The organism is Pseudomonas sp. SLBN-26 (genome assembly GCF_006715895.1).
Classification (GTDB): domain Bacteria; phylum Pseudomonadota; class Gammaproteobacteria; order Pseudomonadales; family Pseudomonadaceae; genus Metapseudomonas; species Metapseudomonas otitidis.
Window position 1 is genome coordinate 447433 of the sequence record NZ_VFOB01000001.1, and the last position, 57179, is coordinate 504611.

Here is a 57179-nt window from a genome sequence, read left to right on the forward strand (position 1 = left end):
GCCGAGATCGGCATGGAACACCACCTGGGCCTGACCTGCGACCCGGTGGGCGGACGGGTGCAGATCCCCTGCATCGAGCGCAATGCCATGGGCGCGGTGAAGGCGCTCAACGCTGCGCGCATGGCGCTGTTCGGCGATGGCCGGCACGTGGTGTCGCTGGATGCGGTGATCAGCACCATGAAGCAGACCGGCGCCGACATGCAGACCAAATACAAGGAAACGTCACTGGGCGGGCTGGCCGTGAACATCATCGAATGTTGACGCAGCCCACCGATTCCACCTGCCTGAAGGGCTTTGCAATGCCATCGGAAAACTTCCTCACTCCCTATCCCTGGGTCGAGCGGCTCATCGCCATGGACACCACCAGCGTCCTCTCGAACCTGCACCTCATCGAAGAGGTGCGCGGCTACTTCGCCGCCCATGGAATCGACAGCGTCCTCACCTATGACAAGGACCGGCGCAAGGCCAACCTCTTCGCGACGGTGCCCGCCCATGACGGCCGTGTCACCGGCGGGCTGGTGCTCTCCGGGCACACCGACGTGGTGCCGGTGAAAGGGCAGGCCTGGGACTCCGACCCCTTCGTGCCCACGGTCCGCGGTGACTGGCTCTATGGCCGGGGGGCCTGCGACATGAAGGGGTTCCTTGGCGTTGCCCTGGAAATGCTCCCGGTGATGCTGGCCAGCCGGCTCGCGGACCCGATGCACTTTGCGCTCTCCTACGACGAAGAGATCGGCTGCGCCGGTGCCCCGTCCATGGTGCGCGACCTGGTACAGCGCGGCGTGCAGCCCAAAGGCTGCATCGTCGGCGAGCCCACCGGCATGGGCATCGTCGTCGCCCACAAGGGCATCAACGCCTACCGCTGTTGCGTGCGTGGCCATGCGGCGCATTCATCCCTGCAGCCGCGCGGCGTCAATGCCATCGAGTACGCCGCGCGCCTCATCACCTTCATCAGCGACCTGGCCCGCCAATCCGCCGCCGACGGCCCCTTCGACAGCGCCTTCGACGTGCCCTACAGCACCGCCCAGACCGGCACCATCCAAGGCGGCATCGCCCTCAACACCATCCCCGAGCACTGCGAGTTCCAGTTCGAATTCCGCAACCTCCCCGGCACCGATCCGGACGCCATCTTCGAGCGCATCCATCGCTATGCCAGCAGTGTGCTGCAGCCGGAGATGCAGGCGCGGGTCGAAAGTGCCGGCATCGCGTTCGAGACCATCTCCCGGGCGCCCGCCCTGGACAGCGGCGAGAAGGAAGCGCTCTGCGCCCTGATCGCCGGCCTGCGGCAGGACCGCACCATGCGCCAGGTTTCCTACGCCACCGAGGCAGGGCTGTTCCAGGAAGTCGGGGTGCCCACCATCGTCTGCGGCCCCGGCCACATCGCCCAGGCCCACAAGAGCAACGAATACGTGGCGCTGGACCAACTCGCCCAGTGCGAGCAGTTCCTGCGCCGGCTGATCGCCAGCCAGAGCCTCTAGGGCTCCGGCTGCCGCCATGGACCGCACAACAATCACAACACGGGAACAGGTAGGACGAGCATGAGCCAATGGCAATCGAATCTGCACGCGGACACGGCCCACGGCCACCCGCAGGTGCGCGTCACCAAACTTTTCATCGGCACCATGGCGCTCTCGCTGCTGGGGGTGTGGCTGTCCGTCTTCGCCCCCATCCAGGTGCTGCTGGCCCAGCAGATGGAGCTGATCGCGCCTGCGGGCAAGGAGGCCGCGCTAGGCATCGTCATGGGCATGGGGTCGGCCGTGGCGCTGCTGGCGCAACCCATCATCGGCGCGCTTTCCGACCGCACCACCCTGCGCTTCGGCCGGCGCCATCCCTGGAACCTGGCCGGCATCCTGCTGGGCGCCCTGGCCCTGGCGATGCTCGGCCAGCAGTCCAGCCTGCCCGGTGTGCTGCTGTGGTGGAGCGTGGTTCAGGTGGGTACCAGCGCCGTGCTGTGCTCGGTCACCGCCGCCATCCCGGACAGCGTTCCGCTGCAGCAGCGCGCGACGGTCAGCGCCTGGAACGGCGTGACGCTGTCGCTGGCCGTGGTGATCGGCGCCATGCTCACCACCGTCTTCACCTCCGGCATCGCCACCGGCTACCTGCTGGTGGCCGGTGGCTTCGTGCTGTTCTCGATACCCTTCGTGCTGGCCACGCGCGACCCGGCTATCCAGCGAGCCTCACTGCAGCCATGGAGCCTTTCGGGGTTCCTCAAGGGGTTCTGGATCAGCCCCAGCAAGCACCCCGACTTCGCCTGGGCCTGGTCGACTCGCTTCCTGGTGGGCCTGAGCAGCGCCACGGGCACCATGTTCTTCCTCTATTTCCTGCGGGACGGGCTGCGCTACGAGCAGCTGTTCCCCGGTGAGCGTGCCGAGGACGGTCTGCTGGTCCTGGTGCTGGTCTATACGGCAGCGGTGGTGGCGTCGGCCTTCCTCAGCGCAATGATTTCCGACCGCACCGGCCGGCGGCGGATCATCGTCGTGATCGCCGGGCTGGTCATGGGGTGTGCTTCGTTGCTGCTGGCGTTCTGGCAGACCTGGCCGATGGCGATCCTGTCCTCGGCGGTGCTCGGGCTTGGCTACGGCGCCTACGTGGCCGTGGACCAGGCGCTGATCAGCCAGGTATTGCCCAGCTCCACCGACCACGCCAAGGACCTGGGGGTGATCAACATCGCCATCGTCGGCCCGCAGATCCTCGCGCCGGTGATCTGCGCGCTGCTGATCACCCAGGTGGGTGGCTACCACGCTCTCTACGCCTTCTCCGGGCTGGTGGGGATCGCCGGCGGGCTGCTGGTCTTCCGTATCAAGAGCGTGCCGTAGCGCGCACGCGGTGTGCACTGCACAGGCGGCTTCGGCCGCCTTTTTCATGCCTGGCGGATGGCCCTCTAGCCCGTGGAGCGGGAATAAAAAAACCGGCCGAAGCCGGTATCAAGGTGGAGCAGCGTGCAGGTGGACGGTTCAGCCCGTGATGGGGCGATCCGGCCAGTTCGTGCGGGCGGCGGCGAGCGCTTCTGCCGCCCGCTGCATTTCGGCCCGTGCGGTACGGCTCACGCCCATCATGTTGGCGAAGCCGTGGATCAGTCCGGGCGCACGCCGCAGCCGGGTCGCCGGAGCAAAGGCACTGAGCCGGGCGGCATAGAACTCGCCTTCATCCCTCAGTACATCGAACTCGGCGGTGGCGACGTAGGCGGGCGGAAGCCCGGCCAGCGAGCTGGCGGTTGCAGGCGACAGGCCCAGGTCCTGGTAGTTTCCTTCCGGGGCGTAGAGGGCTTTCGCCCAGTCCATTTGCGCCTCACTCAATACGTAGCCGCTGCTGAAGGTCTGGTAGGCACGCGATTTGTTCAGCACATCCAGCACCGGATAGAACAGCAACTGGTAGTGCGGCATCGGCCAGTCCGAACTCAGCACCTTCCGGCAGAGCGCAGCGGCCAGGTTGCCCCCCGCACTGTCGCCCCCCACGGCCACGAAACAGGGCACCCCGCCAAAGCTGGCGAGGTGGTCCAGGGTGTAGCGGTAGGCTGCCTTGGCGTCATCCAGCGCGGCGGGATAGACATGCTCGGGCGCCAGCCGGTAGTCCACCGACACCACATGGATGTCGGCGTACCGGGCGAGGTAGCGGCAGATGGAGTCGCAACTGTCGAGCCCGCCGGAAACCCAGGCCCCGCCATGGAAGTAGAGGAGCACCCCCTTGGCGTCCGGGGAGCCGGCGTAGTGCCGCGCCGGAATGGGGCGCGGATCGGCGTCGATGCTCAGTGCGCGCACGCTGTGCAGCGGGATCTCCCGCCCACCGAAGGTCCAGGCGTCCAGATCGGTCTGGGCTCGTACCTGGTCCATGGGGCGGTTCTGCGGGTTGGTCGCATCGATGTCGCCCATCAACCGCAGGAACATCGACACCTCAGGGCACAGCGTATGGCCGGGCAGGTCCAGCCGGCCCGCGCCGATCTTCTTCTGCAGCGACCCAGGCAACGCGCCCAGTGCTTCCACGAGGTACTTCAAAGCGTGGTGGGACAGTTTCTTCTTCATCAAACAGCAGCCCCGGACGGTGTGAGGCCGGAAATCTACTGAGCACGCCGGATGGGGGCAATTCGGGTGGTGCGAGTGTTTTGTTCTGTTTATTGGAACGCTTGCTCCCGGCTCCAGGGCCGGGTAAGCCGCTGCGCTTTCCAGCAGCGGCTGCAGCGTGAGGCGGGCCCGCTACAACCCCAGCTCGCTCAACCCGGGGTGCTCGTCGGGCCGCCGGCCCTGGGGCCAATGGAACAGCCGCTGGTCCTCGCGGATCGGCAGGTCGTTGATGCTGGCGTGGCGGACCTGCATCAGGCCGTGTTCGTCGAACTCCCAGTTCTCGTTGCCGTAGGAGCGGTACCACTGCCCCTCGGCGTCGTGCCATTCGTAGGCGAAGCGCACGGCGATGCGGTGGCCTTCGAAGGCCCAGAGTTCCTTGATCAGGCGGTACTGCTGCTCGCGCTGCCACTTGCGGGTGAGGAACTCGCGGATCTGCTCGCGGCCACGGGGGAACTCGCTGCGGTTGCGCCAGCGGCTGTCGACGGTATAGGCCAGGGCAACCCGCTCCGGGTCGCGGCTGTTCCAGCCGTCTTCGGCCATGCGCACCTTCTGCACGGCGGTTTCATGGGTGAAGGGGGGAAGCGGGGGGCGGGTTTCGGCGGTCATGGTCGTGCCTCTTCAGGTGTGGGCGTGGTGTCAAAGGTAGCCGCTAAAGGTCGAGCACCGGCGGCGGGCACCGCGCAGCAGATCAGCGCCTCGCCCGCGTCTGGCAGGCTGGCCGGTGGCTGCGGGTAGGTCACCTGGCCGCTGAGGATGCGCGTGCGGCAGGTGCCACAGGAGCCGCTGCGGCAGCTGAAGTCCGGCTGCAGCCCGCGGCTCTCCGCCAGCTCCAGCAGGCTGCCGCCTTCGGGCTGCCAGCGGACCTCCTTGGCGGATTGCTGGAACAGCACCGGCACCGCCTCGGTGGCCGCCGGGGGCAGCGCGTCGGCTGGGCTGGCCGTGTCCGGCCGGCGTTGCAGGCTGGAGGGGCCGAAGGTCTCGGCGTGCAGGCGGCTGTCGCTGATGTTCAGTGCCCGCAGGTCGTCGTACAGCGCCTGGGTGAAGCCGGAGGGGCCGCAGAGGACGAAGTCGTAGTCGTCGAAGGGCAGCACGGCCTTGAGCAGGGCGGTGTCGATGCGCCCCGCCTGGTCGAAATCCACTCCCTCCTGCAGTTCGCCTTCCGGCTGGCTGAGTACCCGCAGCCACTGCAGCGTGTCACCGGCTTCCTGCTGCAGGGCGGCCAGTTCGCGGCCGAAGGCCAGCTCGCTCCCGTGGCGCGCGGACTGGAACAGCCAGACCACACGGCGACGGCGCAGGCGGCGGTTCTGGTAGTGCACCTCGCGCAGCATGCTCAGCAGCGGCGTGATGCCGACGCCGGCCGCCAGCAGCACCAGCGGGCGGCGCTCCTCCGGGTCGAGCACGAAGCGGCCGCGCGGGGCCTTGGCCTCCAGCAGGCTGCCGACGCCCAGGTGCGCGTGCAGGTGTTGGGAGACGAGGCCGTCGCGCTTCACGCTGATCCGCAGGAAGCCGTCCGACGGTGCACTGGACAGGCTGTAGGTGCGGATCAGGTGTTGCGCCTGGCCCGGCAAGGCGAGCCGCAGCGGCAGGTGCTGCCCGGCGGAGAAGGCCGGCCAGCCGCCCTGGTCGGCGGGCTCCAGGTAGAAGGAGCGGATGCTGGCGCTCTCGTCCTGCACCCGCGTCACCCGCAGCGGGCGCCAGTGGTCGCGCTGCGCGGCGGCCTGCAGGCGGGCCTCGGCCTCGTCCCAGCTGCCGGTCATCAGGCTGTTGGCGGAATAGCCCTGGAAGGCCCAGCGCAACGCCAGGGCGGCGGGGCGGCGGATGACCTGTTCCACCTCCATGTGCCAGAGCCGCTCCGCACCCTGGAAGGCGCGGATTTCCTCACCCTCCAGCGTCAGCTCGGTGCGCCCGCTGAGTTGCAGGATGTCGCCGCTGGCGAAGTCGATGAACAGCAGGCCCGCCTGCGGGTTGAGCAGCAGGTTGCCGAGGGTGTTGAAGTGCAGGTTGCCGGCGAAGTCCGGGATGCTCAGGCGGTTGCCCCGCACCCGGACGAAGCCGGTCTGGCCGCCCCGGTGGGAGACGTCCACGGTCCGGTGGCCATCGGCGAGGGTGACGTAGCTGGCGACGAAGAAAGTGTCGGCGCTGGCGATCACCTGGCGTGCCGCATCGTCCAGCTGGGCGAGGTGCTCGACCGGGGCTGCTGGCGGGGTCGTGGTTGCGACGGTCTCGTACTGGCGCAGCTGGATGTACTGCGGGCAGTTGCCGAAAGTCTGTTCCACGGCGATGCCCAGCCCATGCCCGTCACGGGCCACCACCTGGCCGTTGAGACGGTTGCGACGCCGGCTGTGCAGCTCGATGCCCAGCAGGCCGACCGCCGCGCCGTCGGTGAGGGCGGCTGCGGCCGGGTCGCCGGCCTGGGGCAGGGCGTCCAGCCGCAGCAGGCGTGGGTCCGGCGAGTGGGCGAAACCGACCGGGCCTTCGAGGACGCTGGCCCAGGGGCGCCCCTCGGCGTCCACCGTGCCCAGCAGCACGAAGGGCAACTGGCGGTAGAAGGCGCGGTGCTGCTCGGGCATGTGGTCGCGGATCACCCGCCGGCCCATGTCCGCCATGCGCTGGGCCACCCCGGCGCGTGCCTGCAGTTGCTGTTCCCCGGCGTGCCAGGGGGAGGGCTCGGTCGGCTGGTTCATGGTGGGGCTCCCGCTGGAGAGGCGTAAGGCCCGGCGCAGCCTTGGCTGCGCCGGGGGCGCGTCAGGCGCTTTGCAGGCCGGCGGCCGTGCGCGGCATCGGCACGAATCCGGGCAGCGCTTCGACGCGGGCCAGCCAGGCGCGGACCTGGGGGTAGGGCTCCAGGGACACGTTGCCCTCCGGCGCGTGGGCGATGTAGCTGTAGCCGGCCACATCGGCCAGGGTCGCCTGGTCGCCGGCGAGGAAGGGGCGCTGGGCCAGCTCCTGCTCGATGACCGCGAGCAGCGCGTGGGAGCGGGCGATGGTGGGCTCGGCCTCGTAGGGCGCGCCGAACACGGTGATCAACCGCGCGGTAGCCGGGCCTGAGGCGATCGGCCCGGCCGCCACCGAGAGCCAGCGCTGCACCCGGGCGGCGCCCAGCGGGTCGTTGGGCAGCCAGCGGCCGGCCGGGTCATGCTTCTTCGCCAGGTACACGAGGATGGCGTTGGAGTCGCTGAGCACCACGCCGTTGTCGTCGATCACCGGGATCTGCCCGAAGGGGTTCATGGCGAGGAATTCCGGGCTCTTGTGGGCGCCCTTGGCCAGGTCGACGAAGACCAGCTCCGCCGGGACGCCCAGTAGCGAGAGGAACAGCTCGATGCGGTGGGCGTGGCCCGACAGGGGGTGGTGAAAGAGCTTGATCGGCTTGGACATGATGATCTCCGTGGCACAGGTAAGGGGAACAGGGGCCGGTGGCGGGGGCCGGTCGGCCGTGCTGTGGAGTCATCTTCGGTGCGCAAGGGTTTGGGCGGAATCGCCAGGAATGGCAATCCTTTGTTTTGGAATCTGGAATAAACGCCGAGCCGCTAGTCGTCGCCCGTCCCGTTCAGGGCGCCGTGATTGCGCAAGCCGGCCACCGCCAGGTCGACGAAGCTGCGCACCCGCGCGGCGGCGCGGCGCCCCTCGCGGTACACCACATGCAACGGCACAGGGGGCGTGGCGAAGGGGGCGAGAACGGTGCGCAGCTGCCCGTTGGCCAACTGCTCATGGGCCTGGTAGCCCAGGCAGCGCGTCAGGCCGCCGCCCAGGCAGGCCGCTTGGATCGCACCCTGGGTCGTGGCGCAGGCCAGGCGCGGGCGCAGCGGGTACGAGCGCAGTTCCCCGTCGACGCGAAAGCGCCACTCGGGGAGCCGCGAGTCCGCCAGGGCGTGGATGATCCGGTGCCGGGCGAGGTCCGCCGGGGCCTGGGGGTCGCCGTGCCGCGCCAGGTATCCGAGGCTGGCGCAGACCACCCGGCGCACCTGGCCGACCGGCAGCGCCACCAGGGAGGAGTCCGGCAGGCTGCCGGCGACGATGGCCACGTCGAGGCCTTCCTCGTGCAGATTGGGCAGCCGTTCCAAGTAGCGGACGACCACATCCACCTCGGGGAAACGCTGCAGGTAGTCCAGCAGTATCGGGGTCAGCACCTGCTGCCCGAGCAGCAGCGGCATGCTCACCGTGAGCCGACCGCGCGGTTCGAGGTGCAGCCCGGCGGCCGAGGCTTCGGCTTCCCGCACCTGCTGCAGCAGTCGCTCGCAGTCGCCGGCGAAGCGCTGCCCGGCTTCGGTCAGCGTCACGCCCTGGGTGCTGCGCTGCAGCAGGGCCAGGCCCAGGCGCTGCTCCAGTGCCTCCACGGCGCGGGTCACGGTGGGCGCCGACAACCCCAGCTGGCGCGCGGCGGCGGCCAGACTCAGGGTCTGGCTGACGGCGAGGAAGGCCTGCATCTGCCCGTGGCGGTCCATGTTCAGGGCTGCCGGTTGCGGTTCAGCGCCGGGTCCCGGGCCAGGCGTTCTGTGCAGAAGTCGACGAAGGTGCGCACCTTGGCGGCGATTCGCCGTCCGCCCTGGTACACCACGTGGATCGGCAGCGGCGGTTGCTCGAAGGCCTCCAGGACGATCTCCAGCTCACCCCGGCGCACCTTGTCGGCCACCTGGTAGCTCAGCACCCGGGTCAGCCCCCAGCCCAGGCAAGCGGCGTGGATCGCGGCCTGGTTGGCGGTGACCACCAGGCGCGGCTGGGGGCGGATGTTCAGCGGCCGGTCCTCTTCGATGAACTGCCACTCGCCCAGCGCCTGGCTGCTGGCCGAGGCCACCACCTGGGCCTCCTGCAGCTGCGTGGGGTGGGTGGGGCGGCCGTGGGTGGCGAGGAAGCCCGGCGAGGCGCAGACCACCCGGCGCACTTCGCCGACGCGCACGGCGTTGAGGCCGCTGTCCGGCAGGTGGCCGATGCGCACGGCGACGTCGATGCCTTCGTCCACCATGGCGACCACCCGGTCCACCAGCAGCGCCTTGATCTGCACCGCCGGGTGCTGGTCCAGGTACTCCACCATCAGCGGGGTGACGAACAGCTCGCCGAACAGCACCGGCGCGGTGACGCTCAACTGGCCGCGCGCGGTGGCGTGGCTGCCGGCGGCGGATTCCTCCGCCTCCTCCAGCTCGGCGAGGATGCGCCGGCAGTCTTCCACGTAGCGCTGGCCGGCCTCGGTGATGTGCACGCTGCGGGTGGTGCGGGCCAGCAGCAGGGTGCCGATGCGCTCCTCCAGCGCCGCCACGGCACGGGTCACACTGGGTGGCGACATGTTAAGGCGGCGCGCGGCGGCGGCGAAGCCCTGTTCCTCGGCCACGGCGAGAAACACCTGCATCTCCTGGAAACGGTCCATCTCGGGCTCCTGTGGGGCGATGCGCAAGAGTGGGGCCTGTGTTGCGTCGCTGGCAACAGATCGTCCGTGACGGCCGCTGTTCTTGCCGAGTGTGTCGGTACGGGCACCGTGCCGGCGGTTTTGCTTGCCCAGGTCTCAGGGGCCGGGCGCCGGGTCTGCTACCCTGCGCGCCCCAATTCCGCCGACATGGAGGTTGCATGCGCATTGTCCTTTCTTACCGTGGCGTTGTTTCCGGGCTGATCCTCGCGCTGGCGGCGCTGCCCCTGCCTGGCCGGGCGGACGAGGTGTCGGCCCCGGCGGTGGAGATCCCGGTATGGAACCGCAGTTGGGTCGGCACCCTGGGCACCAGGACGGTGGAGGTGTCCCTGCAGCGGGTGGCCGATGGTCTGCGCGGCCGTTATTGCTACCGGCCTTGCAGCAACCAGACGCGCGACGTGCTCAGGCTCAGCGGGCGTATCGCCGGCGAGGGGGCCGAGCTGGGCGAGTCCGACAGCAGCCGTGCCAACGTGGCGACCGGGACCTGGCGCATCACCTCGCTGGAGAAGGACCTGACCGGCACCTGGATTTCGCCCAACGGCAAGCGCTCGCTGCCCCTGGCCCTGCGCCCGGCCACTGCCGAGGACGCGCTGGAGGCACGCTTCCCCTTCGAGCTGCGCCTGGTGGCGGACGCACTGCCCGAGGAGGAGGAGGGCGACGGTTGCCCCACGCCGCCGATGGTCTCGGCCATCCGCCTGTACAAGGACGGCCAGCTGGTGCAGACCCTGGCCACCGAGTCCCAGGGCACCTGCGGGATGTTCACGCCCTCGCTGATCGACGCCAACTTCGACGGCTGGCCGGACCTGACCATCGCCCAGTTCCTCCCGGCCGGCCCCAACATCCCCCACCAGACCTGGCTCTACGACCCGGCCACCGGCCGCTATGTCGACGCCCCGCCCATGCTGCAGGACATCAGCTCGGCGGAGTTCGATCCGGTCCACCGCATCGTCTACACCTACTGGCGCGCCAGTTGCTGCGAGCACGGCGTCTCCACCTACCGCTGGCAGGACGGCGACGTGCAGGAAGTGGACACCCGCAGCAGCTACCTGCTGCCGCTGATGGACGGCGACAAGCGGCGCCTGTGCTACGTCACGCCCAGCTACGGCGACGGCTTCATCGAATACAGCAGCCGGGTGGAGCAGGGCGACGACGGCGGCCTGCGCCTGCGCGGGCTCGACCCCGCGTCCTGCGACCTGGACGAAGGCAATTTCCTCGAACGCACCTACATCGAGGTCTGGAAACCCGCGCCGCCCGGCCAGCCGCCGACCCTACTGCGCACCGAGGAAACCACCTGGAAACCGGTGCAGACCGCCGCCGGCCAGCGTTACTGCCCCGAAGTGCCGTACTACGACAACGGCCGCATCCGCCGCGTGCTGAACGACAACCCGGAGCTGTGCAGCGAACAGAACCCGCTGCAGCCCTGACCTCGTGCCCGGCAGCCGCCCGGCGCATCCCTGGGCTGAAGCCCAGGCTACGGGTGTTTCCAGGCGGGTAGGGTGAGCCGCGCTTCACCCCTCCTTCACGAGTTCCCAGGCGTGGCCCTGCGTAGCCCGGACTTCAGTCCGGGAAGGGTGCCGAGCCCGTGCCTGAGGACAGCGCGGTGTATCCCTGGGCTGAAGCCCAGGCTACGGGTGTTTCCGGGCGGGTAGGGTGAGCGGCGCTTCATCCATCCACCGTCAAACACCGAGGTGTGGCTTTGCGTAGCCCGGACTTCAGTCCGGGATGGTGCGGAGTCTCCCCGGGCTGAAGCCCGGGCTACGTGTGTTTCCGGGCTACCAAGGAGACGGGTAGGGTGGATTGCGCTTTTTCCCCCCACCTTGGAAGGTCATGACACAAGCCACGGGATCTGGCCCACAGGAGACGATATGCATTGGATTCAGGTAATCATCGGCCCGCTTGAAACGTTGACGGCAGCACGCCGGGAGTTGCCTGCGGCGGTGGTTTGTCCGCTGCGGCAGGGGTTCGCGCTGATACCGATCACGGACGAGGTCGAGGCTGTGCTGCAGGTGCGTGGGGACCAGGCCCTGGCGGTTCGTCCCCATTCCGGCGAGATGGCTGTCGGCGTGGCCCGGCTTGCCGCCGAGCTCTCGGAGGCCGGGCCCATCGTCTACGCCGCCACCTACATCCACGGCGGCACCGGAGGGCAGGATGCCATTGCCTGGCTCGGCGGCCAGGTGGTGATCAACCTGGGGGACGACGAGGACGCCATGTCTCCCTGGCCGGACTCCCCCATCAGCCGGGTGTTGCGCCATATCGGTGTTGTCGCGGCCGAGGGCAAGGACGAATTCGACGCCCTTGGGTTGGGGAATCACCGAAGCAACGAGGCCTGGGCACAGGAGGCTGCCTTGGACGGTGCGCAGGGCGGGTAACACTTCACCGTGAAACACCCAGGCGTGGCTTTGCGTAGCCCGGACTTCAGTCCGGGAAGGGTGCCGAGCCCGTGCCTGAGTACAGTCCGGCGCATCCCTGGGCTGAAGCCCAGGCTACGGGTGTTTCCAGGCGGGTGGGGTGAGCGACGCTTCATCCCACCACCGCTAACTCCCAGGCGTGGCCCTGCGTAGCCCGGACTTCAGTCCGGGAAGGGTGCCGAGCCTGTGCCTGGGTACAGTCCGGCGCATCCCTGGGCTGAAGCCCAGGCTACGGGTGTTTCCAGGTGGGTAGGGGGGATGGCGCTTCATCCATCCACCGTGAAACACCTAGGTGTGGCCCGGGGAAGGCGGGGGCGGGCCCGGCCTTCCGAGGCTGGCGTGCCTGGCTTACTTGACGGGGTAGTCCCGGCCCCACAGGCGCACGGTCTTGGGTCCTTCCACCGGACCCTGGAAGACGAATTTCTGCCGAACACCGGTCTTGGGCGGGACGGTGACTTCCTCGGGGTTGTCCATCGGCGTCAGGTTGCTGGAGTAGTCGTCCTGGTCGATGGCCAGCAGGGCGCCGTTGTAGGTCAGGTTGATCAGTCGGATCGGCTTGTCGGTGAGGTTCTTGAAGCCGAACAGGACACTGAGGTTCTCATCCTGGGCTTCGGTCTTGAGCAGGTGGACCTCGATCTTGCCGTCCAGTTGGTCCAGCTGGGAGATCACCAGAGCGCCGTCCGCGCCCTGGGCGGACTGGCGGCCTTCGGTGATGCCTTCGGAGGCGCCGCCAAGGAGGTTCTTGCCGGCCGAGATGGCGGCAGAAACGGCGGCCTTGGCCGAGTCCTTGATGGGGCTGCCGGTGTCGGTCGGCTCTTCGGCGGTGGCGCTGCCTGCGCCCAGCAGCAGTGCCAGTGCCAGGCTGGCCCTGGAGGAAATGCCCATGGTGTCGCTCCTTTTTCAGCGTTGCCGGGCGACGGCTCGGCACCCGCGTTCGTGGGCGGTTTTTAGCACAGGCCCCGGGTCTGCGCAGCCCGGCGCCCGGCGCCATCCGCCGCTTTTACGAACTCCATCGCAGCCTGCCGGGGAAACCGCACCGGCCGGGGCGGGCGGCCCGGTCACTCCTCCCGGATGCGGTACCAGGTGACGTACAGCGCCGGCAGGAAGAACAGCGTGAGCAGTGTCGCGGCGATGATCCCGCCGATCATGGCGAAGGCCATCGGTCCCCAGAACACTTCGCGGGCGATGGGGATCATGCCCAGGCTGGCGGCGGCAGCGGTCAGCAGGATCGGCCGGGTGCGGTGGTGGGTCGCTTCGATCACGGCCTTCCAGGGGGAGCGGCCTTCGGCCTCGAAGGCCTCGATCTGGGTCACCAGGATCACCGAGTTGCGGATGATGATGCCGATCAGCGCGAGGATCCCGAGGATCGCCACGAAGCCCATGGGCGTGCCGGTGGGCAGCAGGGCAGCGACCACACCGATGAGGCCCAGCGGGGCGACGCTGGCCACCAGCAGGGTCTTCTGCACGCTCTGCAGCTGGATCATCAGGAAGGTGGCCATGAGGAACAGCATCAACGGCACCACCCGGCCGATAGGCCCCTGGGCCTTGCCGCTCTCCTCGACGGTGCCGCCGGCAGCCAGCCGGTAGTTGGCCGGCAGCTTGGCGGCGAAGCCGTCGATGTCCGGCCGGAGTACCTTCACCAGGTCGGTGGGCTGGATGTCGTCGGTGATGCTGGCCTTGAGGGTGATGGTGGGCTTGCGGTCGCGCCGCCACACCAGCGGCTGCTCAAGCTCGTAGCCGACGCGGGCGAAGGCCTTGAGCGGGATGGAGGTGCCGCTGGCGTTGACCATCTGCAGGTTCTCGATGGTTTCCGGCGAGCTGCGTTCCTCGCGCCCGGAGCGGCCTACCACGTCGATCAGGAAGATGTCGTCGCGCACCTGGGTCACGGTAGTGCCGGTGACCACGCTGTTGAGCATCTGCGCCACGTCCTCGGAGCCGAGGCCCAGCTGGCGCAGCTTGTCCTGGGCGATCTCGATGCGCAGCACCTTACCCGGCTCGTTCCAGTCGTAGATGATCTCGCCGATGTGCGGGTTGCCGTCCAGCAGGGCGGCGAGCTGCATGGCGTAGTCGCGCACCTTGTCCACGTCCGGGCCGCTGATGCGGTACTGGATCGGCCGCCCCACCGGTGGCCCCATCTCCAGCGGCTGCACGTAGCTGCTGATGCCGACGAAGTCGCGGCGCAGGTGCTCGCGCAGGCGGCTCGCCAGGCGCTCGCGGGCTTCCAGGTCGCGGGCGACGATCACCAGCTGGCCGTAGAAGGGGTTCTGCAGCTGCTGGTCCAGGGGCAGGTAGAAGCGCACCGCGCCCTGGCCGACGTAGGCGCTCCAGCGCGACACGTCTTCGTCGTCCTTGAGCAGCGCTTCGACCCGGTCCATCACCCGGCGCGTTTCGTCGATGCTGCTGTTCTGCGGCAGGTTCAGGTCCACCAGCAGCTCGGGCCGGTCGGAGGCGGGGAAGAACTGCTGCTGGACGAACTGCAGCAGGTACAGCGACACCCCCAGCAGCCCGAGGGTGACCACCAGGGTCAGCAGGTTGCGGCGCATGGCCCGCTGCAGCCAGCGGTCGAAGAAGCCGAACAGCCGGCTCTTCTTCTCCGCAGGCTGCTTGAGCGTCCTGGGCAGGATGTGCACGGCGATCACCGGGGCGAACAGCACGGCGACGATCCACGAGAGGATCAGCGCCACGGCGATCACCGCGAACAGGGTGAAGGTGTATTCCCCCGCCGAGCTGGCGTTGAGGCCGATGGGCACGAAGCCGGCGATGGTCACCAGGGTGCCGGTGAGCATGGGGAAGGCCGTGGAGCGGTAGGCGAAGGTGGCCGCTTCGTGCAGCGAGTCGCCCAGTTCCAGCCGGGTGACCATCATCTCCACGGTGATCATCGCGTCGTCCACCAGCAGGCCGAGGGCGATGATCAGCGCGCCGAGGGAGATCCGCTGCATGGTGATGTCGGTGTATTCCATGAACACGAAGACCATCGCCAGCACCAGCGGGATGGAGCAGGCCACCACCAGCCCGGCGCGCACCCCGAGGCTGACGAAGCTCACCGCGAGGACGATGACGATGGCCTCGAACAGGGCGCTGGTGAAGCCGCCCACGGCTTTCTCCACCACCTCGGCCTGGTTCGACACCGTGTGCACGCCGACGCCCACCGGCAGCTCGGCGGTGATCTGCTCCATGCGCTGGCGCAGCGCTTCGCCGAACTCCTGGATGTTGCCGCCCTTGCGCATGGCCACGGCCAGGCCGATGGCGGGCTGGCCGTTGTAGCGGAACAGCGTGCTGGGCGGGTCGGTGTAGGTGCGCTGGATGTCCGCCAGGTCGGAGAGGCGGTAGAAGCGGTCGTTCACCCGCAGGTTCACCGCGGCCAGGTCGGCCTCGGAGCGGAACTCGCTGTTGGTGCGCACCGAGATGCGTTCGGGTCCGGCCTCGATCACGCCGGAGGGCGTCACCGCGTTCTGCTGGCGCAGGCTGTCCAGCACCTGGCGCTGGTCGATGCCCAGGGCGGCGAGCTTGCGGGTGGAGAAGTTGAGGTAGATGACCTCGCTCTGCGCGCCGATCAGTTCCACCTTGCCCAGGTTCTCCACGCTGCGGATGTCCAGCCGGGCCTTCTCCACGTAGTCACGCAGCTGGCGGAAGCTCAGGCCGTCGGCGGTGAAGGCGTAGACGCTGCCGAACACGTCGCCGAATTCGTCGTTGAACGCGGGGCCCTGCAGGCCCTGGGGGAAGTCGCCGCGGATGTCGTTGATCTTCTTGCGCACCTGGTACCAGATGTCCGGGATCGCCTTGCCGCTGGTGGTGTCCTTCAGGTAGACGAACACCGTCGCTTCGCCCGGCCGCGTGTAGCTCTTCACGTAGTCCAGGCTGTCCAGCTCCTCCAGCTTCTTCTCGATGCGGTCGGTGACCTGCAGCAGCGTGTCGTCCACCGTGGCGCCCGGCCAGCGGGCCTGGATCACCATGGTCTTGATGGTGAAGGAGGGGTCTTCCTCGCGGCCCAGGTTGAAGTAGGAGAACACCCCCATCACCAGCGACACGACCATCAGGTACCAGACGAACGAGGGGTGCCGCAGCGCCCATTCGGAGAGGTTGAAGCCGGCCTTGCCGGTGTCGCCGCGCGGGCGGTCCCTGTGCTGCTCGCTCACGGTTGCGCTCCTTCGTCCATCTTCACCTCCTGGCCCTCTTTCAAGCTGTTCACGCCGGCGCTGACGACCCGTTCGCCGTCGGCCAGCCCGCTGCCGACCGTGACCTTGCCGTCCTGGTTGCGCAGCACCTCCACGGTGCGGCGGTGCACCTGGCGTGCCTGCGGGTCCAGCACCCAGACCTGGGCCGGCCCGGTGGCGCGGGTATCGCCGATCAGTGCCGTGGCCGGCAGGTGGGTGCGCGGGGCGACCGGGCTGCTGAGCAGCACGCTGACGGTGCTGCCCAGGTGGAAGCTGGATGGGGCCTCGTCCAGGGACAGGCGCAGGCGCCGGGTGCGGGTGGTGGCGTCGGCCTGGGGCGCCAGCTCCCGCACCGTGCCGGTGGTGCGCGCCTGCGGGTCGAGCTGGGCGCTCACCTCGAAGCGCGCGTCGGCGGGCAGGCGCTGGACCAGTTCATCCGGCAGGTCGACCACCGCTTCCTTCACGTCCGGGCGGACCAGGGTCACCACCTCCTGGCCGGCCTGCACCACCTGGCCGGCCTCGACGTGCCATTGGGTGATGACGCCGGCGATGTCGCTGCGCAGCTCGGTGTAGCCCAGTTGGTCCTGGGCCCGGCGCACCGCCGAGTTGGCCTGGTCGAGGGTGGCGCGGCTGGTCTTCAGGCGGGTGCGGGCGCGGTCCAGGTTGGCCTGGGCGCCTACGCCACGGGCGAGCAGTTCGGCCTGGCGGCGCTCGTCGGCCTGGGCGTCGATCCACTCGGCCTCGGCGCGGGAGGCGTCGCCCTGGGCGCTGAGCAGGGCATTCTGCTGGTCGGTGGGGTCGAGGGTGGCGAGCAGGGTGCCGGTTTCCACGCTGTCGCCGACGTTGAGGGTGCGTGCGGCGATGCGGCCGTTGGTGCGAAAGCCCAGGGTCGTCTCGTAGCGGGCCTGGATGCTGCCGGCGAAGCGGCCGACCTGGTGGACGTCGTCGCTGCGCACGGTGACGTAGAGCACCGGGCGCGGTGCCGGGGCCTCCTCCGCCTCCTGGGAGCAGCCGGCCAGTGCGGCCAGTGCAAGGGCTGGCAGCCAGGGCTTCATGGGCGGGCCTCCGTCCGGGTGCGGGGGTCGGCGCTGGCGCTGTGCTCCACCGGCTCGGCGGCCTGTTCGTCACGGGCCACTTCCACCTTCTGCCCGGGGTGCAGCATCTGGCCGCCCGCCACCACGACCCGCTGCCCGGCGGCCAGGCCTTCGCCGACGATCACCCGTTCGCGGGCGTAGCTGACCCGGCCCACCGGTTGCAGGTGGGCGCGGTCCTCGTCGTCCAGCACCCACACCGCCGGGTTCCGGCCCTGCTTGAACAGCGCCGACCAGGGCAGCACCACGCGGGGCTGCGCGGCCTGCGGCAGCTCGGCCCCTACCACGCTGCCCAGGCCCATGGCGGCGGGGACCCGGTCGAGGCCGACCTTCACCTTCAGCGTGCCGCTGCGGTCGTCGACGGTGGGGGTGACTTCGCGGATGCGGCCCTCGACCTGCACGGTCGGGTCGGAGAGCAGGTGGACGCTGACCGGCTGATCGCCCTGGTCGCCCTGGAACAGCGATTCGTAGACGTTGAACACGGCGTCCCGCTCGCCTTCGCCGGCCAGGGTGAAGATCGGCAGGGTGGCCTGCACCACCTGGCCGACCTCGCCGCTGCGCTGGGTGATGACCCCGTCGGTGGAGGCCTTGAGTTCGGTGTAGGAGAGCTGGTCCTCGGCGGAGGCCTGCTGGGCGAGGGCGGCGTCCAGGGCGCTTTGTGCGGCACGGAGTTCGGCCTGGGCGCGGTCGTACTCGCTGCGGCTGGTGTAGCCCTTGGGCAGCAGTTGGCCCTGGCGCCTGAAGTCGACTTCGGCCAGGCGCAGCCGCGCCTGCTCGGCCGCGACGGCGGCGCGGGCGTTGTCCACCTGGGTGCGCAGCTCCTGCGGGTCGAGGCGGGCCAGGACCTGGCCGGCCTGCACCCGGTCGCCCACGTCGACATGGCGCTCGATGATCTTGCCGCCGACGCGGAAGGCCTGTTGCGCCTCGACCCGCGCCTGGATATCGCCCACCACGCTGGGGCGCGGGGCGTAGTCGGTGCGGGTGGCCTCGCGCACCAGTACGCGGGGCAGGTGTTCCTGCGGTGTGTCCTGGCCGCAGCCGGCCAGTGCCAGCGTCGCCAGGCAGAACGCGAGTGTGGGCGTTCGGGTTGCCATCCGTTTCCCCATCCTTGTCAGACTGCCGCGCCCACGCGAGCGCAGCGGGATACGAACTGTGAGTGGGGCGAAGCGGGAACGTTCAAGTGGAATCTTCAGGCCGGCGGCCCGACCCGGTGCGGATCTGCGGCGAAAAGACCTGTACGGCGCCGGTTGAACGGGTCAGGGAAGGGCGACGACGGGGCGATGCAACGAAAAAGAGCGCCCTGGGGCGCTCTATTTCGACCGGGTGGGGTTCAGCGGTTGAAGCGGTCCACCAGGGAGTACTGGCCGTGGGCGGTGTGGGCCAGCTCTTCGCTCAGCAGGGCGGTGCGCTGGGCTTCGCCGGAGGTCTGGTCGGCGAGCTGGGCGATGCTGCCGATGCGCACGTTGATCTCTTCGGCCACAGCGCTCTGTTCCTCGGTGGCGGCGGCGATCTGGTCGGTCATGGCGGTGATGTTGGCCACGGCTTCGCTGATGCCCACCAGGGCCTGGTCGGCCTGCAGCACCTGCTCGACGCCTTCGTCGGCCTGGCGACGACCGTTCTCCATGGTGCGCACGGTTTCCTCGGCGGTCTTCTGCAACTGGGCGATGAGCTGGTGGATCTGCCCGGTGGACTCGGCGGTGCGTTGCGCCAGGGAGCGCACCTCGTCGGCCACCACGGCGAAGCCCCGGCCCATTTCGCCGGCACGGGCAGCCTCTATGGCGGCGTTGAGGGCGAGCAGGTTGGTCTGGTCGGCGATGCCCTTGATCACGTCCACCACGCCACCGATCTCGTTGCTGTCCTGGGCCAGGCGGGCGACGGTCTCGCTGGTCTCGATCACCGATTGCGACAGGCGCTCGATGGCGGCGCGGGTCTCGGCGGCGACATGCCGGCCCTGGGTGGTGAGGCGGTTGGCCTCCTGGGTGGCGTCGGCGGTGCGCTGGACGTTGGAGGCGACTTCCTGGGTGGTGGCGGCCATCTGGTTGACGGCGGTGGCCGCCTGGTCGGTTTCCTGGCGTTGGCGCTCCAGCCCGTCGGAGCTGTTGTGGGCCAGGGCATCGGCCTGGCGGGCCTGGTCGGTGAGGTGCTCGGCGGTGTCCTGCAGGCGGGTGAGGCAGGTCTTGAGGCGTGCCTCCTGGCTGAGCAGGGCCATCTCCAGGCGGGCCTGGTCGCCCCGGCTGTCGGTGTACATCCGCGCGATCAGCGGGTCGGAGGTGGTCTGCTCGGCCAGGTGCAGCAGGCGCTTGATGCCGCGCCCTTGCCAGGCGAGGCCGATCAGCCCGAGGGGCACGGAGAGCAGCGCGGCGAGCAGGAAGCCCCAGTGGGAGGTCAGCCAGGCACCGATGAAGAAGCCGATCTGGCTGATGAGGATGAACGGCAGCCAGTCCTGCAGCACCGGCAGCCAGCGGTCCTGGCTGGGGATGGCGGACTTGCCGGCGTTGATCCGTGCGTAGAGCGCTTCGGCCCGGCGCACCTGCTCGGCGGTGGGCTTGACCCGCACCGACTCGTAGCCGGTGACCTGGCTGCCCTCGAAGATGGGCGTGACGTAGGCGTTGACCCAGTAGTGGTCGCCGTTCTTGCAGCGGTTCTTGACGATGCCCATCCACGGCCGGCCCTTCTTCAGGGTGGCCCACATGTGGGCGAACACGGCGGGGGGTACGTCCGGGTGGCGGACGAGGTTGTGCGGAGCGTGGATCAGCTCCTCCCTGGAATAGCCGCTGATATCGACGAAGGCCTGGTTGCAGTAGGTGATGACACCCTTGCCGTCCGTGGTCGAAATGAGGCGCTGCTCGGCGGGGTAGGTCCTTTCGCGTTGGGTAACCGGTTGGTTGTTTCTCATGTTGTTCTTCCGCAAGGCTTGAGGCGGGTATCGGCTCTGGTGAACCAAAGTTGAGCCATTTTTTTGCCGTGCAGTGTAAACAGTTTGTGTCGTGTCGCCGTCGGGAAAGTTTCCTGCCAACCAGCGACCCAGAGCCCTCGCGGGGCTCCGGGGCGCTCACAGGTCAGGCTGCGAGCAGCTGGCGCAGCACGTAGTGGAGGATGCCGCCGGCCTTGAAGTACTCCACTTCATTGAGGGTGTCGATGCGGCAGAGCACCTCGACATTCTCGTGGGAGCCGTCCTCGCGGGTGATCTCCAGGGTCAGGTCCATGCGCGGGCGCAGCTCCACGCCGCTGAGCCCGAGGACGGCGATCCGCTCGCGCCCGGTCAGGCCCAGGCGCTTGCGGTCGATGCCGCCGGTGAACTGCAGCGGCAGCACGCCCATGCCCACCAGGTTGGAGCGGTGGATGCGCTCGAAGCTCTCGGCGATCACCGCCTTGACCCCCAGCAGGTTGGTGCCCTTGGCCGCCCAGTCGCGGGAGGAGCCGGTGCCGTATTCCTTGCCGGCGATGATCACCAGCGGCGTGCCTTCGGCCTGGTAGCGCATGGCGGCGTCGTAGATGGCCAGCTTCTCGCCGCTGGGCACGTGGAGGGTGTTGCCGCCTTCCTCGCCGCCCAGCATTTCGTTGCGGATGCGGATGTTGGCGAAGGTGCCGCGCATCATCACCTCGTGGTTGCCCCGGCGCGAGCCGTAGGAGTTGAAGTCGGCCGGCTCCACGCCGTGCTCGCGCAGGTAGCGCCCGGCCGGGCTGTCGGCCTTGATGTTACCGGCGGGGGAGATGTGGTCGGTGGTCACCGAGTCCCCCAGCAGGGCGAGGATGCGGGCGCGCTGCACGTCCGTCACCCGGGGCGGTTCGCCGCCGATGTCGGCGAAGAACGGCGGGTGCTGGATGTAGGTGGAGTCGGCCTGCCAGGCATAGGTGTCGGCGTCCGGCACCTGGATCGCCTGCCAGGTCTCGTCGCCGGTGAAGACCTCGGCGTACTCCTTGCGGAACATCGCGGTGTCCACCTTGGCGATGGCTTCGGCCACCTCCTGCTGGCTGGGCCAGATGTCCTTGAGGTACACCGGCTGGCCGTTGCGGTCCTCGCCCAGGGGTTCGCGGCTGAGGTCCAGGCGCACGCTGCCGGCCAGGGCATAGGCGACCACCAGGGGTGGGGAGGCCAGCCAGTTGGTCTTTACCAATGGGTGCACGCGGCCTTCGAAGTTGCGGTTGCCGGAGAGCACCGAGGCCACCATCAGGTCGCCCTGCTGGATGGCCTGCTCGATGGGTTCCAGCAACGGCCCGGAGTTGCCGATGCAGGTGGTGCAGCCGTAGCCCACCAGGTCGAAACCCAGGGTGTCGAGGTACTGGGTCAGCCCGGCGGCGGCGAAGTACTCGGTCACCACCTTGGAGCCGGGGGCCAGGGAACTCTTCACCCAGGGCTTGCGCGCCAGGCCCTTCTCCACGGCCTTCTTCGCCAGCAGCCCGGCCGCCATCATCACGCTGGGGTTGGAGGTGTTGGTGCAGGAGGTGATGGCGGCGATCACCACGGCGCCATCCTCCAGGCGGTGGCTCCGGCCCTCGTGCTGGTACTCGGCCGTGCCGCGCTGGGCCTGGCCTCCGGCGCCGGCGGGGGCGGGCTGCAGGGCGAGGAGGTCATCGAAGGTCTTGGCCACACGGGTCAGCGGGACGCGGTCCTGCGGGCGCTTGGGACCGGCCAGGCTGGCTTCCACGGTGCCCATGTCCAGGGCCAGGCTGTCGGTGAACAGCGGCTCGTCGCCGGCATTGCGCCACAGGCCCTGGGCCTTGCAGTAGGCCTCCACCAGCTTGACGGTGGCCTCGGGCCGTCCGGACAGGCGCAGGTAGCCGAGGGTCACCTCGTCCACCGGGAAGAAGCCGCAGGTGGCCCCGTATTCCGGCGCCATGTTGGCCAGGGTGGCGCGGTCGGCCAGGGGCAGTTCCGCCAGGCCGTCGCCGTAGAATTCGACGAATTTCCCCACCACCCCTTTCTTGCGCAGCATCTGGGTGACCGTCAGCACCAGGTCGGTGGCGGTGATGCCCTCGCGCAGCTTGCCGCTGAGCTTGAAGCCGACCACCTCGGGAATCAGCATCGACACCGGCTGGCCGAGCATGGCCGCCTCCGCCTCGATGCCGCCGACGCCCCAGCCGAGCACGCCGAGGCCGTTGATCATGGTGGTGTGGGAGTCGGTGCCCACCAGGGTGTCGGGGAAGGCGTAGGTCAGGCCGTCTTCCTCCCGCGTCCAGACGGTGCGGCCGAGGTATTCCAGGTTCACCTGGTGGCAGATGCCGGTGCCCGGCGGCACCACGCTGAAGTTGTCGAAGGCGCTCTGGCCCCAGCGCAGGAAGGCGTAGCGCTCGCCGTTGCGGGCCATCTCCAGCTCCACGTTGCGGGCGAAGGCCTCGGGGCTGGCGTAGCGGTCCACCATCACCGAGTGGTCGATCACCAGGTCCACCGGGGAGAGCGGATTGATCTTCTGCGGGTCGCCTCCGGCGCTGGCCACGGCATCGCGCATGGCGGCCAGGTCGACCACCGCCGGCACGCCGGTGAAGTCCTGCATCAGCACCCGCGCCGGGCGGTACTGGATCTCCCGGTCGGAGCGACGCTCCTTCTGCCAGGCGACCAGGGCATCGAGGTCGTCCCGGGTGACGGTCTTGCCGTCCTCCCAGCGCAGCAGGTTCTCCAGCAGCACTTTCAGGGACAGGGGCAGCTTGTCGATGCTGCCGAGGCTCTTGGCGGCCTCCGGCAGGCTGAAGTAGTGATAGGTCTTGCCGTCCACATCCAGGGTGCGGCGGCTGTTCAGGCTATCCAACGAGGGCATCTGCTTCTCCTTTGGCCCACACGGCGGGGGCCGGTACACGGACGGAGACCCTCAAAGCTAGTCGCGCTGCACGGGCCTCGCCATGTTCTGGACTGCGTTGGCCGGGCTGGGGTTCCGCCTGTCGAGCGTTCACACGCCGAGGGCGCCAGTCCGTCGGTAGGAATTTCCTTTGATCTAAGACTTTTGCGCAGACGGTTGTGTGAAATCGGCTACGTCGGCTCTATAGTGCGCGCCCGAGGAGACACCACCATGAACACCCTGTTACTGCACTGCCGGCCCGGCTTCGAGGGCGAGGTCTGCGCCGAGATCACCGACCTGGCTGCGCGCCTGGAGGTGCCCGGCTATGCCAAGGGCAAGGCCGGCAGCGCCCATGCCGAATTCATCTGCCAGGAGCCCGGCGGTGCCGAGCGCCTGATGCTGGGGCAGCGTTTCGCCCGGTTGATCTTTCCGCGCCAGTGGGCCCGGGGTGAGTTCCTCGCGTTGCCGGAGACCGACCGCATCAGCGTGCTGCTGGAACACCTGGGTGCGTACCCGGTGTGCGGCAGCCTCTGGCTGGAGGTGCTGGACACCAATGAAGGCAAGGAGCTGTCGAATTTCTGCAAGAAGTTCGAGGGCCCGCTGCGCAAGGCGCTGGAGAAGGCCGGGCGCCTGCGGGACGACCCGCGCCTGCCGCGCTTGCTGCTGACGTTCCGCAGTGGCCGCGAGGTCTTCGTCGGACTGGCCGAGCCGGACAACTCGGCCCTCTGGCCCATGGGCATCCCGCGCCTGAAGTTCCCCCGCGAGGCGCCCAGCCGCTCGACCCTGAAGCTGGAAGAGGCCTGGCACACCTTCATCCCCCGCGAGCAGTGGGAGACGCGCCTGTCCGGCGACATGACCGGGGTCGACCTGGGGGCTTCGCCCGGCGGCTGGACCTACCAGCTGGTGCGGCGCGGCATGCTGGTCACCGCCATCGACAACGGCCCGATGGCGCAGAGCCTGATGGACACCGGCCTGGTGCAGCACCTGCGGGCCGACGGTTTCACCTACAAGCCGAAGCAGCCGGTGGACTGGATGGTCTGCGACATCGTCGAGAAGCCGGCGCGCAACGCGGCGCTGCTGGAGACCTGGATCGGCGAGGGCCTGTGCCGCGAGGCGGTGGTCAACCTCAAGCTGCCGATGAAGCAGCGCTATGCGGAAGTGCAGCGCCTGCTGCAACGCCTGGAAGAGAGCTTCAAGGCGCGCCGCATCAAGGTGGCGATGGCCTGCAAGCAGCTCTACCACGACCGCGAGGAAGTCACCTGCCACCTGCGACGCCTCGGCTGAGGCTGCCGCTCAGTGGGGCAGGGGCTGCAGCTCCGGCAGCTCCACTTCACCAGCCAGGCTCACCTGGCCCGGCCACCAGGACCCGTTGAACAGGTATTGCCCGCTGAAGCCGCTGAAGCGCAGGCCGAGGCGGTCACCCGGTTGCAGACGGGTGCTCACCGAAGGCAGGCGCACGTCGGCCCGCGCGGCCAGCGGGGTGACCTGCTCGCTCAGCACCTCCATATCCCCGTTGGCCCGGCGCACGGCGAGGGCGGCGAAGATTTCGTGATCGTCTTCCCGGGGGCGCAGGTGCAGCAGGGTCGGCCCCACGAGGGCTGCTGTCTGTTCGATCCGCTTGAGTTCGACGAAGGCCGCCGGCTGCAGCCAGCCGCTGGTGGCGGGGCGCAGGCGGGTTTCTGGCAGCGGCAGCGGGCTGTCCTGGCGGGGTGCTTCGTGCAGGGCCAGGCCCTGGTCGGTGGACAGGCTCAGGCACAGGCGCGGAATGCTATCCGCCGCGCCTTTACGGCCGCGCAGGCGGTCTTCGTACCAGTTCACCACCGCGGTTTCGAGGTTGAGGGCCAGGCCGTCGCAGTGCAGCACCGGTTCGTTGTTGAAGGGCGGCAGGCCGCTCCAGCGCTGCAGCGGTGGCGGCAGGATGTGCCCGCCCTGGATGCCCAGCAGGCGCACGTCGGCGCTGCCCTGGCGCAGGCAGTCGCGGATCGCCAGGCCCTGGTCGAGGGGGAAGAGGGTGTCGCGCAGGCCCTGGATCAGCAGGGCGTCGGCTCGCGGGCGGCGGCCTTGCTCGCAGTAGACCGCCAGGCTGTGGGCGTGGAGTTCGTCGCGCACCGGCTCGGTCAGCTCGCCGCCGGCACTGCGCAGGTAGGGCGCCTGGATGAATTTGCCGAGGTCGTAGCCGGTGGCCAGGCCGAGACTGACCAGTACGCCGGTCCAGCCCACCTTGAGGCGGCCGCCGGGGGCGAGGGCGTCGGCCAGGTCGTACCAGGTGGCGATGGGCACCAGTACGTCGATGCGCGGGTCTTCGCTGGCGGCCAGCAGTTGCACGGCGCCGCCATAGCTTTCCCCGAGCATGCCCACGCGCGGGTCGCCGGGGCCGTCCTCGGTCAGGCGCGGCAGGTGGACGCTGGCCCAGTCCACCACGGCGAGGGCGTCCTGCACTTCATAACGTGGGTCCATCATCTCGATGTCGCCTTCGCTGCCGCCCCAGCCGCGCTGGTCGTAGCTGACCACCCAGTAGCCGGCGCGCCAGGCCCGCAGGGCGGTGCGCCCGGAGATCATGCGCTGGCCGTAGAAACCGTCCGGTCCGGTGACCCGCCAGCCTCCCCAGCCGTGGGTGTGCACCACCAGCGGGGCGGTTTCCCCGACGGCGAGGGCGGGCTGGAACACGGTGGCGGAGAGCCGTGTGCCGTCACGGGCGATGATCACCGCGTCGTACCAGGTGGCGGGCAGGGCCTTGCCGGCCTGGGCGCTGTAGTCGGGCAGGTGGTCACGGGCGGCGCAGCCGCCGAGCAGGAGGAGGGCAAGCAGCAGGCGGGTCGGGCGCATGGTGGTTGGGCATGTGGTGGGCGTGGCGCGGCAGGCTACCACCGTTGCGTTCCGTCCGGCGGCCCATCCAAGGTCGGGCTCTGGGAGTGGGCGGACGCGGCGCTTTGCGCGACAATAGCGCCCCTTCGACGGAGTGCCCCATGACCGATCAGCCCGATGCCATTCTCGACGCCACCGGCCTCAACTGCCCCGAGCCGGTGATGATGCTGCACAACAAGGTGCGCGACCTGCAGGCCGGCGGCCTGCTCAAGGTGATCGCCACCGATCCCTCGACCCGCCGCGACATTCCGAAGTTCTGCATGTTCCTCGGCCACGAGCTGGTGGACCAGGTGGAAGAGGCAGGCACTTATCTGTACTGGATTCGCAAGAAAGCCGATTAACAAACAGGGCCCGAAAGGGCCCTGTTGCGTTGTGGCGACGCTATCGCAGGATCAGGCCACAGCGGTCGGCCGCTGGCTCAGGTGGCGGATGTGCGCCCGGGCGCTGCCGGTGATGCGGTAGCTGAGCATCACCGCCGCCACCGTCAGGCCGACGATCAGCCCCTGCCACAGCCCGCGCGGGCCGCTGGCTTCGCCCAGCCAGTCGGTCAGCCCCAGCAGCCAGCCCACCGGCAGGCCGATGCCCCAGTAGGAGAACAGGGTGATGACCATGGTGGCGCGGGTGTCCTGGTAGCCCCGCAGCGCACCGGCGGCGGTCACCTGGATGGCGTCGGAGAACTGGAACAGCGCGGCGAACACCAGCAGCGAGGCGGCCATGGCGATCACCTCCGGGTCCGGCGTGTAGATGCCGGCGATGCCTTGGCGCAGCAGCATCATCAGGCTCGCCGAGAGGCAGGCGTAGGCCAGCGCGGTGGCCATCCCCACGCCGGCGGCGAAGCGCGCCTCGCGGGGCTCGCCACGGCCCAGGGCCTGGCCGACGCGCACGGTGACGGCCATCGCCAGGGAGTAGGGGATCATAAATACCAGGGAGCTGAAGTTCAGGGCGATCTGGTGGCCGGCCACCACGTTGGCGCCGAGGCCGCCGATCAGCAGGGCGATCACCGCGAAGATGCTCGACTCGGCGAACACCGCGATGCCGATGGGCAGGCCCACCGACAGCAGGCGGCGGATCACCGACCAGTCGGGCCGCTCGAAGCGGGCGAACAGGGCGCTGCCCTGGTAGACACGGGCGAAGCGCACCCAGCCGAGCATGCCCAGGAACATCATCCACATCACCGTGCCGCTGGCCCAGCCGCAGCCCACGCCGCCCATGGCCGGGAAGCCCAGGTGGCCGTAGATCAGCACGTAGTTCAGCGGGATGTTCAGCAGCAGCCCGCAGATGCCCAGCACCATGCTCGGGCGGGTCCTGCCCAGGCCGTCGCTGAAGCAGCGCAGCACCTGGTACAGCGCCACCGCCGGCAGCCCATAGGCGATGCCGTGCAGGTAGCCCATGCTCGGGGCGATCAGGTCTTCCTCCACGCCCATCAGGTGCAGCACCGGCTCGGCGCACAGCAGCAGGCCGGCGCCGCCCAGGCCCACGGCCACGGCCAGCCACAGGGCCTGGCGCACCAGCGGGCCGATCTCGCCCTGCTGGCCGGCGCCGAAGCGCTGCGCCACCTTGGCGGTGGTGGCCAGGAGGATGCCGGTCATCAGCAGGAACACAGGTATCCAGATGGAGTTGCCCAGGGCCACGGCGGCCAGGTCGCGGGGGCTCACGCGGCCAGCCATCACGGCGTCGACGAAGCCCATGGCCGAGTGGGAGAGCTGGGCGATCATGATCGGCAGGGCGAGGGTGAATAGGGCTCGGAGTTCGCGACGGGTACGGTCGAGGCGAGTTCGAATGGTCACGGGAGGTCTTTCCATGGCTGTGTAGCGTTCACCGGTACGGCGGTGGCGTCCGTCTTGCGTATGCCCGGCGGGCCCCCTAAAAACTGGCTGCGTGGCCATCGCTGCGTTAAAAACAGGCTCGTGCGCGAGTCCGATCAAAATGCTCATTTACACCGCGTAAACTGCGCTTTTTCGCCTGTTTTTGCCTTGCGTTGACTGCCTCGCTTACGTTTTTAGAGGTGCCCTGGCGGGCCGCCTGGCTGCGATGGGCTCGCAGCGGGCGCTGAAGCGGCCGTGGCAGGGGGACTGCCGGCGATGGGGAATCAGCGGAGGCGAAAGACCGCGTAGTCTACGCGTTGACGCATGGGTCAGGAAAGGGCTGTAGGACCTTGCGCGACGGATTCCGTAGAATGCCCACCCCGCCCATGGAGTGCCCCCATGCAGATCCTCGCTGACGAGAACATTCCCCTGGTCGATGCCTTCTTCGGAGGCTTCGGCACCATCCGCCGCCTGCCCGGCCGGGCCATCGACCGCGCCGCCCTGGGCGATGCCGAGGTGCTGCTGGTGCGCTCGGTGACCCATGTGGACCGCGCCCTGCTGGAAGGCAGCGCGCTGCGCTTTGTCGGCACCTGCACCATCGGCACCGATCATCTGGACACCCAGGCCCTCGACGCGGGCGGCATCGCCTGGTCCAGTGCGCCGGGCTGCAACGCCCGGGGCGTGGTGGACTACGTACTGGGCAGCCTGCTGACCCTGGCCGAGGACGCCGGCGTCGACCCGGCCAGTCGCACCTATGGCGTCGTTGGCGCCGGCCAGGTGGGCGGGCGTCTGGTGCAGGTGCTGCGCGAGCTGGGCTGGACCGTGCTGGTCTGTGACCCACCGCGCCAGGCTGCCGAGGGTGGCGACTACGTGGACCTGGATACCCTGCTGGCGCGCTGCGACGCCATCAGCCTGCACACCCCGCTGGAAAAATCCGGCGACCACCCCACCCATCACCTGCTCGATGCCACCCGCCTGGCCGCCTTGCGCGACGGCACCTGGCTGATCAATGCCGCCCGAGGCGCGGTGGTGGACAACCATGCCCTGCGCGACGTGCTGGGCCGGCGCCCGGACCTGCGCGTGGTGCTGGACGTGTGGGAGGGCGAGCCCGAGGCGGACCCGCAACTGGCCGCGCTGTGCCGCATCGCCACCCCGCACATCGCCGGCTACAGCCTGGACGGCAAGCTGCGCGGCACCGAGCAGATCTACCAGGCCTTCTGCCGGGCCCTGAGGCAGCCCGAGGCGGTGCGCCTGGCCGACCTGCTGCCGGCGCCCTGGCTGCCCGAACTGGTTCTGGATGCCAGCGCCGATCCGCATTGGGCGCTGTCCATGCTCTGCCGCGCGGTGTACGACCCGCGCCGGGACGACGCCGACTTCCGCCGCAGCCTGGTGGGGGACGCCGCCCAGCGCCGCGCTGCCTTCGACGCACTGCGCAAGCACTACCCGGTGCGCCGCGAGATCGACGGCCTGCGGGTGCGCTTGCTGGGCGAGTCGCCCGCGTTGCAGCGCTGCATCCGCGCCCTCGGCGCGACCCTCGCCTGACCTGCGGCGCGCTGCCGCGCAACGGCGGCGCCTGCCTGTCGCCGGCGCCGTGCTATAACCCTTGGACTTCAAGCCCCGCAACCACGGAGATGGACGAATGAGCGACACCCAGAACACCCCCAAGTCGAATGCCGCCGAAATCCTCAGCAGCTATGACCTGAGCACGGCGAAGGACTTCGAGTGGACGGGGCGCAGCATGGACTGGTTCCTGCAGATGCTGGTGCGCCAGGCCAACGAACTCGGCGTGGAAGTGGGCATCACCCTCACCGTCGGCGCGGGCCTGGTCAGCGGCACGCTGATCTCCGTGGAGAGCTACTTCGACCTGTTCGCCCAGGAATACGCCCACTCCTGGCCGGAAGAGGGCCGCGAGGACATCCGCGCCACCTTCGCCAAGCTCGGCGTCATGGCCAAGTCCACCGGGGAAGACCCGAACCTGCTGCCGCCCCAGTACATCCACCTGCGTGATGTCAGCGTCTACGCCGCCGGTGGCCTGACCTGCACCGGGCTGACCCTGTGGCGCGGCACCCTGGCCTCGGTCACCGGTTTCAACCTCGGCACCCTCAGCTGATCCTGCCGACGGCCTGCGTGGCCGTCAGTACTTGCGCCTGACCGCCACGTCCTGGATGCCGTGGCCGGTGGTCAGGCGCAGGTAGTCCTTGTTGTCCCTCGGCGGCGTCTCCCCCAGTGGAATGCCGTGTCGCTCCACCAGCAGCGCATGGATATCGGCGCTGCTGGGCGGTCCGTCCCGTTCGACGATGAACGCCTGCGGGCTCCCGTGGAGCCGGTAGATGATTTCGTATCGATTGCTGCCAGGCATCTCGCGTCTCCGCTTGCGGCTGTCCGATGTTGGACGGCGGAATGTAATGAAGGTGCGGGGCATTTGGCGGCTTCAGGGGCTCCTCGCCGGTCAGCGCGGGCAGGGCGGTGGCGGCATCGTGGCGACCCATGAGCACTATCGAGCGGACTGATTTCCGCACCGCCAGGCCGGCTCCTAGAGTGGCGCCATCGTCCACATCGCCCTGGAGTCCAGCATGCACAGTGCCGAGATCATGTCCCTGGTCGGCTCAGCCGTCCCCGAAACCCTGCGCCGCGCCGGCCACCTGGCGTGCTGGCTGGTGGTGCTGGATGGCGCGGTGAAGGCCGGCCCCTTCGTCAGCCTGGCCGACGCCCAGGCCAGCCAGGCCATCTGGTTGCTGGAGAGCGCCAAGCGGCGCAAGCGCCAGGGTGCTGCGCTCGCCGCCTGACGGAAGGCTCAACCCAGCGTTGCGCTGTGCTCCAGCAATACCGACTCGTCGGCCTTCAGGCGGCCTGGGAGGAAGTCGCGGAGGAACTCCACCCAGGTGCGGATCTTCGCATCGAGGAACTGCCGCGACGGGTACAGCGCATAGATGCCCAGCGGGAACAGGCTGTGATGGGGCAGCACCCGCACCAGGCTGCCGTCTCGCAGGCCGTGCACCGCCGAGTACACCGGCAGCACGCCGATGCCCATGCCCGCCCGCAGCGCCTCGGTCAGCGCATCGGCGGTGTTCACCTGGAAGGGCGTCTGGGTGATGGTGATCATCTGCTGCCCGTCCGGGCCATCGAAGGTCCACTTGTCCAGCGACATCACCGAGTTCACCAGGCGCAGGCAGCGATGCCCCAGCAGGTCGGCGGGCTGGCGTGGCGCGCCGTGCTTGGCGATGTAGCCGGGGGAGGCGCAGAGCACGCTGTAGGTGGTGCCCAGCTGCTTGGAGATGAAGCCCGAGTCCGGCAGCTCCTGGGCGATCACCACCGAAATGTCGTAACCCTCGTCGAGGATGTCCGTAGTGCGGTTGGCCAGGGTCAGGTCGAAGCTCACGTCCGGGTAGGTCTCGGCGTACTGGGCGATGGCTTCGATCAGGTAGTGCTGGCCGATGCCGGTCATGGCGTGGACCTTCAGGTTGCCGGCGGGGCGAGCATGGGCTTCGCTGGCTTCGGCTTCGGCCTCCTCGATGTAGCCGAGGATCTGCTCGCATCGCATCAGGTAGCGCTGGCCGGCTTCGGTGAGGGCAATGCGGCGGGTGGTTCGGTGCAACAGGCGGGTTCGCAGGTGGGTCTCCAGGGTGGCGACCGCGCGGGAAACGTAGGAGGTGGTCAGGTCCAGTCGTTGGGCGGCGGCGGTGAAGCTGCCGGTCTCCGCGACACAGACGAAGGCACGCATGTTGAAGAGGATGTCCATCAAGGGCTCCGGCCCGGAACGGGGCGCGAATTCTGGCATGAAGTGGTGCCGCCGATTATGGCCGCTGAGTACACAATGAATCACCTATCCGTGTGCTTATCCTGACCCCCGGGCGACACATAGAATCGCCGCCGTTACGGGCCACCAGAGCCCTTGCCATCAGGATTCGCCGCACGTGCCCCGCATCGATCGGCCCGGCTTGCTCCGGGTCAGCCTGTACGTCTGTTTCCCGCTCCTCTGTTCCTGCATCGACTCCAACGGCATCGCCCCAGCCAGCCAGGTCCCCGACCCGGCCGCGCTGGAGGTGGGGGCCGCCATCGCCTCGGCCGAGGCCCAGGCCGGCTGGCCCGCCAGCCAGTGGTGGCGAGCCTTCGGCGACCCGCAGCTGGACGCCTGGATGGACCGCGCCCTGGCCGGCAGCCCGAGCCTGGACATGGCCGCCGCCCGGGTCCGCCAGGCGCGGGCCCTGGCCCACGTGGTGGAGGCGGACGAATCGCCCAGCCTCGGCCTGGCCGCCAACGTGCAGCGCAAGCGCTGGCCCGACGACGCCTTCTATGGCCCCGGCGACCTGGCGCGCACCAGCTCGTGGAACAACACCAGCCAGCTCGGCTTCAGCTACCCGCTGGATCTCTGGGGCCGCGAGCGTGCCCGTGGCGAGGCAGCGGTGGACCGCGCCCGGGCCAGCGTCGCCGAAGCCCGCCTGGCAGCCCTGGAGCTGCAGGGCAACCTGGTGCGCGCGTACATCGGCCTCGCGCTCCATCACAGCCAGCTGGACATCGCCCAGGCCGAGCTGACCCAGCGCCAGCAACTGGTGGGGCTGGCCAAGCGTCGTCGCCACGATGGCATCGGCACCCGCCTGGAGGTGACCCGCGCGGAAATGGGCATTCCGCCCGTGGAGCGGCAGATTGACGAACTGCGCGAAAGCATCGCCCTCGATCACAACCTGATCGCCGCACTGGCAGGGGAGGGGCCGGGGGCTGCCGAAGCCATGACACGGCCGCGCCTGGCGCTGCTCAGGGACATCGGCCTGCCGCCGCGCCTGCCCCTGGAACTGCTAGGCCATCGCCCGGACCTGGTGGCGGCACGCTGGCAGGTGGCGGCCGAAGCCAAGGGCATCGAGGCGGCCAAGGCGGATTTCTACCCCAACGTCGACCTGCTCGGTGGTCTTGGCAGCTCGGCGGTGCAGGGCGGCGTGCTGGATTTCCTGCGCTACGACAAGCTCACCTGGGGCCTCGGCCCGGCGCTGTCCCTGCCGGTCTACGACGGCGGGCGGCGGCGCGGCCAACTGGTCGAAGCCAGCGCCGGCTACGACCTGGCAGTGGGGCATTACGACCAGACCCTGGTGCAGGCCATCAAGGGCGTGGCCGATGCCCTGGTGCGCCTGGAGTCGCTGCACCAGCAACAGCGCCTGGCGGAAGTCTCCGTGGCCCAGGCGCGACACGCCTGCGACCTGACGCTGCTGGCCCAGCAACGCGGGCTGACCGACTACAGCGAGGTGCTGCAGGCGCAGCCGGCCCTGTTCGAGGCCCAGCGCGTGGAACAGCAGGTGCGCGCACGGCGCCTCGCCGCCCAGGCCGACCTGCTGCTGCAACTGGGCGGTGGCCTGCCCCAGGAAGCCGGCCCCGCCCCTGAACACCTGACGCCCTCCGAACCCCGCTTCCGCCTGGCACGCCCATGAACATCGACGCTACCTGGACCACGGCGCTGCGCCGTGACCTCGCCCATTGGGCCCGTACCGAAGGGGTCACCTGGGTCTTCATCTTCAAGGCCCTGCTCACCGCCTTCATCGCCCTGTGGCTGGCCTACCGCCTGGAGCTGCCGCAGCCCGGTACGGTGCTTGTCACCGTGTTCATCGTCATGCAGCCGCAGAGCGGGCAGGTCCTGGCCAAGAGCTTCTACCGCATCATCGGCACGCTGCTGGGGTTGACGGTGATGGTGGCGTTGATCGCCCTGTTCAACCAGGAGCGGGTGCTGTTCATGCTGGCCATCGCCATCTGGATCGGCCTGTGCACCGCCGGCGCGGCACGCTACCGGGACTTCCGTGGCTACGCCTGCGTGCTGGCCGGCTACACCGCCGTGATCATCGGCCTGCCCGCCACCCTGCACCCCGAAGGCGCCTTCATGTCGGCGCTGTGGCGGGTGCTGGAGATCACCCTGGGCATCCTCTGCACCGGCCTGGTCAGCGCCCTGGTGCTGCCCCAGACCACCAGCGCCGACCTGCGCGGCACCTTGCAGGCGCGCTTTCGAGACTTCGCTGCATTCGCCTGCGAAGGCCTGGCCGGCAGCCTCGACAGCGAGCGCTTCGAAGCGCTCAACGCCCGCTTCGCCGCCGTGGCCGTGGGTCTGGAGAACATGCGCAACGCCACCACCTTCGAGGACCCGCACATGCGCATGCGCGCCGGGCGGCTGGCGCGGCTGAACAACGAGTTCATGGTCCTTTCCACACGCTTCCACGCCTTGCACCAGTTGCTCAAGCGCCTGCACCTGGGCGGCGCCCACCTGGTGCGCGAGGCCTTGCAGCCGTGCCTGGGCGAAGTCTCGGCGCTGCTGGCCGCGCAGCGCGAGCGCCTGGGCAGCGACGCCGAGGCGGCAGAGTTCGCCGAACGCCTGGCCGCCTGCCGGCAGGAGCTGATGCAACTGATCCGCAGCGGGCGCGGCTGGTTGGCCGAGCGCCAGGTGGACGAAGCCGGCGCGCTGGATTTCGATACCGCCGCCGAGCTGCTGTTCCGCTTCGTCGACGACCTCCACGGCTACGCCATGACCCTGGCCTCGTTGCTGGAACACCGCCACCACCGCGAGGACTGGCAGGAGAGCTTCCGCCCCCGCGCCAACCCCCTGGCCGCCGCCGTGGCAGGGATGCGCAGCAGCCTGCTGATCCTCGCCCTGGGCACCTTCTGGATGGCCACCGCCTGGCCCGCCGGGGAGACCTTCACCATGACGGTGGGGATGATCTCGGCCCTGGCCTCGTCCTCCTCCAACCCCAAGCGGCTGGCGCTGCAGCTGACCCTGGGCGCCACCGGCGGCGCCCTGGCGGGCATCTTCACCACCTTCTGCGTGCTGCCCTCGCTGGATGGCTTCGTCATGCTCTGCTGCGCCCTGGCGCCCACCTTCGCCCTTGGCGCGCTGCTGCTGTCGCGCCCGGCCTGGTCCGGCTACGGCGTGGGGCTGCTGGTGTGGTTCTGCCTGCTGTCGCTGCCGGGCAACCTGGTGCAGTACGACCCTTACCGGCTGCTCAACGAGTACCTGGCGGTGCTGCTGTCGATGACCGTGGCGACCCTGGCGGCGGCGCTGATTCTGCCGCCCAACCGGCCCTGGCTGTGGCGGCGCCTGGAGCACGACCTGCGCATGTGCGCGGTGCACACCGTCAGCGGGCGCATCCGTGGGCTGGTGAGCGGTTTCGAAAGCGGCACCCGCGACCTGCTGGCCCAGGCTTATGCCTTCTCCGCCGGGCGTCCGGACATCCAGCGCCGGCTGCTGCGCTGGATGTTCGCCGTGCAGGAGGTGGGGCACGCGGTGATCGAACTGCGCCTGGAGCAGGCGCGCCTACCGGCGCTGTCCTGCTATGCCGAATCCATGCCCTGGCGCCACGCCGTGCGCGCCATGGGCCGGGCACTGATCCGCCTGCTGATCCAGCCCGGCGAGGTCAATCGCCAGCGTGCGCTGCAGGCCGTTGAGCAGGCCATCGAGGCGGTGCGCGCCACCCCAGAGCCCTGCGCGCCACAGTTCGAGACCTCGCCGCTGCGCCGGTTGCAGAGCTACCTGCACTTCATCCGCACCTCCCTGCTGGACCCCCTGGCACCCTGGGCCGAGCACCAGGACGCCGGCACCGCCCCGGTACCCGCCCATGCCCCGTGAAATCGCCGTGCACGGCGTCTACCTGCCGAGCCTGACCCTGCTGTTCCTGATCACCCTGGTCGGTGGCTGGCTGATCGACCGCCTCGCCGCGCGGCTCGGCCTCTACCGCCTGGCCTGGCACCCCGTGCTGCTGCGGGTCTGCCTGTTCACCTGCCTGTACGCCTCCCTGGCCCTGGCCACCTACCGTTGAGAGACCCTGTCCGTGAAACGAATCATCAGTGTCGGCGCGACCCTGCTCATCCTCGCCCTGGCGGTGCTGTTGGTGCAGCGCCTGTGGCAACACTACATGGACTCGCCCTGGACCCGCGACGGCCGGGTACGGGCCGACGTGATCAACATCGCCCCCGACGTGGCCGGGCTGGTGGTGGAGATCCCGGTGCGCGACAACCAACGGGTCAAGGCCGGCGACGTGCTGGTGCGCATCGACCGTGCCCACTACGAGCTGGCCGTGCGTGACGCCGAGGCCGAGGTGGCCGCGCGCAAGGCCGACCTGGAGATGCGCCGGCTGAACGCCCGCCGGCGGGCGGACATGGACGACCTGGTGGTCTCGCGGGAGAACCGCGAGGACGCCGGCCACCTGGCCGACGGCGCCATGGCCCGCTACCGCCAGGCGCTATCCCGGCTCGACGCCGCACGGCTGGACCTGGAACGTACCGAAGTCCGCGCCCCGGTGGACGGCTACGTGACCAACCTCAACCTCTACCGGGGCGACTACGTGCACGCCGGGCAGGCCGGCATGGCGCTGGTGGATGCGCACTCCTTCTACGTCAACGGCTACTTCGAGGAGACCCGCCTGCCGCGCATCCGCCAGGGCGCGAAGGTGGAGATGCGCCTGATGAGCGGCGAGCGCCTGCTCGGTCACGTGGACAGCGTGGCGCGCGGCATCTACGACCGCGACAACCCGGAAAGCCGCGAGCTGGTGGCCGACGTGAACCCCACCTTCAACTGGGTGCGTCTGGCCCAGCGGGTGCCGGTGCGCATCCACCTGGACGAGGTCCCCGAGGGGCTGGAGCTGTCCGCCGGGATGACCTGCACGGTGGTGGTGGACGAGTCGCGCCAGGGCCAGCCCGGCGCCTGAGGGATTGTTGACCAGCACGTCACAGTCCTTGTGCTGGATCGCCCTGTAAGCCCCGTGGGGCGGGCATTAGAATGGATTCCGCCTCCCACGACAGAGGCACATGCTTGATCCACTTCACCGTTCGTGTGCGGTGTCGCGCAATACCTTCGGCCCGCTCGTGGAGGGCGGGCCGAAGCCCTTCTCAAGGCAATCGAGTACTAGAACCCATGAAAGCTTTCCTGTTGCTGGCGCTTGCCGGCCTGTCTCCGCTCGTCTTCGCTGCCTCGCCTGACCAGGCCGTTCCCGCCGAGGTCGAGCACTACCAGTACGGCATGGACCTGGACATCGCCCGCGTGATTTCCCGCAGCGAGGTCCCTGATGTGTGCGGCGTGGTGCCGGCCTACCTGACCTACGAGGACCACCAGGGCAAGGTGCACCGCCTGGAGTACATGGTGTTCGGCAACGGCTGCTCCAACGGCTGACCGCCCGCTCCCTGACAAATGCCCGGCCCGATGAGCCGGGCATTGTCGTTTCAGGGGCCCGCGTTTTGTAGGACGTGCCTGCCGCGTGGGGGCAGGCGTACAGCCTGTAGGAAATCCAGGCTGCCGATAGCGTGAATTCGCCGCCTGCTACCCGGCCGGCGACCACCCTCCAGACCTACGGGGACTGCCCATGAAAGTACTGACCGCCCTGGCCCTGGCGCTTCTCTCGCCCCTGGCCCTCGCGACCACACCCGCCATGGACGACGGCATCCAGACCAAGACCTACCACTACGGCATGAAGCTCGATGTGGCCAAGGTCATCTCCCACAGCCGCATCCCGGACGTCTGCGAGGTCGTCCCCGCCCACATGGTCTACGAAGACCGCCAGGGCGAAATCCACCGCGTGGAATACCGCGTGTTCGGCAACGGTTGCTCCAACTGAGCCGTCCCCCTGACCCACCCAAAAAGCCCGGCCATGTGCCGGGCTTTTTGCATGCCGCAATCCGGCCTCAAGCACCCCGTAGGATGGCGCTGAGCGCAGCGAAGCCCATCGAGCGGGAATACCCGATAGCTCCATGCAGACACGTAGCCCGGGCTTCAGCCCGGGAAGGGTGCTTGCCGCCCCGGACTGAAGTCCGGGCTACCGCATACGTGGCGCGCTCCACGTTCACCACCGGCATCAAGGTGACGTCGATGGTGGGCTGAAGCGGAACGCCGCCCGGCCCACCCTGCGCAAGGCGGCTCGGGTTGCCGCGGTGATGGGAACGAGCTTTGCTCGCGAACGCTCGACGTGGAATTTCCCTTCATTCGGCCGCCCCGTCGGCCATTTCCCTGGATGGGGGTAGGCCGGGCGGTGGTGGCCGCCTCGGCCGTTTTCCATGTGCGGGTGCCTGTCAGTCAGCCAATTCCGCGCGGTCGCGGAACTGCTCCAGCGCGGCGGGGTTGGCCAGGGCGTCGGTGTTCTTCACCGGACGACCGTGGACCACGTTGCGCACCGCCAGCTCGACGATCTTGCCGCTGATGGTGCGGGGGATGTCGCTGACCGCCACGATCTTCGCCGGCACATGGCGCGGCGTGGTGTTGTCGCGGATCACCCGGCGGATGCGCGCCTGCAAGGCCTCGTCCAGCGCCACGCCCTCGCGCAGGCGCACGAACAACACCACCCGCACATCGCCCTGCCAGTCCTGGCCGATGGCGATCGACTCCAGCACCTCATCGATCTTCTCCACCTGGCGGTAGATCTCGGCGGTGCCGATGCGCACGCCGCCGGGGTTGAGCACCGCATCCGAGCGGCCGTGGATCACCAGGCCGCCATGGACGGTTTCCTCGGCGTAGTCGCCGTGGGCCCAGACGCCGGGGAAGGTTTCGAAATAGGCCGCATGGAATTTCTCCCCGTTCGGGTCGTTCCAGAACCCCACCGGCATCGATGGGAAGTGCCGGGCGCAGACCAGCTCGCCTTTCTCGCCCACCAGGCGCTGACCCTGTTCGTCCCACACCTGCACATCCATGCCCAGGCCCTTGCATTGCAGCTCGCCGCGCCACACCGGCAGCACCGGGTTGCCCAGGGCGAAGCAGGAGACGATGTCGGTGCCGCCGGAGATGGACGACACGCAGAGGTCCGCCTTGAAGCGGCGGTAGAGGTAGTCGAAGCCTTCGTGGGCCAGGGGGGAGCCGGTAGAAAGCACCGTCTTCAGGCGTTCCAGCCGGTGGCTGCGGCAGGGCTCCACGCCGGCCTTCTCCAGGGCGGCGATGTACTTGGCGCTGGTGCCGAAGAGGCTGATGCCTTCGGCGTCGATCAGGTCGATCAGGCGTTCCGGGGCGGGGTGGAAAGGTGAGCCGTCGTAGAGCACCAGGGTGGCGCCCAGGGCGAGGCCGGAGACCAGCCAGTTCCACATCATCCAGCCGCAGGTGGTGTAGTAGAACAGCGTGTCCTCGGCCTTCAGGTCGCAGTGCAGGCCGTGCTCCTTCAGGTGTTGCAGCAGGGTGCCACCGACGCCGTGGACGATGCACTTGGGCACGCCGGTGGTGCCGCTGGAGTAGAGGATGTAGAGCGGCTGGTCGAAGGGCACGGGAACGAACACGGGCTCGCCGCCGGGCTGGTAGAAGTCGCCCCACAGCGCCACCCGCGCCGGGGTCTGGAAGTCCTCCGCCCTGGCGTCCGGGCGAGCATGGGGCACCACCAGCAACTGCTCCAGGCTGGGTAGGCGGGCGAGGATCTCGTTGAGCTTGGGCGTGAGGTCGAGAGTCTTGCCCGCGTAGTGGTAGCCGGCAGCGGCGATCAGCACCTTGGGCTCGATCTGCCCGAAGCGGTCGATCACCCCCTGGGTGCCGAAGTCCGGCGAGCAGGACGACCAGGTCGCCCCCAGGCAGGCGCTGGCGAGCATGCCCACCACCGTCTGCCAGGTGTTGGGCATGAAGGCCGCCACCCGATCCCCCACCCCGACGCCCAGCGCCCGCAGGCTGCGCTGCAACCCGGCGACCTGGGCGGCCAGCTCGGCATGGGAGAGCTGCACCCGGCTGCCGTCCTCGTCCACCGCCACCAGCGCCGGCGCGTCATCACGGCGCCGCAGCAGGTGCTCGGCGAAGTTCAGCGTCGCCCCGGGAAACCAGCGCGCATCCGGCATGGCCGGGCCTTCTTCCAATACCGCGCGGGGCGGCTGGTGGAAACGCACCTCGAACCACGCGGCCAGGGTCGACCAGAACGCCGGTCGGTCCGCCACGCTCCAGGCGTGCAGCGCGGCGTAGTCGGGCACGGCCACGCCATGGCGTTCGGCAACATGGCGGCGGAAGGCTTCCATCCGGGTGGCGGCGATTCGCTCGGGGCTCGGGCTCCAGAGAGGTTGGCTCATGGGGACATCCTCGTGCACGGGAATGCCCGAATAATGGGCCCTCCAGACACCGGGGGAAAGCCGGGTGCGGTGTACCTCAGCCGATGCCGTGGAACGGGCGCGCTGGCGTGAGCTGGTGCTCCCAATCGCGCAGGTGCAGCAGCACGTCGGCCAGGGCCTGGGCGGCGGTGGAGAGTTGGTGGCTGGCGAGGCGCAGCAGGCCGACGCGGCGTTCCACTTGCGGGGTGTCGAGGGGGACGCAGCGGGCGCCCAGTTCTTCCATCTGCTGGATGCACAGGCTGGGGACGGCGCTGACCCCCAGGCCCTGGGCGACCATGCGACCGACGGTGACCAGTTGGTGGCTTTCGAAAGCCACGGGCAGGTGGCCGTGGCGGGTGGCGACGCTGTCTTCCAGCAGCAGGCGCACGGCCGAGGGGCGTTGCAGGGTGATGAAGGGCTCGCCCAGCAGCTCCGCCCAGCTCACCGTGTCGCGTTCGGCCAGCGCGCAGCCGGCCGGCACCACGGCGACGAAGCGGTCGCTGTAGAAAGGTGTGAAGGCCAGGCCTTCCAGGCTCGACGGCTCGAAGGCGATGCCCAGTTCCACGCGGTGGCTGCGCACCATTTCCAGTACCTGTTCGTTGATCACGTCATGCACGGCGACGTTCACCTTCGGGTGGCGGTCGCGGAACGCCTTCAGCGCCACCGGCAGCAGGTTGCTGGCGAAGGAGGGCATGGCGGCGATGGCGACCTTGCCCAGTTGCAGGGTGAAGTGCTGGTGCAGCAGCTCTTCGGCGTCGTCCCAGTCGGCCAGCAGGCGCCGGGCTATGGGCAGCAGGGTCTCGCCCTCGGGGGTGAGGGCGACGCTGCGGGTGGTGCGCACCAGCAGCTGTCCGCCGAGGGATTCCTCCAGGGTCTTGATCGCCAGGGACAGGGCCGGCTGGGACAGGTGCAGGCGTTCGCAGGCCTGGGCGAAGCTCAGGCTCTGGGCGACGGCGAGGAAGGCGCGCAGTTGCTTGACGGTCATTTATCAGGATTTCGGATCAATACTGAGGAAAAACAAAATTAACAAATGAGTCCGTGCGCGAGAAGCTGCATCCCACTCACCGGCCGGCTGGCCAGGCAGAACAACAACAGAGGATCAGCGATGAGCGGACTCGACAAGCGTGTAGGCAGTTACGCGGAAGCCCTCGACGGGCTCACCGATGGCATGACCGTCCTGGCCGGGGGCTTCGGCCTCTGCGGCATTCCGGAGAACCTGATCGCCGAGATCCGGCGGCGCGGGGTGCGTGACCTCACCGTGGTCTCCAACAACTGCGGCGTCGATGGCTTCGGCCTGGGCGTGCTGCTGGAGGACCGGCAGATCCGCAAGATGATCGCCTCCTACGTGGGCGAGAACGCGCTGTTCGAGCAGCAGCTGCTCTCCGGTGAGCTGGAGGTGGAACTCACGCCCCAGGGCACCCTGGCCGAGAAGCTGCGCGCAGGCGGCGCCGGCATCCCGGCCTTCTACACCGCTACCGGTTACGGCACCCCTGTGGCCGAGGGCAAGGAAGCGCGCCAGTTCAACGGCCGTCACTACATCCTCGAACCGTCCATCACCGGTGACTTCGCCATCGTCAAGGGCTGGAAGGCCGACCATTACGGCAACGTGATCTACCGCCACACCGCGCGCAACTTCAACCCGGTGGTGGCCACCGCCGGGCGCATCACGGTGGTGGAGGTGGAGGAGATCGTCGAGCCGGGCGAGCTGGACCCGGCGCAGATCCACACCCCGGGCATCTATGTCGACCGCATCATCCAGGGCTCCTTCGAGAAGCGCATCGAAAAGCGCACCACTCGCTGACCACGACACGACGAATCCGAGGAAACCGACATGGCACTGACCCGCGAACAGATGGCCCAGCGCGTGGCCCGCGAACTGAAGGACGGCTACTACGTGAACCTGGGGATCGGCATCCCCACCCTGGTGGCCAACTATGTGCCCGAGGGCATGGAAGTGATGCTGCAGTCCGAGAACGGCCTGCTGGGCATGGGCGCCTTCCCCACCGAGGCGGAAGTGGACGCCGACATGATCAACGCCGGCAAGCAGACCGTCACGGCGGTCAAGGGTGCGGCGATCTTCGACTCCTCCGAGTCCTTCGCGATGATCCGCGGCGGGCACGTGGATCTCACCGTGCTGGGGGCGTTCGAGGTGGACGTCAACGGCAACATCGCCTCCTGGATGATCCCCGGCAAGCTGGTCAAGGGCATGGGCGGCGCGATGGACCTGGTGGCCGGTGCCGACAACATCATCGTCACCATGACCCACGCCTCGAAGGACGGCGAGTCCAAGCTGCTGCGCCATTGCAGCCTGCCGCTGACCGGGTGCGGCTGCATCCGCAAGGTGCTCACCGACCTGGCCTACCTGGAGATCGAGAACGGCACCTTCATCCTCCGCGAGCGCGCCCCCGGGGTGAGCGTGGAGGAGATCGTCGCCAAGACAGCCGGCCCGCTGGTGGTGCCGGACGATGTGATCGAAATGAGCTTCTGATTACCCTGCCGCCCCGACGCGCCGCCACCACGCATGGCGGTTCCCGGGGCGGTTTTTTATTGACCGGCCAGGTCCGTCGTGGCGTGGCCGAGAGGAGGAATCGACATGCAAGACGTCGTCATCGTTGCCGCCACCCGTACCGCCGTCGGCAGCTTCCAGGGCTCGCTGGCCAACATCCCCGCGCCGGAGCTGGGCGCCGCCGTGATCCGCCAGTTGCTGGCCCAGACCGGCCTCGACGGGGCCCAGGTCGACGAGGTCATCCTCGGCCAGGTGCTCACCGCAGGCTCCGGCCAGAACCCCGCCCGCCAGGCCGCCATCCTCGCCGGGCTGCCCCACGCCGTGCCGGCCCTGACCCTGAACAAGGTCTGCGGCTCCGGCCTCAAGGCCCTGCACCTGGCGGCCCAGGCCATCCGCTGCGGCGATGCCGAGGTGGTGATCGCCGGCGGCCAGGAGAACATGAGCCTCGCCCCCTACGTGATGCCCGGTGCCCGCACCGGCCTGCGCATGGGCCACGCCAAGCTGGTGGACACCATGATCCAGGACGGCCTGTGGGACGCCTTCAACGACTACCACATGGGCATCACCGCCGAGAACCTGGTGGAAAAGTACGGCATCAGCCGGGAAGCCCAGGACGCCTTCGCCGCCGCCTCCCAGCAGAAGGCCTGCGCGGCCATCGAAGGTGGGCGCTTCAAGGATGAGATCACCCCCATCCTGATCCCGCAGAAGAAGGGCGAGCCCATCGCCTTCGCCACCGACGAGCAGCCCCGCGCCGGCACCACCGCCGAGTCCCTGGCCAAGCTCAAGCCGGCGTTCAAGAAGGACGGCAGCGTCACCGCCGGCAACGCCTCCAGCCTCAACGACGGCGCCGCCGCCGTGCTGCTGATGAGCGCCGACAAGGCCAAGGCCCTCGGCCTGCCGGTGCTGGCGCGCATCGCCAGCTACGCCAGCGCCGGTGTCGACCCGGCGATCATGGGCATCGGCCCGGTCTCCGCGACCCGCCGCTGCCTGGAGAAAGCCGGCTGGAACCTGGCCGAGCTGGACCTGATCGAAGCCAACGAAGCCTTCGCCGCCCAGGCCCTGTCCGTGGGCCAGGAGCTGGGCTGGGATGTGAGCAAGGTCAACGTCAACGGCGGCGCCATCGCCCTCGGCCACCCCATCGGCGCTTCCGGCTGCCGCGTGCTGGTGACCCTGCTGCACGAGATGATCAAGCGCGACGCCCGGAAAGGCCTCGCCACCCTCTGCATCGGCGGCGGGCAGGGCGTGGCCCTGGCCATCGAGCGCTGATCGCCTGCCGGGCCGACGCCCCGGTCGGCCTGGCCACACGCTTGTTCACGCAACGCTCCGCGCACCTGCGCGGGGCGGGACGTACCACGCCCTGGCGTGGTGTCGTCGTTTCAGACCCACAGGGGGCGCAGATCCCCGAGCCGCTCCACCCTATCCAGTGCCGGTGCCCTCCATGCCTGGCCGACAAGAACAACAGTGAGGTAGACCGATGGTCACGCAACTCCAAGAAAGCCGCTCCGCCCGTTTTGCCATGCGGTGCTCCGCCTGGGCCGAGCGCTGGTTCCCCGATTCCTGGGTCTTCGCCGCCGCGGCCGTGATGCTGGTGACCCTGGCCGTGCTGGCCATGGGCGCGCCTGCCAGCCAGGCGGCCAAGGCCTTCGGTGACGGGTTCTGGAGCCTGATTCCCTTCACCATGCAGATGGCCTTCGTGGTCATCGGCGGCTATGTGGTCGCCAGCTCCGGGCCGGCGTCGAAACTCATCGACCGCCTGGCGCGGGTGCCGAAGAACGGCCGCTCGGCAGTGGCCTGGGTGGCGCTGGTGTCCATGCTCGCGTCGCTGCTCAACTGGGGCCTTTCCCTGGTGTTCGGCGGCCTGCTGGTGCGGGCCCTGGCACGCCGGGAGGAGCTGAAGATGGACTACCGCGCCGCTGGGGCGGCGGCCTACCTGGGCCTGGGCGCCGTGTGGGCGCTGGGCCTGTCGTCGTCGGCGGCGCAGTTGCAGGCCAACCCGGCCAGCCTGCCGCCGTCGATCCTGGCGATCACCGGGGTGATTCCGTTCACCGAGACGATCTTCCTCTGGCAATCCGGGGTCATGCTGCTGGCGCTCATCGTGGTGTCCCTGGTGGTGGCCTACATGACCGCGCCGAGCGCTGCCAATGCCCGTGACGCCAAGGCCTGCGGGGTGGACCCGAGCTTCACCGCGCCGCGCCAGGCCAAGCCGACCCGTCCGGGGGAGTGGCTGGAACACAGCCCGCTGCTGATCATCCTGCTGGTGGCCCTGGCCGGCGGCTGGCTGGCCCAGGAGTTCGCCAGCAAGCCGGCGATTACCGCCATCTCCGGCCTCAATACCTACAACCTGCTGTTCATCATGGCCGGCGCGCTGCTGCACTGGCGCCCACGCAGCTTCCTCGACGCCGTGGCCCGGGCGGTGCCGACCACCACCGGGGTGTTGATCCAGTTCCCGCTGTACGGCTCCATCGCCGCGCTGATGACCACCGTGAACGGCAACGACGGCCAGACCCTGGCGCACCACATTTCCACCTTCTTCGTGCAGATCGCCAGCCACGACACCTACGCGCTGCTGATGGGCGTGTACTCGGCGGTGCTGGGCTTCTTCATCCCCTCCGGCGGCGGCAAGTGGATCATCGAGGCGCCCTACGTGATGCAGGTGGCCAACGACCTGCAGTACCACCTGGGCTGGGCGGTGCAGATCTACAATGCCGCCGAGGCGCTGCCGAACCTGATCAACCCCTTCTACATGCTGCCGCTGCTGGGCGTGCTGGGGCTGAAGGCGCGTGACCTGATCGGCTTCTCCTTCGTGCAGCTGCTGGTGCATGCGCCCCTGGTGCTGGTGATGCTCTGGGCGCTGGGGCGGACCCTGGCCTACATCCCGCCGGTGATGCCCTGAGGACGGGCGGTGGCGCGGGCATCACGCCCGTGTCGTCGCCGGCTGGCGCCGGGGAGGAGGGCGGTCGGCAAGCTGTCATCAGTCGGTCATGAACGTGTCATAGCCTGCCGCCATCCCAACCAAGGAGCGCGACATGAAAGCAACCCGACTGAGTGCACTGATCGCCCTCGGCCTGGCGTCCGGAGCGGCCTGGGCCGATGTCCGGGTGGACGGGCCGGTGGAATACGGCGTGTTCGAGAGCCGCTACCAGGACTTCAAGCCCGGCGAGCGCGTGCTGACCAGCAGCGACCAGAGCATCCAGCAGACCGAGGTGGTGCCCGCCCGGCTCGGCACCAAGTTCGGCCTGCGCTACACCCTGGTCGGCAAGCGCGAGAACGACACGCCGCTGACCCTGCTGTACCTCACCCCGGGTGTGACCACTCCCGACGGCCAGCGCCACGACAAGTTCGAGGTGATCCAGAAGATGGCCCCGGGCGCTCCCCAGGACGTGATGGCCTATGAGTTCACCGAGACCCACGAAGTGGTGCCCGGTGCCTGGCACTTCATGGTGTTCCAGGGTGACCGGCTGCTCGCCGAGAAGCGTTTCGAGGTCCGCTGACCGCCTTCGCCGCCCGGTTCCGCCGGGCGGTCCCTCCCCACGGGCCAGGCCCGTCGCGCCCCAGGCGCCTGTGATTTCCCTCCCCGAATGACGACTGCCCGGCTGTTGGTTGGGCGGATGACTGGCGTATTGGCAGGCTCGGACATACTTTGTTACCGTACTTGCACTTTCGTACCAGATTCGCTCCCCGCTCCAACAACAAGAACAGCGTAACCGTCGCCGGCGTGCACCCCCGCGACGAGGATGGACACCTGCGAGAGCGATGCCGAGGCCTGCCCGTGTGCCCGGACGCCGTTCCGCAGCCGAGAGAAGAACAACAACAGGACCGGACGCAGAGCCGGCCCGAAATCTTGGCCGTCAAGGGAGGTACGTCGCTATGAAGAGGTTCATCCGCAATCCTGTCGCACCCCATCGATCAGGGCCCGCTGGCGTCGCCTGGGGGCTGCTGCCCCTGCTGGTGGCGGGCTCGGCCCAGGCGGTGGAGTTCAGCCTGCTGGACAACCAGCTCACCGGCTCCATCGACACCACGCTGTCCTACGGCGCCATGTGGCGGGTGCAGGGGCGGGACAAGGACAACATCAGCGACATCAACGCCGATGACGGCAACCGCAATTTCGATACCGGGCTGGTCTCCGAGGTGTACAAGGCCACGTCCGACCTCTCGCTGAAGTACGACAACTATGGCGCCTTCGTGCGCGGCACGGCGTACTACGACAGCCAGATCATGGACAAGCGCAACGACTACTACGGCACCACCGGTGGCGTGGAGCGACCCAGCCAGTCCTTCCCCGATGACGACCGCTTCACCCAGGACACCCGCCACGTGGCCGGGCGCAAGGCCGAGGTGCTGGACGCCTACGTGTTCGGCAGCTGGGATGTCGGCGACATGCCCCTGGGCGCCAAGGTGGGACGCCAGGTCATCAACTGGGGTGAGGGGGTGTTCTACCGGGGTGGGGTGAACACCGTGAACCCGGTGGATGCGGCGCGCTTCCACCTGCCGGGCTCGGAGCTGAAGGAAGTGCTGGTGCCGATGGAGGCGCTGAGCTTCAACGTGGGGCTGACCGACAACCTGTCCATGGAGGCCTTCTACCAGTGGAAGTGGAAGGAAACCCGGCTGGACCCGGTGGGCACCTACTTCTCCGACACCGACCTGTTCGCCGATGGCGGGCATACGGCGTACACCACAACGGCCAACCCCGACCTGCTGGCGATCATGGGCCTGCACCCCCTGGCGGTAGCGGCGGGTGCCATCGGCAATGGCGCCTACGGGCCCAATGCCTACGTCAACGCGGAGAACGGGACCTTCAAGGTAGCCAATATCGGCAAGGACCTGCAGGCGGACGACAGCGGCCAGTTCGGCGTGGCCTTCCGCTACATGGCGGAGGAGCTGAACTCCACCGAGTTCGGTTTCTATTTCGTCAACTACCACGCCAAGGAGCCGCAGATCGCCATCGACCTGACCGGCTACAACGGTGTGGACATGGCTGGCCTGGCGGGCTTCGGGCCGGCTGGCCCAGGGTTGGCAACGCTGGACATGGCCAGCAATGCCCAGGCCCGGCGGCGATATGTCGAAGACATCCGCATGTACGGCTTCAGCTTCAACACCACGGTGGGGGATGCCTCGGTGTCCGGCGAGATCGCTTATCGCCCCAACGCGCCGATCGCCATCGCCGCCACTGACGACCTCCTCAGCGACCTGCTGGGGCAGGGTGTCAACGGGTTGACCAACATCTATGACGCCAGCGTTGCAGGCAATGCCGCCTGCGCCCAGGTATCCGGCAAGCAGCTCTGCCGCAGTTCGATCTTCGACAACTACGAGCGTGCCGAGACCTACAACACCTCCCTGTCCACCCTCTACAACTTCGGCCCGGCGCTGAGCTTCGACTCGGTGATCGGCGTGGCCGAGCTGGCCTCCCAGCACATCCGTGGCAGCAGCCTGAAGTACACCGCCTTCGACGGCTCGGTGCGCAGGTTCACCAGTGCCACCGACAAGGCCTACGAGGATGAGCGCACCACCGACAGCGACCAGATCAGTCGCGACAGCTACGGCTACACGCTGCTGCTGTCCGGTAGCTGGAACGACGTCTATGCCGGGGTGAAGCTCTCGCCCTACGTGGTGTTCCAGCACGACTTCAAGGGCAACTCGGACCGCACCGGCAACTTCATCGAAGGGCGCAAGGCACACACCATCGGCGTGGACGCCAGCTACCTGAACAGCTTCGAAGTGGGCCTGCAGTACACCGAGTACTACGGCGCCGGGCGCAACAACAGCACCCGCGACCGCGACAACGTCTCGCTCACCGCCAAGTACTCGTTCTGACCACGCGCCCGGCCGTGGCCGGGCTGTCACCTGACAGGGAGACCCCCATGCTGAGCAAACCTTCGCTGCTGCTGGCCGCCTGCGTGCTGGCAACCATCACCTCCGAGGCCGGCGCCGCCGTGACGGCCGACCAGGCCGCCGCGCTCGACAGCCGGCTGACCCCCTTCGGCGCCGAGAAGGCTGGCAACGCTGCCGGCACCATTCCTGCCTGGACCGGCGGGCTGACCCAGACCCCGGCGGGCTACAAGGGGCCCGGCCAGCACCATGTCGACCCCTTCGCCGGCGACACCCCGCAGTTCACCATCACCAAGGCCAACCTGGAGCAGTACAAGGCGCACCTGACGCCGGGCCAGGTGGCGCTGTTCAACGCTTACCCGGAGAGCTTCCAGATGCCGGTCTACGCCACCCGGCGTTCCGGCTCGGCGCCGCAGTGGGTCTACGACAACATCCGCCGCAACGCCACCACTGCCAAGCTGCTCAACGGCGGCAACGGCTTTGCCGACGCCTACGGCGGCGTGCCGTTCCCGATCCCGCAGAACGGCCTGGAGGCGGTGTGGAACCACATCACCCGTTATCGCGGCACCTACATCGTGCGGCGCTCGGCGGAGGCGGGCATGCAGCGCAATGGCGCCTACTCCCTGGTCACCTCCGAGGACGAGGCGCTGTTCCGCTTCTACGACCCCAAGGGCAGCTACGCGGGCCTGCAGAACACCCTGTTCTACTACCTCAGCTTCACCACCGCCCCGGCGCGCCTGGCCGGCAACGGCGCGCTGGTGCAGGAGATGCTCGACCAGGTCAAGGAGCCGCGCCAGGCCTGGGGCTACAACCCCGGCCAGCGCCGGGTGCGGCGGGCGCCGACCCTGGCCTACGACACGCCCATCGAGTCCACCGACGGCCTGCGCACCGCCGATGACACCGACATGTACAACGGCGCGCCGGACCGCTACGACTGGACCCTGGTGGGCAAGCAGGAGATCTACATCCCCTACAACAACTACAAGGTCACCAGCCCCGAGGTGAAGTACAAGGACCTGCTGCAGCCCGGCCACATCAACCCCAAGTACACCCGCTACGAGCTGCACCGGGTGTGGGTGGTGGATGGCAAGCTCAAGCCCGGCGCCCGGCACATCTACTCGCGGCGCACGCTGTTCCTCGACGAGGACAGCTGGGGCGCGGCAGTGGTGGACCAGTACGACGGCCGAGGCGACCTCTGGCGGGTGTCGATGGCCTACCTGAAGAACTTCTACGAAGTGCCCACGGTGTGGACCGCACTGGACACCTTCCACGACCTCCAGGCCCGCCGCTACGGCGTGCAGTGGCTGGACAACGAAGAGCCCGGCACCGTCGACTTCAGCCAGCCGTCCCCCGGTGACGCGGCCTTCACCCCGGCCGCCTTGAGGCGCAAGGCCTCGCGCTGACCGCAGTTCCGCCCCACAGCGGGACTGCTCGCCGACCCGGCGCCGCGTTATAGTCGCGTGATTCCAACCGAAGGGATGAGCGAGGACCATGGTGGCGCCGGTGAGGATTCTGGTGGTGGACGACGATGCCGAGGTGCGCGAACTGCTGCAGGACTACCTGGGCGGCCACGCCTACCAGGTGGAGACGGCCTGTGACAGCGGCAGCATGCGCGCGGCCCTGGCAGTCGGCTTGCCGGACCTGGTGCTGCTGGACGTCGGCCTGCCCGGCGAGGACGGCCTGAGCCTCGCCCGCTACCTGCGCGAGCACCACGACCTGCCGGTGATCATGGTCTCCGGCGCCGGCAGCGCCGTGGACCGCACCATCGGCCTGGAAGTGGGCGCCGACGACTACGTGGCCAAGCCCTTCGACCCCCGCGAACTGCTGGCCCGGATCAAGACCGTGCTGCGCCGCTACCAGCGCGCCCCGGCGTCCGCTGCCGTGGCGGAGGCCGTTGCCCCCGTCGAACCCGATACCCGCCTGCAACTGGGCGCCTGCCGCCTGGACCTGGAGCGCCGCCAGCTGTTCGACGCCTCGGGCGCGGAAATCCCCCTCACGGCCATGGAGTTCGACCTGCTCCAGGCCTTCGCCCAGCGGCCCAACCGGCCGTTGTCCCGCGACCAGTTGCTCAACCTCACCCAGAACCGCGACTGGAACCCCTTCGACCGCTCCATCGACATCCGCATCGCCCGCCTGCGCCGCAAGCTCGAGACCGACCCCGACAAACCCCAGGTGATCCGCACCCTGCGCGGGGTGGGGTACATGTTCGTGCCGGGCTGACCCCCGCGCCTGGCGCTTTTACTCGGCGCCAGGCCGCCGTTTGTTTCAATTGTTTCAACCGCGTTGTACCCCCTGAAATCCCTCGGGGCGGCTCTCTATACTCCGTTCACCCAAGAGGCTCCTGGAGGCCTTCCGATGAGCCAGACGGCCCACCGCCCGCTGTTCGACGGCGCCGCCGAACACCAGTTGCGCCAGATCGTCGACAACAGTAGCGCGGTCATCTACGTGAAGGACCTGGAAGGGCGCCTGCGCCTGGTGAACCGGGCGTTCGAGCAGGTGTTCAAGGTCACTGCCGAGCAGGTCATCGGGCATGTCGACCATGAGTTCTTCCCGGCCGAGCTGGCCGATGTGCTGCGGGCCAATGACCAGAAGGTGGTGGAACTGGGTCGCGAGCAGGAGTTCGAGGAGCGCCTGCCGTTCAACGGCGTGGTGCGCACCTACCTGTCGAGCAAGTTCCCTTTGTTCGACGCGGAGGGGCGGGTGACGGCGGTGTGCGGCATCTCCACCGACATCAGTTCGCGCAAGAGCGTCGAGGAGGTGCTGCGCTACGTGGCCCTGGGGATTTCGGCGGCCACCGGCAACGAGGTGTTCGAGGCGATCGCCCGCTACATGGTGCGCTCGCTCCGTGCTGACTTCGCCTTCGTCAGCCGCATCAGCGACGAGGGGCCGCACAAGCTCACCACCCTGGCGATGTATTACAACGGCTCGCTGCAGGCCAACTCGACCTACCCCTTGAGCGGTTCACCCTGCGGCGACGTGCAGGGACGGGCCTTTCATTTCGTCGGCACCGGGTTGCAGGCGCTGTACCCGAATGACGCTGTCTTCCGTGCCTATGGGGTCGACAGCTACGCCGGCTACCCGCTGTTTGCCACCGATGGCCGGCCGCTGGGGCTGATCGCTGCTGGCCGCCTGGGCCCGATGAAGGAGCGCGAGCGCGCCGAGTCGGTGCTGCGCATCTTCTCGGTACGGGCGGCGGCGGAGATCGAGCGCCTGGAGGCGGAGGCCAGCTACCGGGCGATCTTCGCCGGCTCCGAGGACGCCATCCTGGTGCTGGATGTGGAGACCGGAGCGCTGGTGGATGCCAACCCGCGTGCCTGCGCGACGGTCGGCTACAGCTACGAGGAAATGATCGGGCTGGACATCGATGCCTTCAGCGCTGGCTACGAACCCTACACCGGGCGCCAGGCCGCGGGCTTCCTGGCCCGCGCGGCGGCGGGCGAGCCGCAGCGGTTCGAGTGGCACCGGCGCAACCGCGACGGCAGCCTGCATTGGGACGATGTGACCCTGAAGCGGGTAACCCTCTCGGGGGTGGACCGCATCCTGGTGTTCTGCCGCGAGATCACCCAGCGCAAGGAGGCGGAGCAGGCGCTGCGGGCCAGCGAACTGCAGCACCGCACCATCACCGACACGGCGCTGGATTGCTTCATCAGCATGGACGGCGCCGGGTGCATCCTGGCCTTCAACCCGGCCGCCGAGCGCTGCTTCGGCATCGCCCGGGACCAGGCGCTGGGGCGCGGGTTGCTGAAGCTGATCATCCCCGAGCGGTTCCACGTGATGTACGAACAGGACCTGGAGCGCTACGCGCAGACCGGCAATGGCAGCTTCCTCGGCAAGCGCCTGGAAGTGGTGGCGCGCCGTGCCTCCGGCGAGGAGTTCCCGGCGGAGCTGGCCCTGACCCATGTGAATGGCGACGAAGGCCCCCGTTACATCTGCTACCTGCGCGACATCACCGAGCGGCGCCAGGCCGAGGAGGAGAAGACCCGCCTGGAGCAGCAGTTGCGCCAGGCCCAGCGCATGGAAGCCATCGGGCATCTGACCGGGGGCATTGCCCACGACTTCAACAACCTGCTGACCAGCATGCTGGGCTACACGGTGATGGCGCAGGAGCATGCCGAGTCTCTGCGCGACGAGCGCCTGGGCAAGTACCTGACCCGGGTGCAGCGGTCGGCGGAGAAGGCCCGCGACCTGATCCAGCAGATGCTGACCTTCAGCCGTGGCAGCCGGGGTACGCCCCAGGTGACGGCGCTGGACCGGTTGCTGGGCAGCTTCATTCGCCTGCTGGAGTCCACCCTGCCGGCCACCGTCGAGCTGGAGACCCACCTGGCGGCCGATCTGCCGCCTGTGCTGGCGGACCCGGTGCAGCTGGAGCAGGTGCTGATGAACCTGTGTATCAACGCCAGGGACGCCATGGGCGGCGTCGGGCGCTTGCGCATCGAGCTGCAGCGGCAGCACCTGGGCGATGGCGTGTGCGCGTCCTGCCAGCAGCGGGTGGCGGGGCCCTTCGTCAGCCTGGCGGTGAGCGACAGCGGCCCGGGCATCGATGCGGGCCTGCGTTCGCAGGTGTTCGAGCCGTTCTTCTCCACCAAGGCCAGCGGCCAGGGCAGTGGCATGGGCTTGTCCATGGTCCACGGCATCGTCCACGAGTACGGCGGGCACATCCTGCTGGAGGGTGGCGCGGGGCAGGGGGCGGTGTTCCGCGTGCTGCTGCCGGCCCACGAGGACGGGCAGCTTCCGGAGGGGATGGCCTGCTGCCCGGCGGAGCATGTTCCGGTTCGTGCGACCTTGCAGGGGCGGGTGGCGGTGGTGGACGACGACCCGCTGGTGGGCGAATTCATGAGTGACCTGCTGGCCACCTGGGGGCTGGAAGTGCAGCTGTTCAGCGACCCGGAGCAGGCCAGCCTGCACCTGGGGGCCGACCCTTACGCGCGGGACCTGGTGATTCTCGACCAGAGCATGCCGAGGTTGACCGGCATGCAGTTGGCGCGGCGCCTGCTGGCGGCCCGTGCGGACCTGCCGATCCTGCTCTACACCGGCTTCAGCGACAGCCTGGTGGAGGAGGACGTGCGCGCCCAGGGCGTGCGGGCGATGCTGACCAAGCCGCTGGACCAGGCCCGCTTGCATGCGCTGCTGGGCGAACTGCTGGAGGCGGGCAGTTACCGTACTGAAACAAACTGAGCGGCGGCAGCCACAGTACGGATACAGGGGCGGTGCAGGCTGTAACCATCAGCCACTGGCCATCAAGGACCGCCATCATGGACACCCTCTCCGGACGCATCGCCGCCGTTTCCCTCGGCCTGACCAGCTGGCTGGTCGCCCTGGCCACCTTCCTCTTCGCCATCGGTTTTCTCGCCGGCCTGCCGCTGGCGCCTTTCCACCTGGAGGGGCCGCTGGCGGTGCCGCCTTGGCACGCCCTGGCACTGGACGGGCTGCTGCTGGTGGGGCTGGTGGCGGCCGTGCTGCTGGCCGCTGGCCGCAGCCACCGCGTGCGGCTGCTGATGGTGAGCGCGGTGGCGCTGCTGATCATGGCGTTCTGGCAGCCACTTGGGGGGGAGACCTGGCAGTTCGACAACCCGTCCCTGCGGCTGGTGCTCTCCGCGTCCTTCGGCCTGGGGGCGGCTTTGCTGGCCTACGCGCTGGTGCTGGCGGATCTGCTGTCCGGATCGGGGCTGGTGGCGGCCTGGCGCCGGTTGCCGGGCGGCTCGGTCCGGGCGATCCCCGCCCTGGCCCGTGGCCTGCGCGGTGAGGCACGGCTGGCGTCCGGGCTCGGTGTGCTGCTGTGTGCCTGGGGCAGCCCGGCTCTGGGCGTTGCGCACCTGGGGCTGGCGCTGCTGGCGAGTCTAGTGGTGGGGGGGGCGATGGTGCGGGGCCGCGCCCGGTCATCCGGGCGGGTGCTGAGGCTGGAGCGTGCACCGCGTGACGGAGTGCGCCACGCAGCCTGAGGCCAGGCGGACTAGACGGTGAAGCGCGCCACCATGGCGTTGAGTTCCAGGGCCAGGCGCGAGAGCTGGTAGCTGGCGGTGGAGGTTTCGTTGGCGCCGGTGGCGGTCTGGGTGGACAGGTCGCGGATGTTGACCAGGTTGCGGTCCACCTCGCGGGCGACCTGGGCCTGCTCTTCGGCGGCGCTGGCGATCACCAGGGTGCGCTCGTTGATGTGGCTGACCTGCTCGGCGATCTCCACCAGGGCGGTGCCGGCAGCTTCGGCGATCTCCAGCATCTGGCGGGCACGCTGGTCGTTCTGGCTCATGGCGCTGACCGCCTCGCCGGTGCCGCTCTGGATGTTGCCGATCATCTGTTCGATTTCACGGGTGGATTCCTGGGTGCGGTGGGCGAGGGCGCGTACCTCGTCGGCGACCACGGCGAAGCCGCGTCCCTGCTCGCCGGCGCGGGCGGCCTCGATGGCGGCGTTGAGGGCCAGCAGGTTGGTCTGCTCGGCGATGGCGCGGATCACGTCGAGCACCTTGCTGATGTTCTGCGCCCGTTCGGCCAGGCCTTCCACCAACTGGCTGGTCTGGGCAACGTCGTCGCTCATGTGGCGGATCGCCTGGACGGTCTGCTCGACCCGGCTGCGCCCGGCATGGGCCGATTGCTCGGAGGCCCGGGAGGCTTCTGAAGTGCCGGCGGCGTTGCGGGCCACTTCCTCGACGGCGGCAGTCATCTCGTTCACCGCCGTGGCGGCCATCTGGATTTCGTCGTGCTGCTGGCTGAGGGTGCGGTTGCTTTCCTCGGTGATGGCGCTCATTTCCTCGGCGGCCGAGGCGAGCTGGGTGGCGGAATGGCTGATCTGCTCGATGGTGCCGCGCAGTTGCTGCTGCATCTTCTTCAGGGCGGTGAGCAGTTGGGCGGGTTCGTCCCGGCCGGTGGTGTCGATGGGGCCGGTGAGGTCGCCGCCTGCCACCACGTCGGCGGCGCGCACGGCGATGTGCAGCGGCTGGGTGATGCTACGGGTCAGCAGCCAGGCCAGCAGCACGGTGGCCAGTACCGCCAGGGCCAGCACGCTGAGCACGGCAGTCTTGGCGCTGGCGTAGTCCTGGTCGGCTTTTACGTTGGCCTGCTCGGCGCCTTCGGTGTTGTAGTCCAGCAGCGCCTGCAAGGTCCTGATGGTGGCGCGGTAGTTCTCCAGCAACGAGCCCTGGATGAGGCGGTTGGCGCCGGCACTGTCACCACTGCGGGAGAGGCCCAGGAGCTGGGTGGACTCGTCCTGGAAGCGTTTGTACTGCTGCTGGAAGGCGCGGAACAGTTCGGTGTCCCGGCCGGTATCCATGTCCTTCTCGTAGGCCTGGCTGGTCTTCGCCAGGTTGGCCTCCAGCTCCTGAAGGCGCTGCTCAAGAGCCGGCTTGGCGGCCGCTTCGGCGAGCACGTGGCCCAGTTGCACCTGGCGTATTTCGGTGACCAGCAGTTCCAGCTTGGCCAGGTTCCTGAGGCTCGGGATCCAGCTCTGGCTCATTTCGGTGGAGGCGTCGTTGATCACCGCCATGCGGTTCAGCGAGAACAGGCCGGTGAGTATCAGCAGCAGGGTGATGAGGGCAAAGCTCGAGGCGGCGCGCGGGGCGATGGGGAACTGGCGCAGGAACATGGGCACTTCTCCGTGGGGGCCAGGCGGGGGGACGCGGAGGAGTATAGGTTTTCTTGTTGGCCTGCGGAGCCCGATCTGTGGGCTTTTCAGGGGAAGCGAGGGCCTGCCGCTGGGCAGGCCCGGATGGCGTCAGACGGTGAAACGGGCAACCACGGCGCTGAGGTCGGCGGCCAGGCGGGACAGTTCCTGGCTGGCGCTGGAGGTCTGGTTGGAGCCGGTGGCGGTCTGGGCGGAGAGGTCGCGGATGTTGACCAGGTTGCGATCCACCTCGCGGGCGACCTGGGCCTGCTCTTCCGCCGCGCTGGCGATCACCAGGGTGCGTTCGTTGATGGCGCTGACCTGGGCGGCGATCACGTCCAGGGCCTGGCCGGCGGCTTCGGCGATCTTGAGAATCTCCCGAGCGCGTTCGTCGTTCTGGCTCATGGCGCTGACGGCGTTGCCGGTGCCGGTCTGGATGCTGGCGATCATCTGTTCGATTTCGCGGGTGGATTCCTGGGTGCGGTGGGCGAGGGCGCGGACTTCGTCGGCGACCACGGCGAACCCCCGGCCTGCTTCGCCGGCCCGGGCGGCCTCGATGGCGGCGTTGAGGGCCAGCAGGTTGGTCTGCTCGGCGATGGCGCGGATCACGTCGAGCACCTTGCTGATGCCCTGGGCCTGGTCGGCCAGGCCGCCGACGATGCTGCTGGTCTGGCTGACTTCGCTGCTCATGGCGCGGATGGCCTGGACGGTCTGGGCGACCTGGTGGCGGCCACCTTCGGCGGACTCTTCCGAGAGGCGCGAGGCTTCGGAGGTGGAGGCGGCATTGCGTGCGACCTCTTCGACGGCGGCGGTCATCTGGTTGACGGCGGTGGCGGCCATCTCCGTTTCGTCGTGCTGGCGGTTCATGGCCTGGTTGGTTTCGTCGGTCACCACGCTGAGCTGGTGGGCGGCGGCGGCCAATTGGCTGGAGGAGTCGGTGATGTGGCGGATGGTCTGGTGCAGGCTGCTTCGCATCTCGGCGAGGGCCTGCATCAGCCGCGCGGGCTCGTCCCGGCCCTGGGTGTCGATGGCGCCGGTGAGGTCGCCGTTGGCGACGGTGCGGGCGGCTTCCACGGCAGTGCGGATCGGCACGACGATGCTGCGGGTGAGCAGCCAGGCCGTGGCGACGGCGAGCAGCGCGGCGAGTACCAGCACGAGGCTGACGGCGGTGCGGGCGCCTTCATAGGTGCTGGCGCTGGCATCGCCGGAGAGGTCGGCTTCGAGGTTGCTCAGCTTGATCAGCTCGGTGAGGGTGGCGTGTACGCCTTCGTAGGCTTCTCGCAGGGGGCCGCGCATCAGTTCGTAGGCGTCGTCGGCATGGTTGCTGCGGGAGAGTTGCAGCAGTTGGTCGTGGCCCTGGAGGTAGGCTTCCTTGCGCTGGCGGTATTCGGCGAACAGGCGCTTCTCGTCCGGCAGCAGGAACAGGGGCTGGTAGATGCGCTCGATCTCGTCCAGCTCCTCGCGGATCTTGGCCATGCGCACTTCCTGGCGGCTCATCTGCTCGGCCTCGCGGCTGAGGATGTGGTTCATCTCGCTGAGGCGGTATTCGGCCATCAGGTAGCCGAGCTGGCTGGAGTACTCGACGCTGGGGAGCCAGATCTTGGATACCTGATAGGTGGCTTCGTCCATGGTGGACATCCGCGACAGGCAGAAGAGCCCCAGGCCCACCAGCAACAGGGTGATGACGGCGAAGCCGCAGGCGGCGCGGA

46 protein-coding genes (2 of these 46 only partly in view) are annotated in these 57179 nt (G+C 68.9%); 26 read left to right on the forward strand and 20 right to left on the reverse strand.

The features are described from left to right. The 3 genes in view from FBY21_RS02155 to FBY21_RS02165 are tightly spaced (at most 60 nt apart) and all read left to right on the forward strand, a layout consistent with a single transcriptional unit that may run on beyond the window. On the forward strand, positions 1–261 hold the 3' portion of the coding sequence (locus FBY21_RS02155) for an L-serine ammonia-lyase (protein WP_142008308.1). The gene continues 1116 nt to the left of window position 1, outside the view; 261 of the gene's 1377 nt are visible here — the last part of the coding sequence; the start codon falls outside the window, past its left edge; it ends in the stop codon at positions 259–261. 38 nt (positions 262–299) lie between these two features. Next, complete coding sequence (gene argE / locus FBY21_RS02160) at positions 300–1475, forward strand: acetylornithine deacetylase (protein ID WP_142008310.1); 1176 nt, start codon at positions 300–302, stop codon at positions 1473–1475. A gap of 60 nt (positions 1476–1535) precedes the next feature. Continuing rightward, positions 1536–2813: an MFS transporter gene (locus FBY21_RS02165; RefSeq protein WP_142008312.1), complete on the forward strand. Its 1278-nt coding sequence runs from the start codon at positions 1536–1538 to the stop codon at positions 2811–2813. A 138-nt stretch (positions 2814–2951) separates the two neighbouring features. Here the strand turns inward: FBY21_RS02165 and FBY21_RS02170 are convergent, their stop codons facing one another. From FBY21_RS02170 to FBY21_RS02195, 6 genes are all read right to left on the reverse strand, one after another. Beyond that, positions 2952–4016, reverse strand: a complete 1065-nt coding sequence (locus FBY21_RS02170) for an alpha/beta hydrolase (RefSeq protein WP_142008314.1) — start codon at positions 4014–4016, stop codon at positions 2952–2954. Between the two features lie 171 nt (positions 4017–4187). Then, positions 4188–4661 carry a DUF1348 family protein gene (locus FBY21_RS02175; RefSeq protein ID WP_142008316.1) on the reverse strand — a complete coding sequence of 158 codons (474 nt, stop codon included), beginning with the start codon at positions 4659–4661 and terminating at the stop codon, positions 4188–4190. Next, positions 4658–6739: a pyridoxamine 5'-phosphate oxidase family protein gene (locus FBY21_RS02180; RefSeq protein WP_142008318.1), complete on the reverse strand. Its 2082-nt coding sequence runs from the start codon at positions 6737–6739 to the stop codon at positions 4658–4660. The genes FBY21_RS02175 and FBY21_RS02180 overlap by 4 nt, the downstream gene beginning before the upstream one ends. A 61-nt stretch (positions 6740–6800) precedes the next feature. Beyond that, positions 6801–7430 (reverse strand): glutathione S-transferase family protein, encoded by a 630-nt coding sequence (locus FBY21_RS02185; RefSeq protein WP_074967816.1) that lies wholly within the window; start codon positions 7428–7430, stop codon positions 6801–6803. Positions 7431–7582: 152 nt separating this feature from the next. Next, a complete protein-coding gene (locus tag FBY21_RS02190; RefSeq protein ID WP_142008321.1) occupies positions 7583–8497 on the reverse strand; it encodes a LysR family transcriptional regulator in 915 nt (304 codons plus the stop codon). 2 nt (positions 8498–8499) lie between these two features. After that, positions 8500–9414, reverse strand: coding sequence for a LysR family transcriptional regulator (locus tag FBY21_RS02195; RefSeq protein WP_142008323.1), 915 nt, complete (start codon positions 9412–9414; stop codon positions 8500–8502). Between the two features lie 197 nt (positions 9415–9611). On the opposite strand from FBY21_RS02195, the gene FBY21_RS02200 reads away from it, so the two are divergent. Together FBY21_RS02200 and FBY21_RS02205 are read left to right on the forward strand one after the other, a co-directional pair. Beyond that, complete coding sequence (locus FBY21_RS02200) at positions 9612–10874, forward strand: XAC2610-related protein (protein WP_142008325.1); 1263 nt, start codon at positions 9612–9614, stop codon at positions 10872–10874. 441 nt (positions 10875–11315) lie between these two features. Next, complete coding sequence (locus tag FBY21_RS02205) at positions 11316–11819, forward strand: hypothetical protein (protein WP_142008327.1); 504 nt, start codon at positions 11316–11318, stop codon at positions 11817–11819. Between the two features lie 387 nt (positions 11820–12206). Here the strand turns inward: FBY21_RS02205 and FBY21_RS02210 are convergent, their stop codons facing one another. From FBY21_RS02210 to acnA, 6 genes are all read right to left on the reverse strand, one after another. Further along, entirely contained in the window at positions 12207–12743 is a 537-nt protein-coding gene (locus FBY21_RS02210) for a hypothetical protein (RefSeq protein ID WP_142008330.1), read from the reverse strand. A gap of 173 nt (positions 12744–12916) precedes the next feature. After that, a complete protein-coding gene (locus FBY21_RS02215; RefSeq protein WP_142008332.1) occupies positions 12917–15994 on the reverse strand; it encodes an efflux RND transporter permease subunit in 3078 nt (1025 codons plus the stop codon). Beyond that, positions 15991–17067 (reverse strand): efflux RND transporter periplasmic adaptor subunit, encoded by a 1077-nt coding sequence (locus tag FBY21_RS02220; RefSeq protein ID WP_142008335.1) that lies wholly within the window; start codon positions 17065–17067, stop codon positions 15991–15993. Before FBY21_RS02220 ends, FBY21_RS02215 begins: the two co-directional genes overlap by 4 nt. Continuing rightward, the gene (locus tag FBY21_RS02225) at positions 17064–18197 is read right to left on the reverse strand and encodes an efflux RND transporter periplasmic adaptor subunit (protein WP_253543618.1); all 1134 of its coding nucleotides are present in this window, start codon (positions 18195–18197) and stop codon (positions 17064–17066) included. The genes FBY21_RS02220 and FBY21_RS02225 overlap by 4 nt, the downstream gene beginning before the upstream one ends. Positions 18198–18433: 236 nt before the next feature. After that, entirely contained in the window at positions 18434–19999 is a 1566-nt protein-coding gene (locus tag FBY21_RS02230) for a methyl-accepting chemotaxis protein (RefSeq protein WP_074967834.1), read from the reverse strand. A gap of 163 nt (positions 20000–20162) precedes the next feature. Continuing rightward, positions 20163–22859: an aconitate hydratase AcnA gene (acnA, locus tag FBY21_RS02235; RefSeq protein ID WP_142008340.1), complete on the reverse strand. Its 2697-nt coding sequence runs from the start codon at positions 22857–22859 to the stop codon at positions 20163–20165. 249 nt (positions 22860–23108) lie between these two features. Here acnA and rlmM point away from each other — a divergent pair, with 249 nt between their 5' ends. Beyond that, entirely contained in the window at positions 23109–24161 is a 1053-nt protein-coding gene (gene rlmM / locus FBY21_RS02240) for a 23S rRNA (cytidine(2498)-2'-O)-methyltransferase RlmM (RefSeq protein WP_044403708.1), read from the forward strand. A gap of 9 nt (positions 24162–24170) precedes the next feature. Here the strand turns inward: rlmM and FBY21_RS02245 are convergent, their stop codons facing one another. After that, entirely contained in the window at positions 24171–25703 is a 1533-nt protein-coding gene (locus FBY21_RS02245) for a CocE/NonD family hydrolase (RefSeq protein WP_142008342.1), read from the reverse strand. A gap of 140 nt (positions 25704–25843) precedes the next feature. On the opposite strand from FBY21_RS02245, the gene tusA reads away from it, so the two are divergent. Beyond that, the gene (gene tusA, locus FBY21_RS02250) at positions 25844–26083 is read left to right on the forward strand and encodes a sulfurtransferase TusA (RefSeq protein ID WP_142008344.1); all 240 of its coding nucleotides are present in this window, start codon (positions 25844–25846) and stop codon (positions 26081–26083) included. 51 nt (positions 26084–26134) lie between these two features. Here the strand turns inward: tusA and FBY21_RS02255 are convergent, their stop codons facing one another. Then, on the reverse strand, positions 26135–27529 hold the full coding sequence (locus FBY21_RS02255; RefSeq protein ID WP_232060726.1) for an MATE family efflux transporter: 1395 nt from the start codon (positions 27527–27529) through the stop codon (positions 26135–26137). Between the two features lie 417 nt (positions 27530–27946). Here FBY21_RS02255 and pdxB point away from each other — a divergent pair, with 417 nt between their 5' ends. Together pdxB and FBY21_RS02265 are read left to right on the forward strand one after the other, a co-directional pair. Next, on the forward strand, positions 27947–29089 hold the full coding sequence (gene pdxB / locus FBY21_RS02260; RefSeq protein WP_142008346.1) for a 4-phosphoerythronate dehydrogenase PdxB: 1143 nt from the start codon (positions 27947–27949) through the stop codon (positions 29087–29089). 97 nt (positions 29090–29186) lie between these two features. Continuing rightward, the gene (locus tag FBY21_RS02265) at positions 29187–29657 is read left to right on the forward strand and encodes a hypothetical protein (protein ID WP_052807548.1); all 471 of its coding nucleotides are present in this window, start codon (positions 29187–29189) and stop codon (positions 29655–29657) included. A gap of 24 nt (positions 29658–29681) precedes the next feature. On the opposite strand, the gene FBY21_RS02270 is transcribed toward FBY21_RS02265, so the two are convergent. Beyond that, entirely contained in the window at positions 29682–29906 is a 225-nt protein-coding gene (locus tag FBY21_RS02270) for a hypothetical protein (RefSeq protein WP_074967884.1), read from the reverse strand. Between the two features lie 214 nt (positions 29907–30120). Between FBY21_RS02270 and FBY21_RS02275 the strand changes: the two genes are divergently transcribed. Beyond that, the gene (locus FBY21_RS02275) at positions 30121–30333 is read left to right on the forward strand and encodes a hypothetical protein (RefSeq protein WP_142008348.1); all 213 of its coding nucleotides are present in this window, start codon (positions 30121–30123) and stop codon (positions 30331–30333) included. 8 nt (positions 30334–30341) lie between these two features. Here the strand turns inward: FBY21_RS02275 and FBY21_RS02280 are convergent, their stop codons facing one another. Next, positions 30342–31286: a LysR family transcriptional regulator gene (locus FBY21_RS02280; RefSeq protein ID WP_044403693.1), complete on the reverse strand. Its 945-nt coding sequence runs from the start codon at positions 31284–31286 to the stop codon at positions 30342–30344. A 175-nt stretch (positions 31287–31461) separates the two neighbouring features. On the opposite strand from FBY21_RS02280, the gene FBY21_RS02285 reads away from it, so the two are divergent. The 6 genes from FBY21_RS02285 (at position 31462) to FBY21_RS02310 (ending at position 37122) form a co-directional block, all read left to right on the forward strand. Beyond that, the gene (locus tag FBY21_RS02285) at positions 31462–32964 is read left to right on the forward strand and encodes an efflux transporter outer membrane subunit (protein ID WP_142008350.1); all 1503 of its coding nucleotides are present in this window, start codon (positions 31462–31464) and stop codon (positions 32962–32964) included. After that, positions 32961–35141, forward strand: coding sequence for an FUSC family protein (locus FBY21_RS02290; RefSeq protein WP_044403689.1), 2181 nt, complete (start codon positions 32961–32963; stop codon positions 35139–35141). Before FBY21_RS02285 ends, FBY21_RS02290 begins: the two co-directional genes overlap by 4 nt. Beyond that, a complete protein-coding gene (locus FBY21_RS02295; RefSeq protein ID WP_142008353.1) occupies positions 35131–35331 on the forward strand; it encodes a DUF1656 domain-containing protein in 201 nt (66 codons plus the stop codon). The genes FBY21_RS02290 and FBY21_RS02295 overlap by 11 nt, the downstream gene beginning before the upstream one ends. 6 nt (positions 35332–35337) lie before the next feature. Continuing rightward, positions 35338–36219 (forward strand): HlyD family secretion protein, encoded by an 882-nt coding sequence (locus FBY21_RS02300; RefSeq protein ID WP_142008355.1) that lies wholly within the window; start codon positions 35338–35340, stop codon positions 36217–36219. 206 nt (positions 36220–36425) lie between these two features. Continuing rightward, positions 36426–36680: a DUF2790 domain-containing protein gene (locus tag FBY21_RS02305; RefSeq protein WP_142008358.1), complete on the forward strand. Its 255-nt coding sequence runs from the start codon at positions 36426–36428 to the stop codon at positions 36678–36680. A gap of 190 nt (positions 36681–36870) precedes the next feature. Then, positions 36871–37122, forward strand: a complete 252-nt coding sequence (locus FBY21_RS02310) for a DUF2790 domain-containing protein (RefSeq protein ID WP_044403681.1) — start codon at positions 36871–36873, stop codon at positions 37120–37122. Positions 37123–37573: 451 nt separating this feature from the next. Here FBY21_RS02310 and FBY21_RS02315 read toward each other — a convergent pair whose 3' ends face one another. Beyond that, complete coding sequence (locus FBY21_RS02315) at positions 37574–39529, reverse strand: acetoacetate--CoA ligase (RefSeq protein ID WP_142008360.1); 1956 nt, start codon at positions 39527–39529, stop codon at positions 37574–37576. Between the two features lie 76 nt (positions 39530–39605). Continuing rightward, on the reverse strand, positions 39606–40532 hold the full coding sequence (locus FBY21_RS02320; protein WP_142008362.1) for a LysR family transcriptional regulator: 927 nt from the start codon (positions 40530–40532) through the stop codon (positions 39606–39608). Positions 40533–40652: 120 nt separating this feature from the next. On the opposite strand from FBY21_RS02320, the gene FBY21_RS02325 reads away from it, so the two are divergent. The 10 genes from FBY21_RS02325 to FBY21_RS02370 all read left to right on the forward strand — a co-directional run bounded on the left by FBY21_RS02325 (position 40653) and on the right by FBY21_RS02370 (position 53818). Further along, positions 40653–41348 carry a CoA transferase subunit A gene (locus tag FBY21_RS02325; protein ID WP_069560239.1) on the forward strand — a complete coding sequence of 232 codons (696 nt, stop codon included), beginning with the start codon at positions 40653–40655 and terminating at the stop codon, positions 41346–41348. A gap of 30 nt (positions 41349–41378) precedes the next feature. Next, complete coding sequence (locus FBY21_RS02330) at positions 41379–42035, forward strand: CoA transferase subunit B (protein WP_044405779.1); 657 nt, start codon at positions 41379–41381, stop codon at positions 42033–42035. A gap of 105 nt (positions 42036–42140) precedes the next feature. Continuing rightward, entirely contained in the window at positions 42141–43319 is a 1179-nt protein-coding gene (locus tag FBY21_RS02335) for an acetyl-CoA C-acetyltransferase (RefSeq protein WP_142008364.1), read from the forward strand. Positions 43320–43527: 208 nt separating this feature from the next. After that, positions 43528–44946 carry a short-chain fatty acid transporter gene (locus FBY21_RS02340; RefSeq protein ID WP_142008367.1) on the forward strand — a complete coding sequence of 473 codons (1419 nt, stop codon included), beginning with the start codon at positions 43528–43530 and terminating at the stop codon, positions 44944–44946. Positions 44947–45079: 133 nt separating this feature from the next. Continuing rightward, the gene (locus FBY21_RS02345) at positions 45080–45544 is read left to right on the forward strand and encodes a DUF3859 domain-containing protein (protein ID WP_044414022.1); all 465 of its coding nucleotides are present in this window, start codon (positions 45080–45082) and stop codon (positions 45542–45544) included. Between the two features lie 376 nt (positions 45545–45920). Further along, a complete protein-coding gene (locus FBY21_RS02350) occupies positions 45921–47864 on the forward strand; it encodes a DUF1302 domain-containing protein (protein WP_142008369.1) in 1944 nt (647 codons plus the stop codon). Positions 47865–47911: 47 nt separating this feature from the next. After that, positions 47912–49282, forward strand: a complete 1371-nt coding sequence (locus FBY21_RS02355; RefSeq protein ID WP_142008371.1) for a DUF1329 domain-containing protein — start codon at positions 47912–47914, stop codon at positions 49280–49282. A 100-nt stretch (positions 49283–49382) separates the two neighbouring features. After that, the gene (locus FBY21_RS02360; RefSeq protein WP_313904169.1) at positions 49383–50099 is read left to right on the forward strand and encodes a response regulator; all 717 of its coding nucleotides are present in this window, start codon (positions 49383–49385) and stop codon (positions 50097–50099) included. 135 nt (positions 50100–50234) lie between these two features. After that, positions 50235–53054 carry a PAS domain S-box protein gene (locus tag FBY21_RS02365; RefSeq protein WP_142008375.1) on the forward strand — a complete coding sequence of 940 codons (2820 nt, stop codon included), beginning with the start codon at positions 50235–50237 and terminating at the stop codon, positions 53052–53054. A 77-nt stretch (positions 53055–53131) separates the two neighbouring features. Continuing rightward, a complete protein-coding gene (locus tag FBY21_RS02370) occupies positions 53132–53818 on the forward strand; it encodes a hypothetical protein (RefSeq protein WP_142008377.1) in 687 nt (228 codons plus the stop codon). A gap of 11 nt (positions 53819–53829) precedes the next feature. Here the strand turns inward: FBY21_RS02370 and FBY21_RS02375 are convergent, their stop codons facing one another. Both FBY21_RS02375 and FBY21_RS02380 read right to left on the reverse strand, forming a co-directional pair. Continuing rightward, positions 53830–55452, reverse strand: a complete 1623-nt coding sequence (locus tag FBY21_RS02375; RefSeq protein WP_142008379.1) for a methyl-accepting chemotaxis protein — start codon at positions 55450–55452, stop codon at positions 53830–53832. Between the two features lie 129 nt (positions 55453–55581). Continuing rightward, positions 55582–57179, reverse strand: the 3' portion of a protein-coding gene (locus FBY21_RS02380; protein WP_142008381.1) for a methyl-accepting chemotaxis protein. The gene runs 28 nt beyond the window's last position; only the last 1598 of its 1626 coding nucleotides appear in the window; its start codon lies off the right edge, out of view; it ends in the stop codon at positions 55582–55584.

What these genes read in the sequence shown, in the direction of transcription:
- FBY21_RS02350 (WP_142008369.1), top strand. Translation starts at nt 45,921, where the DNA reads ATGAAGAGGTTCATCCGCAATCCTGTCGCACCCCATCGATCAGGGCCC.
- FBY21_RS02330 (WP_044405779.1), top strand. Translation starts at nt 41,379, where the DNA reads ATGGCACTGACCCGCGAACAGATGGCCCAGCGCGTGGCCCGCGAACTG.
- FBY21_RS02170 (WP_142008314.1), bottom strand. Translation starts at nt 4,016, where the DNA reads ATGAAGAAGAAACTGTCCCACCACGCTTTGAAGTACCTCGTGGAAGCA.
- FBY21_RS02375 (WP_142008379.1), bottom strand. Translation starts at nt 55,452, where the DNA reads ATGTTCCTGCGCCAGTTCCCCATCGCCCCGCGCGCCGCCTCGAGCTTT.
- FBY21_RS02180 (WP_142008318.1), bottom strand. Translation starts at nt 6,739, where the DNA reads ATGAACCAGCCGACCGAGCCCTCCCCCTGGCACGCCGGGGAACAGCAA.
- FBY21_RS02210 (WP_142008330.1), bottom strand. Translation starts at nt 12,743, where the DNA reads ATGGGCATTTCCTCCAGGGCCAGCCTGGCACTGGCACTGCTGCTGGGC.
- FBY21_RS02355 (WP_142008371.1), top strand. Translation starts at nt 47,912, where the DNA reads ATGCTGAGCAAACCTTCGCTGCTGCTGGCCGCCTGCGTGCTGGCAACC.
- rlmM (WP_044403708.1), top strand. Translation starts at nt 23,109, where the DNA reads ATGAACACCCTGTTACTGCACTGCCGGCCCGGCTTCGAGGGCGAGGTC.
- FBY21_RS02175 (WP_142008316.1), bottom strand. Translation starts at nt 4,661, where the DNA reads ATGACCGCCGAAACCCGCCCCCCGCTTCCCCCCTTCACCCATGAAACC.
- acnA (WP_142008340.1), bottom strand. Translation starts at nt 22,859, where the DNA reads ATGCCCTCGTTGGATAGCCTGAACAGCCGCCGCACCCTGGATGTGGAC.
- FBY21_RS02320 (WP_142008362.1), bottom strand. Translation starts at nt 40,532, where the DNA reads ATGACCGTCAAGCAACTGCGCGCCTTCCTCGCCGTCGCCCAGAGCCTG.
- FBY21_RS02295 (WP_142008353.1), top strand. Translation starts at nt 35,131, where the DNA reads ATGCCCCGTGAAATCGCCGTGCACGGCGTCTACCTGCCGAGCCTGACC.
- FBY21_RS02290 (WP_044403689.1), top strand. Translation starts at nt 32,961, where the DNA reads ATGAACATCGACGCTACCTGGACCACGGCGCTGCGCCGTGACCTCGCC.
- FBY21_RS02340 (WP_142008367.1), top strand. Translation starts at nt 43,528, where the DNA reads ATGGTCACGCAACTCCAAGAAAGCCGCTCCGCCCGTTTTGCCATGCGG.
- FBY21_RS02200 (WP_142008325.1), top strand. Translation starts at nt 9,612, where the DNA reads ATGCGCATTGTCCTTTCTTACCGTGGCGTTGTTTCCGGGCTGATCCTC.
- FBY21_RS02370 (WP_142008377.1), top strand. Translation starts at nt 53,132, where the DNA reads ATGGACACCCTCTCCGGACGCATCGCCGCCGTTTCCCTCGGCCTGACC.
- FBY21_RS02230 (WP_074967834.1), bottom strand. Translation starts at nt 19,999, where the DNA reads ATGAGAAACAACCAACCGGTTACCCAACGCGAAAGGACCTACCCCGCC.
- FBY21_RS02345 (WP_044414022.1), top strand. Translation starts at nt 45,080, where the DNA reads ATGAAAGCAACCCGACTGAGTGCACTGATCGCCCTCGGCCTGGCGTCC.
- FBY21_RS02165 (WP_142008312.1), top strand. Translation starts at nt 1,536, where the DNA reads ATGAGCCAATGGCAATCGAATCTGCACGCGGACACGGCCCACGGCCAC.
- pdxB (WP_142008346.1), top strand. Translation starts at nt 27,947, where the DNA reads ATGCAGATCCTCGCTGACGAGAACATTCCCCTGGTCGATGCCTTCTTC.
- FBY21_RS02265 (WP_052807548.1), top strand. Translation starts at nt 29,187, where the DNA reads ATGAGCGACACCCAGAACACCCCCAAGTCGAATGCCGCCGAAATCCTC.
- FBY21_RS02190 (WP_142008321.1), bottom strand. Translation starts at nt 8,497, where the DNA reads ATGGACCGCCACGGGCAGATGCAGGCCTTCCTCGCCGTCAGCCAGACC.
- FBY21_RS02335 (WP_142008364.1), top strand. Translation starts at nt 42,141, where the DNA reads ATGCAAGACGTCGTCATCGTTGCCGCCACCCGTACCGCCGTCGGCAGC.
- FBY21_RS02220 (WP_142008335.1), bottom strand. Translation starts at nt 17,067, where the DNA reads ATGAAGCCCTGGCTGCCAGCCCTTGCACTGGCCGCACTGGCCGGCTGC.
- FBY21_RS02280 (WP_044403693.1), bottom strand. Translation starts at nt 31,286, where the DNA reads ATGGACATCCTCTTCAACATGCGTGCCTTCGTCTGTGTCGCGGAGACC.
- FBY21_RS02275 (WP_142008348.1), top strand. Translation starts at nt 30,121, where the DNA reads ATGCACAGTGCCGAGATCATGTCCCTGGTCGGCTCAGCCGTCCCCGAA.
- FBY21_RS02245 (WP_142008342.1), bottom strand. Translation starts at nt 25,703, where the DNA reads ATGCGCCCGACCCGCCTGCTGCTTGCCCTCCTCCTGCTCGGCGGCTGC.
- FBY21_RS02305 (WP_142008358.1), top strand. Translation starts at nt 36,426, where the DNA reads ATGAAAGCTTTCCTGTTGCTGGCGCTTGCCGGCCTGTCTCCGCTCGTC.
- argE (WP_142008310.1), top strand. Translation starts at nt 300, where the DNA reads ATGCCATCGGAAAACTTCCTCACTCCCTATCCCTGGGTCGAGCGGCTC.
- FBY21_RS02205 (WP_142008327.1), top strand. Translation starts at nt 11,316, where the DNA reads ATGCATTGGATTCAGGTAATCATCGGCCCGCTTGAAACGTTGACGGCA.
- tusA (WP_142008344.1), top strand. Translation starts at nt 25,844, where the DNA reads ATGACCGATCAGCCCGATGCCATTCTCGACGCCACCGGCCTCAACTGC.
- FBY21_RS02195 (WP_142008323.1), bottom strand. Translation starts at nt 9,414, where the DNA reads ATGGACCGTTTCCAGGAGATGCAGGTGTTTCTCGCCGTGGCCGAGGAA.
- FBY21_RS02365 (WP_142008375.1), top strand. Translation starts at nt 50,235, where the DNA reads ATGAGCCAGACGGCCCACCGCCCGCTGTTCGACGGCGCCGCCGAACAC.
- FBY21_RS02310 (WP_044403681.1), top strand. Translation starts at nt 36,871, where the DNA reads ATGAAAGTACTGACCGCCCTGGCCCTGGCGCTTCTCTCGCCCCTGGCC.
- FBY21_RS02315 (WP_142008360.1), bottom strand. Translation starts at nt 39,529, where the DNA reads ATGAGCCAACCTCTCTGGAGCCCGAGCCCCGAGCGAATCGCCGCCACC.
- FBY21_RS02270 (WP_074967884.1), bottom strand. Translation starts at nt 29,906, where the DNA reads ATGCCTGGCAGCAATCGATACGAAATCATCTACCGGCTCCACGGGAGC.
- FBY21_RS02225 (WP_253543618.1), bottom strand. Translation starts at nt 18,197, where the DNA reads ATGGCAACCCGAACGCCCACACTCGCGTTCTGCCTGGCGACGCTGGCA.
- FBY21_RS02185 (WP_074967816.1), bottom strand. Translation starts at nt 7,430, where the DNA reads ATGTCCAAGCCGATCAAGCTCTTTCACCACCCCCTGTCGGGCCACGCC.
- FBY21_RS02325 (WP_069560239.1), top strand. Translation starts at nt 40,653, where the DNA reads ATGAGCGGACTCGACAAGCGTGTAGGCAGTTACGCGGAAGCCCTCGAC.